The sequence below is a fragment of the Actinomadura sp. 21ATH genome (assembly GCF_041951345.1).
Lineage (GTDB): Bacteria > Actinomycetota > Actinomycetes > Streptosporangiales > Streptosporangiaceae > Spirillospora.
Map to the genome: position 1 here is coordinate 1 of NZ_JBGNUR010000023.1, position 55178 is coordinate 55178.

A 55178-nucleotide genomic window follows, 5' to 3' on the forward strand; every position below is an offset into this window, starting at 1 on the left:
CAAGGTGGTGGGCTGGTCAATCGACTCGGCGCAGACCGCCACCCTGGTCACCAACGCTCTCGGGATGGCCATACAGAACCGGCAGCCGCCGCCTGGCACGCTGATACATTCCGATCACGGCGTGCAAGGCGGATTCAACCGGTCGTCACAACACCCCGATCATGGAGGTGTTGGATGGGACGACCGAGGAAGTCGATGCCGCAGGCGCCGGCCGGGGCGCGACGGCAGTGGGCCGCGGATCGGGCGATGCGGGCGCCGATGCGCTCGCCCGGCCGTCCGGAGCCGTCGCGCGCTGTGCAGCGGGAGTTCTGGCGCCTGATCGCGTCCGGGGTCACGACGGTCCAGGCGGCCGAGGGGGTCGGCGTGTCGGCACCGGTCGGGATCCGGTGGTTCCGTCACGCTGGCGGAATGCCGCCGATCAGTCTGGACGAGCCCACCGGCCGCTACCTGTCGTTCGCCGAGCGCGAGGAGATCGCGCTGATGCGCGTCCAGGAGCTCGGCGTGCGCGAGATCGCCCGCAGGATCGGCCGCGACGCGGGCACGATCTCACGCGAGCTGCGCCGTAACGCGGCGACCAGGGGCGGAAAACCGATCTACCGGGCTCTGGTCGCGCAGTGGAAAGCACAGCAGGCCGCGAAGCGCCCGAAGACCGCAAAACTTGCAGGCAACGACAAGTTGCGCGAATACGTGCAGGAACGGCTCGCCGGCAGTGTCCGCCGTTGCGACGGCACGATCGTCACCGGACCGGAAACACCCGCGTGGAAAGGGCTGAACAAGCCACACCGGCAGGACAGGAGATGGGCGACGGCATGGAGCCCGGAGCAGATCTCCCGCCGGCTCCATGTCGACTTCCCGGAGGATGAGTCCATGCGCATCAGCCACGAAGCGATCTACCAGGCACTGTTCATCGAGGGCCGTGGCGCGCTCAAGCGGGAACTGGTCACGTGTCTGCGTACCGGCCGGGCGCTGCGGACTCCCCGGGCACGGTCGCAGAACAAGCCGCAGGGGCATATCACCGCGGACGTCGTCCTCAGCGAACGCCCCGCCGAAGCCGGGGACCGCGCGGTCCCCGGACACTGGGAAGGCGATTTGATCATCGGGACGGGCCGCTCCGCGATCGGCACGCTTGTCGAGCGCAGCAGCCGCACCACGCTCCTGGTGCACCTGCCCCGGCTCGAGGGCTGGGGCGAGATTCCGCCGGTGAAGAACGGCACCTCGCTCGGGGGCTATGGCGCGATCGCGATGAACGCGGCGCTCACGATGTCGATGAGTCGGCTGCCCGAGCAGCTACGCAAGACCCTCACCTGGGACCGCGGGAAGGAACTCTGCGGCCATGCCCAGTTCGCTCTCGACACCGGGACGAAGGTGTTCTTCGCCGATCCGCACTCGCCCTGGCAACGACCGACAAACGAGAACACCAACGGCCTGCTGCGTCAGTACTTCCCCAAGGGCACTGATCTCTCCCGCTGGTCGTCCACGGACCTCGAAGCTGTCGCCATGGCGATCAACAACCGGCCCCGCAAGGTCCTCGGTTGGCGAACGCCGACCGAGGTCTTCCAAGAGCAGCTACGCTCGTTGCCAACGCCCAGTGTTGCAACGACTGGTTGAACTCACCCAGTACACCTCCTGGGCGTTTGGTAAGCGTCTGCGGGATGCCGGGCTGCTCGGTTCGATGGGTACGGTCGGCGACTGCTACGACAATTCCATGATGGAGTCGTTCTGGGGGACGATGCAGTTGGAGTTACTCGACACTCGAACCTGGACAACAAGGAAGGAGTTGGCCGGCGCGGTCTTTGAATGGCTTGAATGCTGGTATAATCCATACAGGCGGCATTCCAGTATCGGGATGCACAGCCCCGTCACGTTCGAAGGGCTCGACCTGCCCTCAGACAGCCTCGAGTGACCTCACCTCCGCTGTCCGTGCAACAGGGGGAAGCTCAGCTGGCCGCGCTGAAGGTCGCGGCAGAGGGGTCGATGGACGGCTACGACCGCCGGCAGTTCCCGCACTGGAGCACGGTGTCGGGCCAGTGCAACACCCGCGAGGCCGTCCTCAAGCGCGACGGCAAGAACGTGCGGACCGACGCCAAGTGCGCCACGGTCGCCGGCTCCTGGACCTCCCCATATGACGGCGCCACCTGGACAAAGGCGTCCGACCTCGACATCGACCACATGGTCCCGCTGGCTCAGGCGTGGCGGTCAGGCGCGAACACCTGGACCCGCGACCAGCGCAAACGCTTCGCCAACGACACCGACAGCTCGCAGCTGTGGACGGTGACCGACAACGTCAACCAGGCCAAGGGCGACAAGGACCCCGGTCAGTGGCGGCCGCCGCTGGCCTCCTTCCACTGCGTCTACGCCCGGTCCTGGATCGATGTGAAGCACCGTTACCGCCTCACGGTCGACGCGGCCGAGAAGGCGGCGCTGGAGCGGATGCTGCACTCCTGCCTGTGAGCGCTGCGCCCGCGCTGGGTCACCAACTGTCGAGCGTCGGCAGCCGAAGGCTCACCGCCTTGGGCGTGAGCGCGGGCGGTGACTCCCCAACGGCGAGTTGGGCCTTGTGCGCGGTCAGCCGCCCGCGGTCGAACGGGCGGCTTACTGACGCCCTGGGTCAGGCGTTCAGCCAGTGCGCCGCTGCCATGTCGGTGCAGGCCGCGAGAGCGATACCGCGGCGGCGGTAGGGCGACAGCCGGGTGCGGATTCCGGTGATGGCGGTTCGGGCGCGTGCCGAGTCGATGCCGTGCAGGAGCTCCAAGGCCTCGTCCCAGACAATGCAGGCGTGCTCGATGTGCCCGCGTTCGGCGTGGTAGTCGCCCAGGTCGCACAGGTTCAGCGCGCGGACGCGGGGATGAGTGTCGGCGCTCCAGCGATGTGCTGAGGCGGTCAGGTGCCGCTCGACGGCCGGATCGTTGAGCTCGCGGAGCGTCTTGGCGGTGTGGGTGGCCAGAAGCGGTCCGGGCGCGCCCATCGCCAGCGCCCACCAGGGCCGCTCGGCGCCGTCGCGATGCGCACTGATGCAGCGTTCGGCGTCGGCGAGGGCGTTCCGGGCGGCGCGGGCGTCGCCGGCGGCCGCGCGAGTGCGGGCCAGCGCGAGGTGCAGCTGGCCAAGCGTGGCGGTATCCACCCGGCCGCGCCCGTGATTGACGGCGGCCTCGGCGAGCTGGACGCAGGAGCGGCCGTGGCCGAGGTCGTTGGCTTGGTGTGCCATGAGCCGCTGGATGAACGCGGCGTGGCCGGGGTCGGACTCGCGGGCCAGTTGCCAGGCGTGCCCGTAGTAATGCTGGGCGAGGTGCTCGCGGCCGTCGTCGTGGGCTCCATCCGGCCAGGCGGGCGAGTTCGGCGACCGCGCCGTACATGTCGGCGCGCACTGTATCGCTGGTGAACCGGCCGCGAAGGTAGCCGGTGGCGTCAGTGGCCAGGTACTCGGCGATGGTGGAGCGGCCGACGCCGCCACCCAGACGTTCATCGGCGCGGGCGAAGGTGCTCACGATGTCGCGGACAGTGCTGACCTCGGCCGCGCCGATGGTGCCGCGCCGGGTCGCCTCGGCGGGGCCGGTCGCACGGGCGGGTTCAGGAACGGCGGCGGCCAGCGGCAAGGAGAACGCGGTGGTGAGGAACGCGCGCCGGTCCACGTCGAGCCTCCCGAGGTTCGCCAGGGCGGTCACCGGATCGCCGGTCGCGGCGGGCCGGTGTTCTGCTGCGTGTTCTGCCGAGCCTAGTCCCAGGTCGGCGACGGTGACCGGACGTTGCAGGCGGCGGCTCAGAGCTTCCGCGAGGAACAGGCGGGCCGGCGGCAGCGGGACCGTGCCGTACCTGGCCCAATGGTGGACGGCGGCCTTGCCGGTGAGGAGCACGACACCCGCCTCAGCGGCCACGGCGCGCACGTGCCCGGCGACCTGGGCGTAGGTCCATCCGGCCTCGGCCATCAGCGCGATGAGCTGCTCGTTCGGCGCGCGTGGGACCATGGCGGCTCTGCCTCCGTATACCCGATATACCGCTCGGATTCCCAGCCGCCTTCTGCCTAACCTGCCCTCCGCGTTCACTTGTGGGTGATGCCCCGGTGACAGTCCGGACCCGGGGCCGGTAGAAGGAGGCCGCTCGTGATGCCCCACTCCGCTCCCGCTCCCACCCCCGTTCTGGCCGGTGTTCCGGCGGCCTGGCAGCCGCCGACCACCCCGCCGCCGCCCGGCGGGCTGTTCACCGGCCCGCCGCGCGTGTTCGTGCAGCGCCCGCACGAGTCGCACCAGACCAAGAAGCGGTCCGGGTCCAGCGACGGCGCGATGACCTACGACACCCCGATCACCTGACCGCCCACCAGGCGCGGCCGCCCCGCCCCCGCCGCGGGGCGGGCGCGCCCGGTCCCCCGGCCCCACGGCCCATGTTCGGAGGACATCGTGCTCACCCTGCGCCTGACCCCCTACCGCTCCACCGCCTGGACCTGGAACAGCCGCGGCTACGTCACCGGCGACGGCACCAGCCAGGTCACGCCCTTCCCGCACCCGATGGTCGAGTCGCTGGCCATCACCGACGGCACCCGGACCGCGCTGATGGTCCGTGAACGCTCCGCCGGACGCCCCGCCACCGCCCCCGAGCCGCTCGACCTTTCCCCGGCCGCGTTCGACCGGGCACTCACCGCGGCTGCGGCCTGGCCGACCGACTACGTGCTGGTCCAGACAGCACCGCACGCGCCGGTCCACGTCACCACCGGGGCCGCCCGCACCACCCTGCCGGTCCGCAGCCACATCACCCGTCGGTGAACACGCTCCTGGCGCCGTCCCCGGTGTTCCACGCCCGCGCGTCCACCCACGCCGCGAACTCGTCCTCGGCCTCGCCGAAGTCCCGCAGCCCGTAGGCCCTTCTGATCTCCTCCTGGTGATCGAACGGCGCCTGCCGCCGCTCGGTGTACCGCTTGACCACCGACACATCAGCGATGCCGAGCTGAGCCGCCAGGTAGTCAAGCACCTCGGCCGGCACGTCCAGCGGATCGGGCAGGAACCGGCCCACGAACCGCGCCGTGGTCACCTGCAGCGCAAACCCCAGCCGACTGGCCTCACCCCGCCGCTTGGCGATCAGCTCACGGTCGGCGTCATCCAGGAAGAACAACTTCTCAAGCTCCGCCCGCGACGGCGGCCCGGTGTACCGGCCGACCGACGGCGCTAACTCCAACGCCCGCTGGGCCGCTGCAGCGCCGCGAGAGGTCGCTGCGCTTCGCTGTGTCCGAGGTCAGCCGGGGCCGGGCGTCGCCGGAACGGTGCCGTCCGGGGTGTCGGGGCTGGGGGAGGGGGCTGCGTCGGGTGCTGCGGCTTCGGCGCGGGCGGCGCGTTCGCGCTGGGCGGCGGCCTCGGCGCGGGCGGCGGCCAGGTCGGTTTCCAGCCGCGCGCAGAGGGCGTCGCGGGAGGCCAGGGCGGCGCGGGCGGCGGCGGTCTCCTCGCCGGCCTGGGTGACGGCGGTGTCGAGGTCGCGCACCCGCTGTTGCAGTGTGGCGGCCCGTTGGGCGGCGGCCTGCTGGTCGGCGCGCGCGCTCTGGAGGGCGGCTTCGGCGGCCTCGGCCCGGGCCTGCTGGGTGCGGGTCTCGCCGCGGGCGGTGGCCAGTGCCTCGCGGGCGGTGGCCAGCGCCGTGGTGGTACGGCCCAGTTCGGCCTGGACCGCCTGCATCTGGTCGGCCTGCGCGCGGGCGGCGCTGTCGCGGCGGGCCAGTTCCTGCTCGTGGGCCTGGCGCAGTTCGCGCAGTTCGGTGGTCTTGGCGTCGCGGGCGGCCTCGGCGGCGGCCTGGGCGTCGCGGGCGGCGTCGCGGGCCTGACGGTGCGCGGTGATGGCCTCGGCGGTGTCGGCGCGCACCTGCGCCAGGTCGACGCGGTCGCGGGCGGCGGCCTGCTCGGCGGCGGCCTGGGCGTCGCGGGCCGCGGTGGCCGCGGTCTCGGCGCGGGTTCGGGCGGCCTCGGCGGCGGTGGCGCGGGCGTGGGCGTCGGCGGCGGCCTGGTGGGCGGTGACGGCCTCGGCCTCGGCGCGCTGCACCCGGGCCAGTGCCCCGCTTTGTGCTTGGGACAGTTGTTCGGCCAGGGCGGTCAGCTGCTGCTGCAGCGCGTCGATGGCCGCCGGCAGCGGCGCGGCCAGCGCTTCGGCCCGGCGCAGCGGCTCGTTGACCGCCGCGGCGTCGGCGGCCCGGCGGTCCCGGCTGGCCTGGTCGGCGTGCGCCTTGCTGCAGTACTTGGCCGGGCGGCCGCGGCCGGCGGCCGGCACCGGCTCGGCGCAGTCGGCCAGCGCGCACACCGCGCCCGCCGCCGGCTGCGCTCCACCCTGCACCGCTGGGCTCCCAGTCCGGTCTTCCGCGCGGTCGGCGGCCGTAGCGCCGGATGCGGCGGCGTCACTGGGACCGGAAACCTCGCCCTGCTGCCCGGTCACCGGACGCGGGCTGTCCTCGTCGCTGCTCACCCGCCTCATCCTAGCCCGATTATCGCGTAGTTTCGACGCGAAAAATTAACACGGCGAGCGAAACGCGCAACAGCTTGGCTGTTGAGGCTCCGGGATAAGGACGGTTATCCTGGACCAGCAGTCAGAGGTGGGCCGCCGTCGCGCGACGTGGCCCCTTCGGCTCGAGGAAGGTTGAGGCGGCCTGTGCGGCGAGCACAGGAGGCAGTCGCGTGGGGGCGCTGGAGGCATGACGGCCGAATGTCCGTTTCGCGAAGCTCGGTCCGGCGGGCCGACAGCCCCAGCACGCACCGGCACACATGACCAAGCACAGGAGGCTCCTGGTGGCACGAGAATCCACTGGCACCGGCCCGCACCACAGGCCGCCCTCGCCACCGGTGATGGTCGAGCCGGTCCGGCCGCTGACCTCGGCGGCCGACACCGTGCCCGGCACGGCGGCCGGCACCGCAGCGCCCGGGGCGGCGGCGGTCGCGGCGGCGATCGCCGAAGCGGTGACGCTGCTGCCCGCGCTGCCGTCCGACGCGCCCGGCGACCGTTACGGTCTGCGGGCGCTGACCGTGGCCTGGCTGCGCGCCCAGACCAGTGAGGCCACCCGCCGCGGTTACTACCGCGACCTGGCCAGCTGGCTCGACCACTGCGCCCGCACCCGGCTGGACCCGCTGGCCGCGCGGCGCGCCGACATCGACGACTGGACCGCGGCGATGACCGTCACCGTGCGCGGCGCCACCCGCGCGCCCAGCGCCGCCACCCGGGCCCGCCGGTTGGCGGCGGTCTCCTCCTGGTACACCTACCTGCAGTCCAACGACGTCGCCGACCGCAACCCCACCCTGCTGGTCAAGCGGCCCTCCAGTACCGAGATCGCCGCGTCCGCCCGCAAGGCCCCCACCCTCAGCGTCACCGAGACCGCCCGGCTGCTGGACACCGCCGAATCCCGCGCCGCCGCCCGCGACACCGAGGCCGCCTGGCGCGACGCCGCAGTGATCGCGCTGCTGTTCTACACCGCGCTGCGGGTGTCGGCCTTCACCGGCGCCGACCTGGCCGACCTGGGCACCGAGGCCGGCTACCGGGTGCTGTGGCACGGCGTCAAAGGCAAGGGCCCCACCGGCCGCGACTTCGTTCGCCTCGATGGCGAACTATGCCGGGTCCTGGACACTTACCTGGCCGTCCGCGCCCGCCGCCACCCCGGCGGCACCTGTCCGCCCGGCCCGCTGCTGGTCACCGCCCCGCACCCCTACGACCCCGCCAAACCCGGCGACAAACGCCTCACCCAACGCGACATCACCAACATCCTGCGCAGACAGGCGCGCCTGGCCGGGCTGCCGGCCGCCGACCGGCTCTCCCCGCACAGCGGCCGCCGCACCGTCATCACCACCCTGCTCGGCCACGACATCCCACTGGCCAAAGTGCAGGACCTGGCCGGCCACGCCGACCCCCGCACCACCCGCGGCTACGACGACACCAACCACAAACTCGCCGCCTCACCGGTCACCGACCTCACCCGCATCCTCGCCAAACACCGCACCAACGATCTCCGTCCACCCAGCGAGCGCAGGTAGGACATCCCTGTTGCCACCGCGCGGCGCGAAGCCGCACCGCACAACTGCGCGACAAGGCATCGGTTGACTGGCCGGCGAGCGCTGATCGAGGCCATCATGACCCGCGCACTTGAGCTGGGCAGGGGCTCGGCTGGTCTCATCGCCGACGACGCCATCGAGATCCCTGTACGTGCCCGCCTCGGCGCGCCGGGGCGGGCACGCCGACCTCGACGGCGTGTTCGACGAGTACACGCCGGATCGACCGGAGCTTGGATCGACCGGAGCTTCGCCTATCCCGGTCCTGGTCGACCGACTCCGAGCGTTGCCACCCGCTGCAACATCTCTTTTGAGGCCGTTGCGCTCTGGTGCAACCCCGCGCGGAGCTGGCTTGCTGGAGACGTCCCTCAACTGCCCGGCGTCGTCGGCTTTGAGGAGATGGAAGGACAGTTCTCCCAGCGAAAGGACAGCACGATGTCTCACCCTGCCCGCAACATCCCCCAGCCGCCTGCGAACGTATCTCCGCAGGCTGACCGACGCGGCCCTGGGGTGTTCGTGCCCCGGCACGTGCTTGCGGCGGGAGTCTGCATCCTCGTGGGGATCGCGGCGGGTGTGCTGGTCTGGTCCTTTCCGACCATGTGGGTTCCAGTGGGGGCTGGGGTTGCGGTGGCTGGGCTGGCGCTGGCGCTGTATGGGGTGTGGCATGGACGCCACCGCGTCTGAGAGCAGACCGGTCCCATGTCACCTGTGTTCATGCCGCGACGGGGACCCGTCGGAGACTGCGAGCTCTGGCAAGCGCACGAAGTTCGGGGAGTCGGCGGCACGCCCGGCCTCCAGACGGCCCGGGCAACGGGTGTTGCTCCACAGCGAGACAAGATCCGCAATGGGTTGCAGCAGATGGCAACACCGAAGGTGTTTAATGGCCTGCGCGGTCGGGGCGGGCTGCCGATGATGGCGGCTATGACCGAGCTCGCCACCAGTTCGCCGGCTTCCCCCCGGGCCTCGGCTGGTTTCAAGCCGCTGGATCCCAAGCTGAGCCCCGAGGTTCTGGCCTGGGCGAACGAGTTGCGGACGATATGGCTGGCCGCGGACATGTCGGTAAGCCGGTTCGCCAGCCGCCATCCCATCGACAAGGGCACCCTGTCGCGCTATCTCAACGGCAAGCGTGTCCCTCGAGATCAATGGTTTCTCAACACCCTGCTGGCCATCCTCGCTGGAAGGGGTAAGGAGGTCTCTCAGGAGGTTCGCGAGCACCTGACTCGGCTGCAGTTGGAGGCTCTGCAAGCTGCCCACCCTGGTGAGTACCGCGTGCGCCTGGCCAGCGACGAACTGGAGATCGCCGCGATCCGGCGGGATGAGGCCGAGGGCTATGCCCGCAGCCTTGAGGAACAGATCGCCGACCGCATCCGCCAAGTCGGTGAGCTCACCGACATGCACGATCGGCTGCGAGCGGCTTGGGACGCCGACCGGGCGGCTTCGTATGCGGAGAAAGAACGCCTAGGCCACGAGATTGGCGTCCTGAGGCGCCGCCTGGCGCATGCGCGCGAGCGCGCCATTGCTGCCGAACAGCGCTGCCGAGATCTCGAGCGTCTCCTCGACCAGTTGGAGGGCCCAGCACTTCCGGCCTCGGCCGAAATCCTCAAGGGCATCGATCTCACCGATCCGATCGCTGTAACCGGTTTGTTGGACGCGATGGTGCGGGCCGCCATGCGGGAGCAAGCAGTGCTGCTTGCCGAACATGTGGCCGCAGATGCCTTCGTCCGAGACACTGCCGACGTTGTCAGCCTGCTGGAGGCGATGTTGAAAGCACGGACCCGGGAGCAGGCGGTGATCCTCGCCGCTCGCGCTGCCGTGGAGACTCCCGTTTTCTACACCGCTGATGTGATCCGTCTCCTGGAGACGATGCGAAATGCAGGGGCCGACGAGCCGGCCGCAACCTTCGCCGGGCGCGCGGCCGCCAACACTCCGGTCCGCAGCGTCATCGAAGTCGTCCGTCTCCTGGAGGCTATGCTGAGCCTGGGGTTGGCCGAGCCGGCCGTCACGCTCGCCACCCGTGCTGCCACCCACACCCCGGTCCATTCCAGCACCGTTCGCCACACCGCCAGCATGGTGCGCCTGCTGGAGGCGATGCGAAAGGCGGGTGCGACGCCACAGGCGGAAACGCTCGCCAGCCGTATCGCCAACGACATCCCCGTGAGCGACGTCGCCGACGTCATCCGCCTCCTGCACGCCATGCTGAGCCTGGAATTGGCCGAGCCAGCCGTCACGCTCGCCAGCCGCGCCGCCACCCACACCCAGGTGAACGACGACGTCGCCAGCATGGTGCGCCTGCTGGAGGCGATGCGAAAGGCGGGTGCGACGCCACAGGCGGAAACGCTCGCCAGCCGTATCGCCAACGACATCCCCGTGAGCGACGTCGCCGACGTCATCCGCCTCCTGCACGCCATGCTGAGCCTGGAATTGGCCGAGCCAGCCGTCACGCTCGCCAGCCGCGCCGCCACCCACACCCAGGTGAACGACGACGTCGCCAGCGTGGTCCGTCTCCTGGAGGCCGTGGGGAGTTCGCCAGAAATGCAACAGTCGGCCGTCACGCTCGCCAGCCGCGCCGCCACCCACACCCCCGTGCACAGCATCACCAGCATGGTCCGCCTCTTGGAAGCCATGTGGCAAGCAGGAGCGAGACAACAGGCGCAAACTCTCGCCAGCCGCATCGCCACCAGCGTCTCCCTCCGTGACATCGGCGGTGCATTCCACCTGCTGGAGGCAATGCGGAAGACGGGCACGACACCACAGGCGGAGACTCTCGCCAGCCGCATCGCCACCGATGCCGAACTGGACGACGTCGCTGGCGCCGTCCGCCTCCTGGCAGAAATGCTGCGTCTGGAGTTGTATAAGCCGGCGGTCATGCTCGCCAGCCGCGCCGCCACACACGCTCCCGTGCGGAACGCCGCTAGCGTGATCCGCCTCCTGGAGGCCGTCGGGAGTGCGCCAGAAATGCAAAAGGCGGCCGTCACGCTCGCCAACCGCGCCGCCACCCACACCCCCGTGCACAGCATCACCAGCACGGTCCGCCTCTTGGAAGCCATGTGGCAAGCAGGAGCGAGACAACAGGCGCAAACTCTCGCCAGCCGCATCGCCACCGACACCCCCGTGAGCGACGTCGCTGACGGGGGAGTCCTCATCGGCGCAATGTTGAGCATCGGCATGCGCGTACATGCAGATACGCTCACTGAGCGCATGAACACCACGCCGTCCCCGCCGAGCCTCAGATAGGGGGGCAGCCGGAATACGCCAGAAAGGGATCGTTAGGTCGCGTTGTAGCTGGTTGGAGCGGGGATGCAACGACGCCCGAGCGTTCGGCTCGGGCGTCGGTGGCGTAGCGGTGTTGGGCGGCGGTCAGTCCTGGTCTGCGGCGTCGGCGGCTTGCGCGAGATGCTCGGCTTGGCAGTCGGCGCGCCGCCCGTGCCAGTCGTGGGCCTGCGAGGCGGCAGATTCCACCGCCGTCATGGCCTCCCCGCATTCCAGGCAGTGCCGCCCTCGCTCTCCTCGGGCCGGGGCGACGGGGGTCTGACCTCGGCTTCGGTGTAGCAGCATCGGAGCGCTGACCAGGTCCAGATCTCCGCACACCTCGGCCAACAGCCACGGCCCCCCGCGCCGAACATCACGCTCAACGTCGAGACCGGCGGTGAGGCGTTCGCCCCCGCGCCCACCTCGCCCCAACCCCCTTCAGGGAGGGCGGCCACCGTTCGTCCTGACGCTGGGGAGGACGCCGGGCCGGCTGCGGGGCCCGGGCACCCGAGCGACCGGCGGCGCCCCAGGCCGCTGCGGAGTGGGGCGGCGACGCGGGTGATGCTCAATCGGCTCGGACCGGAGTGTTCTGGCCGGCGTGCAGCAGCCAGGCCCCGTCGTCCTGCTTGGTCATGATGTACAGCGGGGTGCCCTCGGAAGCGCCGTCGGGGGTGTGGTAGACCTGCCTGACCTTGACGGCCGCCACGTCCGGCCGCAGGAACCGGGTGTGGACGGCTTGGTAGGTGACGTCTCCGTCCCAGTCGGCCCTCGGTAGCACGGCGCGGGTGAACTCGGCGATGGCGTCCAGACCGACCAGGACCTTGCCGTGGGCGGTCGTCCACAGCGCGTCGGGGTGGAACAGTGCCAAGAAGCCCTCGGTGTCCTTGGTGCGCTGGGTGTGTTCGACGGCGGCCACGACCCGTGCGATGGCGCTGACGTCGGTGGATGGGGTGGGATCGGGGTTCACGACGATCTCGCTTTCTGAATGCGGGGGCCGGGGGCGGCCGCTGCGGCCGGTACGGGCATGGCGGGGGGGCAGTGGGGGGAGCGGCCGGGGATGAGCGCGTTGCGCAGGAAGGCGTCGAAGCGCTGAAGCCAGGGGAAGTCGGTGCGCAGGGTGGGGATGTCGGCTTGGTAGCCGTCCTCTGCGAACCACTGGTACATCCGTTCCTCGATCGGCTTGGGCGCCAGCCGCGTGGGGACACCGGTCACCTGCTGGTAAGCCGCCGCCACCTGCTCGAAGCTGACGGCGTCCCCGGCGATCGCCAGCCGGGCGCCGAGGTAGGCATCGGGTTCGGCGAACGCCTTGGCGGCGATCCGGCCGATGTCCGAGGCCGCGATCATCTGCATCGGGCGGTCGGGGACCACCGGTAGTTCCAGGACGCGTTCGTTGGTGGCGTCGGCGTACCACAGCAGGTTGTCCATGAAGAACACCGGCCGCAGGATCGTCGCCGACGGGAGGGTGGCGGCGATGTGCTCCTCGATGCGGGTCTTGGACTCGAAGTGGTCGATGCCGGTGGCGCGTTCGGCGCCGTCGACGGAGCTGTAGACCAGGTGCGCGACTCCTGCGGCCCGGGCGGCGTCGGCCAGGGCGATCCCGCGGCGGACCTCGGTGGCCAGTTCCTCCTCGGAGACGGCCAGCGGCTGGACGCTGAACACGCCGTGGGCGCCGACGGCCGCCCGGGCCAGTGACTCCGCGTCATCGAGGTCGCCGCGCACCAGGGTCGCGCCGGCGCGGGCCAGGGCGCGGGCGGGGACCGCGTCCGCGTCGCGCACCAGGGCCCGTACGTTCCAGCCGTCGGCGAGCAGCGCCCGGGCGGTGCCACCGCCTTGGTTTCCGGTCGCTCCGGCGACGAGCACGGTCTTGGTCGAGTGCATAGGGTCCTCGTTTCCCTCTCAGTGCGGAGCAATTCGCTCCGCAGATCGAGGACACTACTGCGGAGCCATTCGCTCCGCAAGGTCTAGGATGACCGGCATGGGTGTCTCCAAACAGCAGCAGGCCCGGCAGGCCGAGGTCGCCCGCAACGACGAAGCCCTCCTGCAGGCCGCCCGGCGGGTGTTCGCGCGCGACGGGGTGCACGCCTCGGTCAACGCGATCGCCGAGGCCGCCGGGGTCGGCGTGGGCACGCTCTACCGGCGCTACAACGGCAAGGCCGCCTTGTACGAACGGCTGCTGGTGCTGTCGAACCAGCAGTGGATAGCGACCGTGCGGACGGCCGCCGACCACCCCGACCCGTGGCAGGGACTGCAGAACCTGGTCGTCGAGAGCGTCGAGTACGGCCAGGGCACGCTGGCCCCGCTGGGGAGGCTGACGTCGCTGCCCCCGCAGATGGCCGGCCTCGCGGCCTCGGCAGACCGGGACTTCGCTGTCCTGGTGGACCGCGCGCACGAGTGCGGCGGACTACGCCGGGACGTGACGGCGACCGACGTCCTCCTGCTCATCGAGCAGTTGGGCCGGTCGCCATTGGTCGAGCAGATCCAGGACCTGGACGACCCCGCGCTCGCCACCGAAGCGCGGGCCGCCCGGCGCCGCCTGATCGCGATCGCCCTGGGCGGCCTCGCCGCCCAGCCGCGCGCCGACCTGCCAGGGCCGCCCCCCGCGCAACGCCTGCTGACGGCGCGTTGGCGAACCTGATCCGCCCCTCGGCCCCTGCACCGCGCAGGGCCGGGTCGGCCCTCCGCTCCCGAACGTGTCCCCAGCCGCCAGGTAGCCGAGTGAGAGGTCACGGTTGCGGTTCGTGATCGTTGTAAGACGGGTTTACCGCGCGGTAGCGCATCTCGGTTGTTCAAGGGTGTTCCCGATCTCGGGGGGGCCGATCGGGCGAATGGGGTGCATGGTGCGTCGGGAGTGGGAGCCGGAGGAGCTGATCGCAGCGTGGACGCTGCTGGACGGCGACTGGGAGCTGGTGGGGAACAAGACGGGGGCGACCCGTCTGGGCTTCGGTCTGTTGCTGAAGTTCTTCGAGCTGGAGGGCCGGTTCCCGCGGCATGTGGGTGAGCTGCCCAAGGCTGCTGTCGACTACGTGGCTGGGCAGGTCAAGGTCGATCCGGCGCTGCTGGCGGAGTACGACTGGTCAGGGCGGTCGATCGAGCGGCACCGGGCGCAGGTGCGGGAGGCGTTGGGGTTCCGGGAGTCGACGCGGGCGGATGAGGATGTGCTGGCCGAGTGGCTGGCAGACAAGATCTGCCGATGGTGTTCACCGATGAGGGGCTGCGGTCGGCGCTGCTGGCGCGTTGCCGGAGTCTGAAGATCGAGCCGCCGGGACGGGCGGACCGGATCGTAGGAGCGGGCCGGGCCCGGTTTGAGCGGGAGTTTTGCCTGCATGTGCTGAACGGGTTGTCGGCGGATGCGGCGCGGTCGCTGTGGAAGCTGGCCACGGGTGAGGACGTGTTCATCAACACCTTGCTCGTGCAGTCCGTCCTGAAGGATCCCGCCTGGCAGCAGAAGATGACCGACGCCGACAAGCGCGGCCTGTCCCCGCTGTTCTGGTCCAACGCCAACCTCTACGGCACCATCGACATCGATATGGGACGCCGCCTCGACCTGGACCTCGCCGCCTGAGCATCAGGGCCAGGCCATTCGGCCAGGTCACCGTCGTCCTGTCTACTCGATCATCCCGGCCGGGCGGGCGGGGGTGCTCTGGTCGGGAAGCAGGCCGTGCAGCGCGGTCCGTACGGCCACCCGGCTCACCCCGTGCCTGCGGGCGAGGGCGGCGATCGAGGCGCCCTCGTCGCGGAAGGCCGCGCGGACTTCCGCGAGCATGGCGCCGGACAGGGCGGGCGGGCGGCCCCGGTACCGGCCTTCGGCCTCGGCCGCGGCGATCCCCTCGTCAGTCAGCTCGTTCTGCAGATCTCGCTGGAACTGGCCCACGGCCGTGATGACATTGACGAGCAGGTCCGTGGTGGCGTCCTTGGCCGCGAGGTCGGCGAAGTTCGACAACGGGCCCGACAACACCCGCAGGGCAACGCCGCGGGCCAGGCACCAGGCCCGCACGTGATGGATGTCGACCAAGTCCCGGCACAGGCGGAACAACTCCGAGACCGTCACGGTGTCGCCTGGGTTGGCGGCCGCGGCCAACTTGGCGAACCCGGGCCGCTCCAACGCAGGGACCTTGGACGTGGTCGCGGCGTCTTCGAACAGCAGCACCCCGGGTGCCGTGCGAAACCCCTCGGCGACGCCTTCGGCCCGGACCAGCAGACCGGCCTCGGTCAGGATGTGCCGCTGCCGCAGCAGGGACTGGGTCGCGGTCGACGACCGGGAGTACACGATCTGCACGGGCACTCCTTGAGTGTCAGGCCAGGCGGAGGCCGGTCAGCCGATGAGGTTGACGGTGCGGCGGAAGGTGGCGGCGGCGGTTTCCAGGTCCGCGAGGGTCTTGCGCCAGCCGGCGGCCTCGGTCTCGTTCATGTCGACCCAGTTCTGGTCGCCGAACTCGCGGGCGAACTCCGCGGTGTGCTCGGCGGTCTCGGCGAGCTTGTTCAGCACGGTGCCGACGCTCATCCCGCCGGACGGGCTGGTGGAGATCGGCGGCCGCGGTGGCCATGGCGGTGGTCTGCTGCTCGATCTCGTCGTTGATGTTGGTCAGGCTCGCGCGCCATCCGCTGTCGATGAGCTTTACGGCGGGGACGAGTCAGGCGTTGATCGCCGATTCCAAGTAGTTACGGGCGTCGGGCAGCCCGGCCTCCCGGTCCTCGTCGGTCAGCTCCTCCTACGTCGGTAGGAAAGTGCAGTCGTGGGCGAACTGCTGACGGGCCTTGGCCAGGGCCAGCACGCGCGGGTCGTCGAGCGGGATCTGGGGCAACAGCACGGCGCTCTCCTCCAAGGGGTCGGGCTCCCATCTTGGTGTCGTTAAACCATGTCGTCAATCAAGGCGCGAATCTGTCACTCAGAGGTGGTCTTTCGTCCGCTGATGTCCGGTTTCCTGGGCGTCGGCGAAGGTCTGTCGTCAAACCGCCTAATCCCGACACCCCCTGGGACGCCACCTAAAGATCGATTCCTACGTGGGGCTGCGGACACGTTCGGGAGCGGAGGGTCCGCCACGGCGAGCCGATACGGGCCAAAGGTTGGTTCGTCGGCGTCCGGCCGTGATGTGATGTCCTTGCCTGACAACCGCATTCTTCGCTTCGTGCGTGCCGTCCAGACCCCGCGCCGCGCCGGACTTCGGACCGGCGCCCGCCACGCCCCACTTGGTTCCGCCCTGGAACCGGTGGCGTGCAGGGATCGCCGGTGATGCCTTGACTCCGATCACCGCGCACGGGAAGTCATCTCGATGGACGCCACGCCCGCACCACCCCACCAGCCCGACCCCCGCGACCACGCCAACAGCCCTGCCGCTGAACCTGCCGGCGGCGAGGCGCGTCCGCCGGTGGCGTCGTCCTCGCGCGAGGAGCGCGCCTTGGCGGCGCTGGTGGACCTGGCCGACACCCTGATCACCGACTACGACCTGGCCGATCTGCTGTACCGGGTCACCCGGCACTGCCTGGACCTGCTGCAGGTCGACGGCGCCGGGGTGATGTACGCCGCCCCCGACCAGTCCCTGCGGCTGCTGGCCTCCTCCACCGAGCAGATCCGGATGCTGGAGCTGTTCGAGCTGGACGCCGAGACCGGGCCCTGCCTGACCGCCTACCACACCGGCCAGGTCACCCAATACGTCCAGCCCGGCCCCTACGATCCGACCTGGGAACCGCTGGTCACCCGCGCCGGCCAGGCCGGATACCGCGCGGTGTACGCGGTGCCGATGAACCTGCGCGAGCACACCGTCGGCGTGCTGAACCTGTTCACCCGCGCCGCGCAGGAGCTCAACGCTCCCGACCAGGGGCTGGCCCGCGCGCTGGCCGACATCGCCACCATCGCCCTGCTCCAGCAGCGCGCCATGGACCAGCAGGCCATCCTCAACCACCAGCTCCAAACCGCCCTGGACTCGCGCGTCTACATCGAACAAGCCAAAGGCATTATCGCGACCCGGCAAGGCATCACCACCGACGCGGCCTTCCAGGTCCTGCGCAAACGCGCCCGCTCCACCAACCGCAAACTCGCCGACATCGCCCGCGCCATCGCCACCGACACCGTTCCCCCACCCACCCCGGAGCGGCCCGAACCCTAAAGCCCGCCCAGCACCGCCACCGGTAATCCCGACACCCTTGATCGTCTCTCTGGCGGTCAGAGGTTCAGCCGTCCGGCGCCGGGACGCAGGAGCACAACCCACCAGCCGCTGGAGTTGGGCTGCGCTTCCAGATCGGTCGGCGCGATCACGGGGTTGCGGCTGGTGATCAGGGTGCCGATGTAGCTGACCGCCTCGTCGCTGGGCATCGGGTCCCACACCGGGCGGAACTGCGTCGGCGAGTCCCGAGGGGAGAGCCGCACCCGGGAGGCGGCTTGGGCGCCGATCTGTGTGATGAGCTCCTGCCGGAACTGGGCCAGGTCGGGGTCGGTGTCGGCGGGCATGCGGGGTTTGCGTTTCCACCAGGGCATGAGGCGATGTTCTCATTGCGCGCGGGAACGGGCTGCTCAGCGCGGGGAGTCGCGGAGGGTCCATCGGTGCTTGGCGGCGAGCGCGGTCAGCGCGGCGCGGAGTTGGTCGATGCGTTGCTGGGCGTCGGGTCCGGCGATGCCGATCGTGATCGCGGTGTCGGTGACGTGGTAGGTGGTGTGGCGTTGTTCGGCGGCGGTGCGGGCGGCGGCGTGGACGCGGCCCCGGAGCCGGATCGCCTTGGCCTGATCGGGTTCGCGGTCCAGGCCGTCGATGGTCAGGTGACACAGGGCCGGGGGCGGCGCGTCGGCCGCACCCGCGGGCTCGGCTTCCAGGCGGGCGCGCAGCCGGGCCCGCTCGGTGCTGCTCAGCGGTCGGCGCCGCAGCAGGTCGGGCTGACATCACCTGCGGCATCGACACCTCGCTCGACGCCGGACCGCCGTCCCCGCCCGGCGGCTCCGGTCCCAACTCGGGTCCCAACTCGCCGCCCGACAGCTGACGCAGCACCACCGCCCAGGCCGCCGCCATCTGCGCGGCCGCGGTCTTCAGCTTCGGGAACGTCTTCAGCTTCTCGGCGTTGCTGGCCCGGGTCGCCCCCGACAGCAGCTGCGTCGACATCAACAGGTCAAACAGCAGCAGAGCGTCATCGATCGACGAGCGCTCCAGCTGGCGCACCGTCGCCACCAGCGTCGCTACCCGCCGCTCGCCCTTCAGGCCCTTGATCTTGGGGGCCTTGGCGTTCAGGCCGTAGGAGGCCAGCTCGGCCAGCTTCACCGGCGCCACCCCCACCAGGTCCACCGCGCCGGTCCCCAGCCCCAGCACATAGGAAGCCCGGTCCAGCGCCTGGACCTAGCCCGCCCCCGACAGCTTGGTCACCGGGGTGCGCATCCACTCCAGCGTCGAGACCCGCTGGCCACCCGGCACCTCCAGCGTCTCGATCAGCGCCCGCCGCGTGTGCACCGGTGTCGGCGCCACCACCGCCGCATTGATCTGCCCCAGAGTGTCGCGCTGCACCTCGGCCACCAGCCGCGTCAGCGGCGTGATCCCCGGCAGCAGCACCCGCTCCTCCACCAGCCGCAGCGCCGCCCGGTCGAACAGCTCCCGCCGCGAGTCCCGCGTCTTGGCCACCCGCGAGGCCACGAACGCGGCGATCTCGGTCTCGGCGTCGGCGAACTCACGAAACCCCAGCAGGTCCCGAATCTCGCCGGTGTGCTCGTACTGCGTCGGGCCCCGCTCGGCGTACTCCTTGATGCACGACGCGTCCTCGATCCCCAGCTGATCGGCCACGTAGTCCACCACCACCCGCGGCACCCCCGCCGGGTCCTCCAGGAACGTGCCCAGCATCCGCGCCGTCCCCCACTGGTCCGCCCAGCCCAACCGGTTGTGCCGGCGCCGCTTCTTGCGCGCGAGCGCCAGCCCCTGCTGGTCCAGGAAGAAGAACCGCTCCAGCTCCTCCGGCGTCGGGTCCGCCACGAACACCCCGTACCGACGCACCTGCTCATCCGACAGAAACTCATAAGCCACAATCCGTGACCGTATGGACGCTTCTGGTAACTACTCGCCAGTAGTGCCGAACTGTGATCATTTGACCACTCTCGGACAAAAAACCCTGCGTCGACCTGCCGCTCAGTCCTTAGCGTAGCTACCCGTCAGTAGAGTCCCCGGACCCCTAACCACATAGGCCGCTGAACCTCGAGGATCCCTGCGCGGGTGTTGTGCTTCAGCCGGCGTGGTGCCGGTAACTGCCGGGCGGTGACCCGTACTGGCGTTTGAAGGCATGGGTGAAGGTGTACTGCGAGCTGTAGCCGACCTGTCGGGCGATCGTGTTGACGGGGGCGTCGGAGGTGCGCAGGAGCCGGGCGGCGGTGGTCATCCGCCACCATGTCAGGTAGGTGAGCGGCGGCTGCCCGACCAGATGGGTGAACCGCCGGGCGAAGGCCGCGCGGGACAGGCGTGCCTGCGCGCCCAGCTCCTCGACGGTCCATGGTCGGCTGGGGTCTGCGTGGATGGCGCGCAGGGCTGCGGCGATGGCGGGGTCGTGCAGGGCCGCGGCCCAGCCGGTGGCGGAGTGGCCGGAGACGCGCTGTTCTTCGAACCACGCGCGCAGGATGTAGAGCAGGAGAAGATCTAGCAGGGTGAGCAGGATGGTGTCGGAGCCTGGGCGGGCGTCGCCGTCCAGTTCCACGCCGAGGAGCTCGACCGCGGCGTGGAGTTCCCTGTGCCGCCCTACCCGCGTCGGTAGATGGATGACCTCGGGCAGGTCGTTTAACAGCGGATGCGGCCCGGAGCCATCCAGGAGGTAGGCGCCGCAGAGCATGACCACCGTCGGCGGCCGGTCGGCCGACGTCTCGTCGTTGCGGCCGTCATGGACTCCGGTGAGCATTGAGGGCGGCTCGCTCACCGGGGTGGACGGGTCGTCGGCCAGACCGTGTGCGGATCCGCGCGGCAGGAACGCCACGTCACCCGGCCCGAGCGCGACCGGCTCCCCCTGCGAGGGGAGAAGCCAGCACCTTCCCTGGAGCACGATGTGGAACCCGGCGGACGGCACCGCCGGAAACCCCTGGGCGAAGGGAGCGGACCTGGTCACCCGGCCCGAGTGGGGCCGACCGGTACGCGCCGCACTCACCACATCAGACAGAACATCCACGCAGCCAATGTAACCAACAACGACTCCGGCGAAGACAATGACGCAAACTCAAGAGCGGATCACGCATCCCATCGTCTTGTATCGGCGCCTTACGGTGCTGATGGCTGGGCAACCGCGCAGCTCCCATCGTGAGGAGACGACATGAAGATCGCCGTTTATGGCGCGAGTGGATACCAGGGAAAACTCGTGCTCACCGAACTGGCACGACGCAACATCGAGACGGTCCTGGCCGGACGCAATCTCGCGCGGCTGGAGGAGGCCGCCGCGGCGGCCGGCCTCCCCGACGCGGAACGACGCGTGGCCGACACCAGCGACCATGAGGCGCTGGTGAGCGCGTTCCGCGGCTGCGACGGCGTCCTCAACTGCGCCGGACCGTTCACCTCGTCAGGTGAGGCCGTGGTCCGCGCCGCGATCGCCGCCGGCTGTCACTACGTCGACACCTCGGGCGAGCAGCTCTACGTCAAGAAGATCTTCGACACCTTCACCACGGAGGCGGAGAACGCCGGGGTCACCGTCGTACCCGCCGCCAACGACGGCTGTGTCCCGGTAGACCTCATGGCCCACATCCTGGCCGACCGCCTTGACCCGGCCGAAGAGATCATCACCACGCATGTGGTCGTCGGGGGTGGTGGCATGTCGCGCGGCTCGCTGCGCTCGGTGGTCGAGACGATCAACGACATCAAGGCGGGCGGCCTGGCCTACCACGACGGCGACTGGCGCCCCGGCATGCCCGCCCGCCACACCGCGATCACGCTGCCCGGACAGTCGGAGGCGACCCCGGTGATGGCCTTCCCCGTGTCGGAGGTGGTGACCATTCCCCGCCACATCCGCGTCCGGCATGTCCAGGGCCTGACCGAGGCGGCGCTGGGCGACAGGCTTAACACCCCGCTCACACCGCAGATCATCGAAAGCCTGCCCGAAGGACCCGACGAGGCCAGCCGCCGCACCCAGCACTTCACCTACGTGCTCGACGCCACCAGCACCGACGGCCGCCGCGCCCGCGGCATCGTCCAGGGCCCCGACACCTACGGCATCACCGCGGTGATCGCCGTCGAAAGCGCCCGCCGTCTCATCGCCGACCCCGCCAAGCCGGGAGTACTCGCACCCGCCCACGCCTACCACCCGGCCGCCTTCCTCGACTTCCTCATCCCGCACGGGATCCAGTGGAGGATCGAGGACGCGCCAGCAACCTGACCACGAGCCTTCTCCGGTAACGACCAGCCACGGTGTGAGCGTCTGGGCCTGATCTCGGATCCCGATCAGGCCCAGCTCATTCCCGGCCCTCTTCGGGCGAGCCCCCGAAGACCTGTAGATCAGCTACCTGGCGGCTGGGGACACGTTCGGGAGCTGAGGGCCTACAGGGCCGCGTCCGGATCGGAGCCGCGCATCGACTTGTGCAGCGCGGAGATCAGGTTGTAGTGGCCCTCCTGCGCCTTGTCGTACAGCGGGGCGCGCCGCTGGACGTGGTGGGCGAGCGCGGCGGTGTCCAGGGCGGTCTCGTGGTCGGGGAGGGCCTGGAGCTGTTCGGCCATGTTGAGGAGGTGGCGGCCGTCGCCGTCGGCCATGGCGGTCAGGGCGCGGCGGGCGTCGTCGTCGAGGGGCAGCCGGTGGCCGGTGAGCCGTTCGGCGCGGTCCAGGAGTGTGGACAGGGTGGCTTCGTCGAGGCGTTTGAGGACGAGGACCTGGGTGCGGGACAGCAGGGCGCCGTTGAGTTCGAAGCTCGGGTTCTCCGTGGCGGCGCCGATCAGGGTGATCGTGCCGTCCTCGACGTAGGGCAGGAAGCTGTCCTGCTGGGCGCGGTTGAAGCGGTGGATCTCGTCGACGAACAGCAGGGTGCCCTGGCCGATGCCACGTCGGCGTTGCGCGGCGGCGAAGACCTTGCGCAGGTCGGCCACGCCGGAGAAGGTGGCGGACACCGGTTCGAAGGCCAGGTCGCCGGCGCGGGCGAGGAGCCGGGCGATGGTCGTTTTCCCGACGCCGGGCGGCCCCCACAGAATGGCGGAGCTGAGGCGCCGCTGGGCGACCATGCGGCCCAGCGGGGCGTCGGGGGCCAGGAGGTGATCCTGCCCGACGACCTCGTTCAGCCGGGTGGGGCGCAGGCGATCGGCGAGCGGCCGGGCGGGCTCCTCGTCGAAGAGCGGCAGGGGCGGTTCCATGGGTCTCTCGATCGGTGGCGGGCGTGGCGAAGCTTTGTTGGCAGGCGTCGGCTCAGCCGCTGGTGGGCGCGCTCGGGATGCTCGTCGGGGGGCGTGGGCGATCGCGTCGCGGCAATCGCTCGACGACCAGGTCGTAGGAGTCCTCGACTGCGTCGGCGATCAGCCGCTTGGTGATGCCGGGTCCCGGCCCGAGCGTGATCCAGTGGCGTTTGTCGAGGTAGCGGCCCGGCATGATCGAGGCGTAGCGGTGCACGTGGGCGCGGGCATGCTCGGGGTCGCACTTGACCGTGATGATCTGCTCGTCCGGGTCGTCGGTGACGATGAGGAACACCTTGCCCGCGACCTTGTACACGTCGAGCCGGGGGGTGAAGGGGCGTCCGTGGCTGACGCCGGGCAGGGCGAGGGCCGCCTTGCGGGCGGTGTCCTGGAGCCGGTCGCCGGCCGCGCTCACCGGGATGCCCGCGTGCCGGCGTAGGTGCGCGGGTCGACGGGCTGTTCGGCCTTGGGCAGGTGAGCGACGACGAGCCGGTAGGACTCGGTGACGAGCTCCCGGATGAGGGACTCGTCCACGCCGTCCCCGTCCTCCAGCGTGATCCAGTGCTTTTTGTTCATGTGGTAGCCGGGGGTGATGTGGCTGTTGTGTTCCCGCAGGGCGAGGGCTTCGCCGGGGTCGGCCTTGAGGATGACGACGGGACGTCCGGGGACCTCGGTCATCAGCATGAACACCTTGCCACGCACCTTGAACACCTCCCAGTCGTCCCCGAAGGGATGGCCCAGCCGGGCTTCGGGAAGCTCCTGCGCGCAGTCGGCGGCGGTCGTGTGCAAAGTCATGGGGTCGTCCTCCTCTTCGAGGTGGTGTGGCGGGTTGTGGCGCTGAAGACCGCCGAGCACGTGCCCCGCGGTCACGCCGGCACAACTTCATCCTGGCCCGGAAATCGCCGAGCACGCCGTAGACTGCGGACATATGATGGTCGGCAAGCGACATCCAGCCCCGGAGGGCCAGGCCGGACCGGCCGAGGTCCCCTTGCACGGCTTCCATCCCCCGGTCGGCACACCCTTCGGGCTGGAGGTGAGCACCGTCGAGGACTTCTTCGCCGAGCACGACGACTGGCCGTGGAACCCGCCCCGCCCGGGCCGCGCCACCTTCCACTACCTCATCGGGGTCACCGAGGGCGAGCTGCGGCACGACGTCGACCACCTCACGCGGACCGTCGCCGCCGGCCAGTGGCTGTGGGTGCGCCCCGGACACACGCAGTGCTGGCATCCGCCCGGCACCGCCCGCCTGCTGGCCCCGCTCACGGCGCACGAGGCCCCCGCCGTGCTGAGCCCGCACGCCGACGACGCCGCCTGGCTCCACCAGACGGCCCTCCAGCTCCTCGACGAGCACCGGGCGCTGGGACGCCGCTCCCTCGATGTCCACCACGCCCTGCGGCGCAGCCTGCTCGAAGCGCTGCTGCTGCGCCTGTCCAGCGCCCCCGGCATCACCCCCACGGGCACGGTGACGGCCGGCACGGGCCGCGGTGAGACCTACGGCCGGTTCGCGGACGCCCTGGAGCTGCACTTCCGTGAACTGCACCGGGCGGCGGACTACGCCGCGCTGCTGGGCTGCTCGGTCCGCACTCTCAGCCGCGCCGCCCGGACCGCCACCGGCAAAGGGGTGCGTGAGCTCATCGACGAGCGGCGCCTGCTCGAAGCCCGGCGCCTGCTGGGAAGCGCCCGGTGGGACGCCCGGAGCGCGGCCGCTCATCTCGGTTTCTCCGACCCCGCGAACTTCGGCCGCTTCTTCCGCGACCGCACCGGCCTCACCCCAGGCGCGTTCGCGGCCGGGGAGGGCACGACCGGTCCGTGACCGGAGTGCGGCGCGCGGATGCGCGCCGCTCAGTCGTTGAGGACGACGACGTGCTTACCCGGGATGGCACCGGACTCGACGCCGGCCTGGGCGTCCCGGACCTGTTCCAAGCCGTGGTAGACCTTCGCGACCGGGGCCGACAGGTGCCCTTCGGCCAGGGCCTGGAGCTGGCGGGCGAAGACGTCGGACGGCAGGTCGGCGGCCTCGCCGGCGTAGCTGGTCAGCCGCACCCCGGCGGGGATCATGAACGGGGTGAAGTCGGGGATCGACCACTGCCCCGCCAGGGCCCCGGTGAAGCAGACGGTGCCCGGGCGGCGGACGGTGCGCAGGGTGTCGGCGAGGACCGAGCAGCCCACCAGTTCCAGCGCGGCGTCCACGCCCTCGGGGACCAGGCCGCGGACCATCTCGGCGATCTTCCCGTCGTCCACGAGCGGGTGGTCGATGCCCATGGCCCGTAGTTGCTCGGCGCGCTCGGCGTGACGCGTGGTGGAGATGACGGTGGCGCCGATGTCCTTGGCCATCGTCGCCGCGCTCAGCCCGACCGTGGAGGTGCCGCCGCGGATCAGCAGCGTTTGCCCGGCTTGAAGGTCCAAGCCGGTGGTCAGCGATCCGTAGGCGGTCTGGAACATCTCCGGCAGCGCGCCGACCACGTCCCACGGCAGGCCGGTCTCCATCGGGATGACCTGCGAAGCGGGGACGGTCGCGTACTGCGCGTAGGAGCCGTCGAACCGGCGGCCCATGCCGCCCATCATGGTCGCCACCTGCTGCCCGGGCCGCAGCCCGCTGTCCTGGTCGGCCTCGTCGACCACGCCGACGCCCTCGATGCCGGGGACCCGCGGGTAGGTGACCTCCGGGTCCGACTCGCCCTTGCGGGTGGTGACCTCGGACTCGTTGACACCGAACGCCTTGATCCTGATCCGGACCCAGCCGGGCTCGCGGACCGGCACCGGCACATCCCGGATCTGGAGCGCGTCCAGCCCCCCGGGCCGGGTGACGACGACGGCCCGCATCGTCGCGGGCGCGGCGCCGCCGCCTGCTGTCGGTTGCCTCATATCGAGCCCCCTACCCCAAGGCGCACCCCGGATGATCGGTCCGTGGGTGATCTTTCGCTGTCGCGTACCGCCCGTTGACCCTCAAGGGCGGTCGATGCCTTTCCACAGGTCGAGGACCGCCCGGTAGTGGGCGGTGGCCTCCCAGGGCAGGTTGCCGACGCTTCCCGAGGCGGGCCGGCCGGTGACAGCGGCCCACAGACGGGCCTGCCCGCCGCGGCGGCGAAGTCGAGCACGATGTCACCGATACGCGTGTCACGCTCGGCCTGTTCCGCGCTGCGGCCCGGCTTCTCCTGGCCGACCAGGGCGTACATCTCGGAGCCGTGCACGGCGGGCGCGCCCTCGGCCGGCCCGATCACCAGGAGGCGGGCGTTGCCACCCGCGGCGGCGTGGGCCAAGGCGCCGCGCGCGGCGGGAAGCCCGAACAGGTAGTCCGCCATGAGCGCGGCGCGGACCTCGGCCGGGGTACGGCCCCCCTGGTCGTAGGCATCGACGAGCTTGGTGGCGCGGGAGCGCGAAATGCGCCACCCCGCGACCTCGTCGACGACGCGGTCGAGGGTTCGCGGGTCGAACCGGTCGAGGTCGTTGGCCACCCACCAGCCCATGTCGTCGCTGGCCATGCTCAGCAGCACGTCCACATCGCGGTGCGCGCCCGAGGCCAGGACCTCCATGGGATGGGCGTGCACCACCGCGCCGGGCTGCCCGATGTCCAAGACGACGCCGGTGGCCTTGTTGTCCACCCCACCGCGCACTCCGAGGTCGGTCCGGGGCGACCTTGCGCAGGGCGGCCACCAGACAGGCCGGTTCGAGGTCGATCAGCTTGTCAGGGTTGCCCGCGACACCCAGTTCGGTGACGAACCGCTCCGCGAGCTCCTCGGCCCACCAGGCCGGGATGCTACGAGCGGGCCCGCCGGAGAACCCGGCCAGGCGCCGGTACAGGCCGTCGGCCGAGGCAGCGCCCAGCAACCCGAACGCGGTGTAGGCCCCCGCGCTGTGGCCGTAGACGGTGACGTTGTCGGGGTCGCCGCCGAAGTGGGCGATGTTCCGCTTGATCCAGGTCAACGCGGCGATGACGTCCTGCAGGAAGAGGTTGCTGGCCTCGGCGAGCCGCCCGCCGTACTGCGACAGCGAGAGCGCCCCCAGCGCGCCGAGCCGATAGTTGATCGACACGCCCACCACACGTCCCGTCGCGGCGAGGCCCGCGGCGTTGGAGGTGATCTGCGTGTTCGCGCCGTACTCGAATCCGCCGCCGTGGATGTACACGGTCACCGGCAGCGCCTTGTCGGCCGGCTGCTCGGGAGCCCAGACGTTCAGGTTCAGGCAGTCCTCACCCATCCCGCTGTCGGCCTCCAGCCAGTCTCCGCTATCGGCCTGGACGGAGACGACCCCCTTGCGGTCGTAGGCGCGGTCCGGATCGAAGTCCGCGACCACAGGGCGGCGGTACCGCTCGGCGGTGGCGTACGGGATTCCCCACCAGGACCGCACTCCTGGTGCGGTCGGAGCCTTGGGTGCGGAGGCGGTCATGGCGTGTCCTTCCGGCGCGGCTCGGAGCGCCGCGCGGCATGTCAGCGGCTGTTTCTTACGGTGACTCCCTCCCATCTTTCTCCGGAGCCCGACACCGCCCCCAGCGAACAGCGGACACTCGATGGTCGCCAGGCGACACTTCCCCATGATCTGGCTGTTCGCGATCTACGGCTACCAGCTCTCCCCATCTACGGCTACCAGCTCTCCCCGCGCAGCACCGACCTCGCAGACACGCCTCCGCGGCGCACCAACACCTCCGCCGCCGACAAGCCCCTCGACACCATCACATCGACCGCCCGCGCGCGCCTCTCACCACACCCCCGACCAGCTACAACGCTGGCACGCGATCCCTTTCTGGCGTATTCCGGCTGGCCCCCAGATAGGCCTTCGGGTTCCGCGAGACAAGACCGCACGGGGACCGGTGCGGGCCGGAGACTCCTTCGCAGGGTGGTCCTCATCACCGGAAGGTGGGTCGAAGAGCATCACGAGCGGCCGACGCGTCGTGGCCTTCGCTCTGCCCCTGCCCGCCCAGCGCCGCAGTACGACGCAGATACCGCGGCCGGGTGGCCCCGACGGGGCGATGCCGGGCTGCAACGCGCCGATCGCCCGACGGCCGGGCGCAACGCGACGGGCAGCAGCAGCGCTGATTGCCTCTGTGCTAAGCGACGTTATCGCGCGGCAGATCACGCTGCGGGCGGCAGTGGACGGTTTCCGCGGTGTCTCCGCTCGGTCAATCTAATGCGGGAGCACCGAACGTGATGCAGTCGTAGGCCTGGTCCAGCAGCACCTCGACCACGTCGTGCTCGGCCGCCTGCAGCAGCGCCTCGGCGTCCCAGTCCAGCAGGCGCTTGGTGGCCGCGGCGAGCGTGGACTCCAGCGCATGGTTCAGCTCGCCATCGTGGAACAACACAACCGTCACCGCATCATCGTGCCGGACACCTCCGACAAAGTGCCGCACAACCCCGCTCTTCCTGTAGCGGGTCGAAGGCTGAGTCGCTGCCGAGTTGCCGTGACTGGCCAGTCTTCCCGAGCGCCCGGGACTGTGGGGATTTCTGTTGCTACGTTCCGGCAGCGGCTCACGCGGCCGGGAGGTGGCAAGATGGCGCAGCGGGTCGGTCCGGATCAGCGGGCGGCCGCGGTGGCGCGCCTGCGGGCGAAGGCCGGCCCGACCGAGCTGCTGCGGTATCGGCGGCGGCGCTCACCGCGGCCGGGAGCCTCCTGCTCGCGGCCGCCTTGATCGGGGCGTGGACATCGGGCGGCGGCGTGCTCGACGCGGGCGCGGCCGTCCTGGCCTTCGGTGCCGCTTCAACGCTTCGTCACGGTCGACTCTGTCGCGTGCTGCCGCTGCCGCATGGGCGGCGGGCGGGGGCCTCGGCCTCTTGGTGCTCGTCACGGCGGTGACCGGCCCCATGTTCCGTGACGTCTCGGACGCGGTCCGTCTCGGGGTGCCGCTGGCGGTCTTGGTGCCCGTCGCCGCGCTCGCATCCGGTGTCCGCGGTGTGGCCTGGACGGTCGTGGCCGCCGGCGCCTTGCACCTTCTCGTCCCATTCGGGGCGTTGGGCAGAGCTGATGTAGTCGCCATGGCCCGTACCGACACCGTACTGCTCACCAGAGTCCTGGGGCTGCTGGCGGCCGGGGCAGCGGCAGTCGTCCTGCGGCCGGTCCCCGACTATAGGGCCTGTTTCAAAGTTGATCAGAGCCATTCGTTGATGGCGACGATGTGGACGGTGGCCTGGTAGCGGACACCTCACCGGAGGGTTCTTAGGCGTCATCTCATTTGGCGGATGAGCTGTAGCCTGCGGTCGTGGAGATGGTTGAGCGGTTGGTGCCCGAGGAGTTGTGGGAGTTGTTCCAGCGGGTGGTGCCACCTGCACCGACGCGGCCGCAAGGTGGCGGCCGGCGTCGGCACGGTGATCGTGAGGTGCTGGCGGCGATCATCTTCGTGGCCACCACCGGCTGCACCTGGCAGCAGCTGCCGCCGGTGTTCGGCCCGTCCGCGCCCACCGCGCACCGCCGCTTCACCGAGTGGAGCAAGGCCCGGGTGTGGGCCAAGCTGCACCGCCTGGTGCTGGACGAGCTGGGCGGGCGCGGGGAGCTGGACTGGTCGCGGTGCGCGATCGACTCGGTCAGCGTCCGCGCGAGCAAAGGGGGGAGCTGACGGGCCCGAATCCTAATGACTCCTGACCGCCGCCCGTCGGCCCGGCCGTTTGGTCGATGTCTGGCCCGAATCAGGAGCATGGGACTCCCCTCGACAGGCGGACACGTTGGCGGGGCGGAGCCAGGCGGGCGGCGATCGCTGGTGGGCTTGGAGGTGAATCCAGCAAGATCGTGGGCTGAGCCAGTCGCAGGGACACCGCTCACCTGGATGAGGGCCACGAGCCCTGACGCAGAGGGCGGCCCTGCGGTCGGCTGGGGTCACGGACTGCTGATCGGATGTTGAGCCCCGAGCTCTCTCATTAGGGCGTGGCGTGTCCCCTGCACGGCTCACCGACCTGCACCAAGTCCCGTCGAAGGAGCGGTGAATCTTGAAAGTGACCTGCGGGATCGACTGGAGCGAGAAGCATCACGACGTCGCATTGCTCGACCAAGACGGCAAACTGATCGCACGCAAGCGCATTCTGGACGACGCCGCCGGCTGGAAGGCCCTGTTGGAGCTGTTCGCGGCGCATGGCGATACTCCCCAAGAGCCGATCCCTGTCGCGATCGAGACAGGCCGCGGCCTGCTGGTCGCCTGCCTGCGAGCCACCGGCCGCAAGGTCTATGCGATCAATCCGCTCGCCGTCGCCCGCTATCGGGAACGCCACACCGTCGCCCGGTCCAAAAGCGACCACGCCGACGCCATGACCTTGGCGAACATCCTGCGGGTCGACGCCGCCCACCACCGGCCGCTGCCCACCGACTCCGAACTGGTCCAAGCGATCGCGGTGCTGGCTCGCGCCCAGCAGGACGCGGTCTGGAATCGCCAGCAACTGGCCAACCAGCTCCGTTCCCTGCTGCGCGAATACTTCCCCGCCGCCCTGAAGGCCTTCCAGGTCAAGAACATCGGGCTGACCAGCCGCGAAGCCCGTGCCGTCCTGGCCCTCGCACCGACCCCAGCGCGAGCGGCCAAGCTCACCAAGCCACGCATCATCGCCGCGCTGCGCCGCACTGGACGCGAGCGGAACCTGCAGGCCTGGGCCGACCGGCTCCACTCGATCTTCCGCGAAGAGCAGATGCGCCAGCTTCCGATGGTCGAGGACGCCTTCGGCAAGCAGGCGCTGGCACTGCTGCGTCAGACCGATGCCGCCTGCCAGGCCGCCGACGAACTCGCCCAGGCCACCAGCGAGGTCTTCCATCAACATCCCGATGCCCGGATCGTGACCAGCTTTCCTGGCCTGGCCGACCTCACCGGCGCCCGGATCCTGGCCGAGATCGGCGACGATCGTGAGCGCTTCGCCGACGCCAGACGGCTGAAGGCCTACGCCGGATCCGCACCCATCACCCGCGCCTCCGGCAAGTCCACGGTGGTGCACCACCGCAAGGTCAAGAACCAAAGGCTGGCAGCGGCCGGCTATGTCTGGGCCTTCGCCTCACTGCAAGCCGCCGGCCCCAGAGCCCACTACGACCACCGCCGCAACGTCGGCGACCGCCACTCCAGCGCCCAGCGCAACACCTTCAACCGCATGCTCGGATGCCTGTTCCACTGCCTCCGAACCGGCACGCCCTACGACGAACAGCAAGCCTTCGGCCCCCGCCTCGCCGCCGCCGCTTGACACACGACGAAGATCGGATGTCTGTCGACCGCAGCAAGAACGGGTCGAAGATCCATCTGCTCGTCGATCGTGCCGGACTGCCGCTGTCTGTCGGAATCTCGGCGGCCAACACCCATGACAAGCTCGCGCTGCAACCCCTCGTGCGCGGCATCGCACCGATCCGCTCACGGCGCGGCCCGCGCAGGCGCCGTCCCACCAAGCTGCACGCCGACAAAGGCTACGACTACGCCGACCTGCGGCACTGGCTGCGCGGACGCGGTATCACCCCGCGCATCGCCCGCCGCGGGATCGAGTCCCCGGCCCGGCTGGGCCGGCACCGCTGGGTGGTCGAACGCACGGTGTCCTGGCTGAACGGCTGCCGCCGCCTGCACCGCCGCTACGAACGCAAACCCGAACACTTCCTGGCCTTCGTCGCCATCGCCGCCACGCTGATCTGCCACCGCCGACTCACCAATTGAGACGACGTCTTAGGAGGGAAGGGTGAAGCCTTCGGGCGGGGAGCCTTCGACGAAGAGCAGCCCAACCCGAACCTTGCCGTCTCGGATCTCCCTGGCCCGCCGGTACCCAGGGGAGTCGTACCACTGCCGGACACGGTCCATGTCGGGGAACTCGATGATCAGGAGCCGGGAGGAGGCCCAGGCGCCTTCGATCGGTTCGGGCACAGAGCCCGCGACCAGGTAACGGCCGCCGTGGTCGAGGATCGACCGCTGGGCCACGGGAGCGTAGGCCCAGCCGGCCTCCTCGTCGAGCACATCGACGTTGGCGATGACGTAAGCAGGCATGGAAACCCCGTTTCCTTTGGACACGCCGTATACATTTGACTCGGCGAAGAGTAATGCATCCCTGTAACCTGCTCAAGGTGGGCATCGATGACGGCGAACGCGGCGGCGGCCCGATGAGCCGCCGGGAGCGGCTGCGAGTGGAGACGAGCCGGGAGATCAAGGCCATCGCGCTGCGGCAGATGGCCGAAGGCGGGCCGGGAGCGATCTCGCTGCGGGGCATCGCCCGCGAAATGGGGATGACCGCTCGCGCGATCTACAGCTACTTCCCCACCCGGGACGACCTGATCACGGCACTGATCAGCGAGATCGGCGCCTCGCTCGCGGATGCGCTGGAGTCCGCCAGCAACGCAGTACCCAACACCGACCCCGGTGGCAGGTTGACGGCCTGGGGCCAGGCGCTGAGGGAGTGGGCACTGGCCCATCCGGAGTGCTTTCGGCTCTTTTACGGACATCCCGTCCCGGGCTACCAGCCGCCCGAGGACGGGCCGGTCGACCAGACGGCCCGCCGCGTGTGCCGCGAACTCACCCGCCTGGTGGCGACCGCGTGGCCGCATGCCCGGCACCACCAACCCGAAGACACCTCTTGGTCCGACCTCCATCCGGACTACGTGGCGAAGATCCAGGAGGATCTCCCCGACGTGCCGCCCGCCGCGGCGGCCCTCGCACTGCGCGTCTGGGGCCGGATGCACGGCCTGGTCACCCTGGAGATCGACGGCCACATCCACCCCGTAGCAGGCAACCCGGCCGCCCTGCACCGAGCCGAGATGCTCGACCTGGTCAGGTCACTGGGCCTGAGCTGAGCCACGTCTGATCACGCCATAAAAAGTGACGGTTCGCCACGTATAGCTACTCTGGCCCTGGGGCCACGTTCGGGAGAACACCGCCGTTTCATAGACGGTGACCGGCGGCCGAAAGCCTCGGCTGCGGATCAGACCGGCTTTCGCTTCAGACCCCCCTCCGGGGCAGTGCCGCAGCAGCGACTTGCGGTCGTACTCGCCAGACTTGATGTAGTCGGCCATGTACGGCGCCAACGACAGCACGTCGTCCGTGATCGCAGCCGGGTGGTTGGCCAACTCCTCGTTCGGATACAGGGCCGCCAGCGTACGAGCGGCCAGGTCCACGGCGCGGCCACGGATCTCCTGATCTTCAGTCGCAGCCCGGAACCCTACTCAGGCTGGGACACCCTCCACCGATAGAACCGGCAGCGGCGTGGACCAGGCCGGTTCGGTGACCGGCAAGGCACCGAGCGCGGTGCACTTCAGATCGCTCAGCTGGCGTAGGCTGCCTCGGCCGTGTCGCTACTGGCCGTTCCGATCCTCCAAGCAGTCTCGCGGGCCTACCGCTTGCGTTTCTTCGTCCGCTTCTTGGTTGTGTTCCTGGTCGCCGACGTCCCGCCGCCCCGGCCGAATTTCTCCCACAAGGACCATCCCCGCGTGCGCGGGGAACGGGGCTGTGACTGGACGGTGACGAACCCGCCGCGGGGACCATCCCCGCGCGGGGATGATCCCTCCTGGTCAAGGCCAAGCCCATGCTCACCGACTGCTCCCCGCGCGCGGGGATGATCCCGGCTCGACATCACCACCCAGACTGCGCGACGCCTGCTCCCCGCGCACGGCGTTGCTACGGGTTGGCCGCTTGGTCCAGCACCGCCACGGGCTGCTGCGCGTGGGCGGCCTCATCTATCAGTTCCGCCACGCCGAACTCCACGGCCACCTCACCGCCACCTACCCGGCCTGGGGGCGCCCGGAACAGCCCGGATCCAGGTGGAGGCGGCCCGCGAGGGGCGCCGGACGTCCACCAGCGAGGCCCGGATGCACCAAGGCGGCAAGGAGGTCCTGCGTGTCACCGCCACGTTCGCCGACCTCGACCAGGCCAACGGCCGCACCCTGTCCCTGGCGCCCATGCCCGACCTGCCCGCGCCGGACGATCTCGTTGACCCTTGGCCGACGTCGCGCCGCCCGGCATTGCCGGACGCGGTAGGCCCGGCGGGAGGCGGCCTTGTGCGTTGGCTGCCAACAGCACGGTTTCATGCGGTCACGAGATCGGGAAGCGGGACGGGATTGTCCTCCGGGCTCAACGCGCTGGTGCGGTTGTGGAAGCGGGCCGCGGCCGCCGGCGGGGAGCAATGACAGCACACCAGCCCGGCCAGTTCCAGCCCGCTTGTCCCGAGAAGACCCGATCAACCCCGCAACCTGTGCGCCCACCTGTGCCCCCTCCGGCCGCCCCGGCTGCTCCGCGCGGCACGCGGCCCGTTCCCGCCGCCGCTCGCAGCGGGTCAACGGGCCCGTATCGACGAGGGCACTCCAGGCCTGCCGCCTCACCGCACTTAAACAATCTGTTCAACTGGGAACGTTGACAACGAATAGTTCAAGTGCCAGTGTGAGGGCATGGCTTCCACGGCGCAGGCTCCAGACGATCCCTTCACCGCTCCCGATCCCGGCCGGACCCGTGCCCAGCGTGAGTTCGCGGCCCTGTTCCGCATCCGCGACCGGCACGCGGGCGGCACCCGGATGCGCGATCGGCAGGCGCATCCCGATGTCCCGGGCCCGCATGAGGCCGTGCGGCTCATCGCCTTCCTGCTGTCGGGCGCGGCCGCGCTCAACGACGATGAACCAGAAGTGGACCATGGCGACATGGTGGCCGCGCTGACACTGCTGCCGCGCGTGCGCGCCGAGTTCGACGACCTGGAGGCCAGCCTGCTCATGATGGCCCGGGGGCGGGGCATGACCTGGCAGGAGATCGCCTTCGGCCTCGGCCTGGGCACCCCACAGGCCGCCCGCCAACGCTATGAGCGGCTTGCCGAACGCGCCACCCCTGATCCCATCGCCGAACCGTGAGAGCGCACCCGGCTGCTGCCGGGGACGACGGTGGCTCCGCACGGGCGACCTGGCCTAGCCCCCTCGCAGCGACGCGCAGAGTTCCCACCAAGGTGGAGGGATGCTTTGCGCGTGTCACATCGCAACGGCCCCCGCTGCTCCCCTCCGGCCGACCATGACCAAGCGGACTCACCACCCTGCTGATTCCACGCGCAGTCGGCTGAGACCGTGGCCCCAGTGTGAGGATGGCGGCAGCGAGAACGGGCAATCGTGACATCCCGGCATGCCAGGACCGGCAGACTGCGCAGCATGGACCTCAATCGTCGGGAGGCCGGGACCCGAGGCAGGCTGCGGCGATCGGTGGTGACAGTGGTGATGGCGTGTGCGTTGACCGCCTGTTCGGGGCAGCAGGGGCAGATCACCGCGAGCACGTCGCCGGTTCCGGCGACCGCCGAGATCGTCCAGCGCCCGACGACCTTCCCGCCCGCTCCGACGCATCGGCTCGGGTACGACAACGCCAAGTACTGGACACAGCGCGCCTTCACCGAAACCGGCCCCAAGACGGGACGCTCGTACGCTCTGGACGCGCCGGCCCAACGGCGCGCGCTCGCGCTCGCCGACGCGCTCGGGCTAGCGGCGACTCCCATCTCCTTCGGGGCCAATCCCTGGCAAGCCGCGCAGGGCACGGCCAAGCTCGAAATATGGCCTGACAGCGGGGGCCGCTGGAGGTACCGGCGGCAATCGACCATCAGCGGCTCCGCAACGGTGGACGATCGCCAGGCCCGCGCACTGGCCCGGCCCGTCCTGCGTGCGGCCGGACTCGATCCTGCTGGCGCCCGAGCCGACCACTCCACTGCCGTGCTCGAACCCCGCGTGCAAGGGCACCCGACCTGGGGCTGGGAAACCGAGATCCACCTTGATGCCAAGGGCGTCGTCTACGCCTCCGGCTGGCTCGGGCCTACCCGGGCGGAAACAGAGCGTGCGCTGCTGGCCGCCGCGCAGGCGTTCACCCGCCTGCAACAGCAAGCGGCCAGACCGCGTAAGGCGAGCAAGGCATGCCCGGCCGTCTTCCGGCCCCATTCGCCCGGCTGCCCTCCTCCCACCGTGCCGTCCTTGGTGACGGGAGCACGGTTCGCCTACGCATTGGACTGGGGCCTGGAGGGGCATCGGCCCCGGCTCGTACCTGCCTGGCTGTTCACCAGGCAAGGCGTGCCTGCTCCCGCCGTGTTCGCCGCCTGAAGGCCAGCAACACGCTTCGAGTCGGCATGCGACGGCGCGACCTGTCTGAGCTTGTTATTAACATCTGACCTGCGTTTTCATTGATCCATTGTTGCTGTGTGCGGCGGGTTCAGGCTTGGCGTCGGGATTTGGTTCCCTGCTTGTGGTGGGCCGGGCGTGCATAGGCTTCGCCGGTGGCCAGGACCCGGCCGACCTCGTGTTGTGCGATGTGCTGGCGGTTGGTGACGCCCTGAAGCGCCCCGGGGGGACTGATTAGCTGTGGCACAGGCAGTGATCTTCCCGGCGAGTCAGGTTCTCCTGGAGGGAGGCCAGTTGCGCTGGAGGCCGCCGGACTGGCCTTGTTGAGGCGCTTCCCAGCGCAGGCCGCCGTTCTCGGGGGCGGGGGTGATCCGTTGCATGCCGCCGAGTTTGCAGTTGCCTTCGAGGGTGCGGGTGGAGAAGAACACGATGGCCGGTTCGACGGACACCAAGACGGCGGCCGCCCGGCACCTGTCGCCGCCGCCGGTCACGGTGATCTCGACGGCCTCGGTGCCCGCTGTGCCGTCGGAGATGTCGAAGGTCTTTCTTGGGGGCGGGGCCGTGCTTCCGGCGGTGGGCCGTCCAATCGTGGTCCACCACTGGCCGCGGTAGCGTTCGGGGACCCGGTCGCCGGAGGCCTTGGACAGGGTGGCCGATGTCGATCCCGCCGTCCAGTTCAGCGTTGCGTCGCCCGCCAGTTCCATGCTCCAGCGTGAGCCGTTGCCGCAGGCTCCGGCGGGGACGCTGCGCACGGTATGGGACCGCAGTTCGGCGGAGTCGGCGCCGGCCGGGATCAGCGTCAGCCGGGTCTCGCACAAGGTGTCGTCGGTGACCGACCAGATCGAGCCGGCGGTGCCGCCGCTCGGGCCCGGTCGCAGGGTGACGCGCCGCAGCCACTGCTCGCGGGTCGCGGGGTGGTAGGACTGGCCTTCCCAGGTGCCGACCATGGCCTGCGGCATGTGTCCGGCGGGTGTCGTCGGCGTCCGCCCGGCCGTAGGCGTCGTCGCGTCGAGCGCCGCCGGGACGCCCGGCTCCGGTTCACCGTTCTGAAGGACGACAAGTGCCACGGCGATGGCGAGAACGGTTCCGAAGGCTCCGGCGGCGAGGTAGGCAGGTGTCCGCGTCCGCCGCGTGGCCGGTGTGGTGTCGGCGGACGAGGGTGGCGGGCCAGACGGTACCGGCCGTCCTCGTACATCGGTATGGTGCGCCGGGAGCGCGCTGAAGGTGGGCGCGTGCTCGGGTGCTTGGAGTTCCAGCAGGCGGGCGGCGCCGCGGCCGATGTCGGCGGTGACGGCGGCCGGCAGCCAGGGGTCGGCGGGCTCGTCGGGCAGGAGGGCGAGGATCTCGTCCGGGCGGGGACGCGCGTCGGGGCTTTTTGCCAGGCACGCCTTCGCGACCTGCCGCACCCGCTCGGGCAGCGCGCCGAGGTCGGGCTCCTCGTGGGCGATGCGGTACATCACCGCGTGCATGTCGAGGTCGGGACCGCCGAACGGTTCGTGCCCGCTGGCCGCGTACGCCAGCACCGCGCCGAGGCAGAACACGTCGCCGGCGGGTGTCGGCCGCTGCCCGCGTATCTGCTCGGGCGACATGAAGCCGGGCGACCCGATGACCGCTCCGGTACGGGTGGCGACGGCGGCGTCCAGCGATCGTGCGATGCCGAAGTCGATGACGCGCGGCCCGTCCAGCGTCACCAGGACGTTGGACGGCTTGAGGTCGCGGTGGACCAGGCCGCAGGCGTGCACCGCTTGCAGCGCGCGGGCCAGCCCGCCGGTCAGCGTGAGAGTGGAGTGCTCCGGCAGCGGGCCGTGCCGGGCGACCGTCTCGCGGAGCGTGGGGCCGGGCACGTAGGCGGTGGCCAGCCATGGCGTCGGAGCGGAGGTGTCGGCGTCCAGGACCTGCGCCGTCCAGGTGCCGCCCACCCGCCGGGCCGCCGCCACCTCCCGCTCGAAGCGGGACCGGAACTCCCGGTCGCGGGCGAGTTCGGGATGCACCATCTTGACCGCGACCGTGCGTCCCCGCCGGTCGCGTCCCAGGTACACCTGTCCCATTCCGCCCGCGCCGAGCCGGGCCAGCAGCCGGTAGCCGCCGGCTTCCACCGGATCGTCAGGCCGCAGGGCGTCCATGCCGCCGGCTCCTGTCATCGTCGTGCGCCGATACCTCGCGGTGGTCGATCGTGATCAGCATCTGGAGGCGCCGGGCCAGGCACGCCGCGGTGAACAGATGGTCGGCGAGCTCGACCAGGTCGGGATCGGCCTCGAGGTCACCGGTGGCGGCGACCAGCCGGTCGAGTGCCGCGGGGAACCAGGTGCGCGACGGCGTGCCGATGCCGGCGGGGAAGGGGCGGGTGTTCCACGGAACGAAGACCTCATGGTCGTTGAAGAGCCTGCCGAAGAGTTCGCGGGTGCCGTCGGTGAGGACGAGTGCGTCGACGCGCGCGCGAGCCGCCGGGTCGGCGGTCACGGCGACGGCGACCTCCGCCCTGTCCTTAGCGGCGCGCGGCCGCCGGAAGGTGATGCGGTCCTCACCGTGCATCACGCCGAACGAACCTCCGTGATCGAGGGTCGCCTCGGCGAACGGGCGCCATTCGCCGAGGATCTCGGCTCGGTCCTGCTCGGCCGGATACCGCAGGATCCCCCAAGAGACGTCCATGCGGTCAGCTCATCGCCATCTGCACGACGCCACATACCTCCGCCGGTCCCCAATGGACCCCTGCCGATCTCGAGTCCAGGAAGAGTCCGATCACATTCCTACCTTTGACAATCTGTTGATAATAACAGACGATGTGCGTAGATTTGCGGACAGGGAGTCGTCCGAGAGCGGAACTCGACGCGGGTCCACGTGGCCCTTCCTCGACTCAGAAGGTGTGTGTTGGCATCCGAAGCAGCTCCGGCGTCGCCCGAACCCGTGGCAGGAGCGGGATCGGGGCGCCGGCGGCCGCGGATGAGCCGCGGCGACCGGCAGGAGATCGCCCTGCTCGACAGCGCCGAGCGGCTGATGGCGGCCAAGCCCCTGGCCGAGATCGACCTCGCGCAGATCGCCGCGGGCGCCGGGCTCTCGCGGGCCGCGGTGTACTTCTACTTCGACAACAAGGACGCGGTGGTACGGGCCGCGCTCGACCGGACGATCGAGTCGGCGATGGGCATCCTCACCGTGCACGGCGACCAGGGCCTGGAGCGGATCCTCGACGAGGTGATCTCCGGCTTCGCCGAATGGTGGCGGCACAACAGCGGCCTGCTGTGCGCGATCATCGACCAGACCGGACGCGACGCCGCGCTCCGCGAGACCTGGCGCCGCTTCTTCGAACGCGCCGCCGACGTCCAGGCCGCCGCGCTCGAACGCGACCGGGCCGCGGGCCTGGTGCCCGACCTCGGCGACGCCCGCGCCATGTGCATCGCGCTCACCTACATGTGCGAGCGCAACTGGTACATGCTCTTCTCCCGCGAGCACACCCTCCAGGAGGAGGCGGAGATGCACGCCCTGCTGTCGCGGCTGTGCCGGCGCGCGCTGGGCTACCCCGACCGCTGAGCCGTCTTTCCCCACGAGCCGTTCACAAGGAGCACCCATGCCCAGCCCCGGAAGAACCGCCGGTGTCGCCGTGGTCGCCGCCATGAGCCTGACCGGTTGCCTCGGAACGGACGGGGACGCGGCGCAGCCAGCCCGCGGCACCGGCGCCCGGCCGCCCAGCGGCACGATCGGCACGGCCGACCCGGACAAGGTGATCGCCCGGCAGACCTTCGGGTCGCCGATCGCCGATGGCGCCACGCTGGAGATCGGCATCATCGAGCTGAAGGTCTCCGGGCGGCTGGCCCATCTGACCCTGGTGCTCACCCCCCGAAATGCGGGATCGGACCAGGTCAGCGTTTCTCAGCTGAACGGCCGTAGCGCCCCTGACGTCGCGCTCCTGGACACCGTCAACCTCAAGCGCTACAGGGTGGTGAGGGCGGGCTCGCGCCAGCTGCAGCCGCACTACATCTTCGACAAGGTTCGCAACAACCGGCCCAATGTGCAGACCTACACCTTCGCCGCGCCGCCCGAATCCGTGCGCGCCGTGGACGTCTCGTTCGGGCAGTGGGCCCCGTTCCGCAACGTTCCGGTGACCCGGTGAACCGCCGCGCCCAAGCCGTCGCGGCGGCGGTCCTGCTGGGCGGCGCGCTCGCGCCTGCGCCGGCCGCGCCTGCGCTGGCCGTGGCCGCGCCGGAACCGACCGACCAGGAGATCGCCGCGTCCATCCAGGACCTGGACCATGCCGCGTCGACCCAGAACATCGACCTCGCCGCCTCGATCGTCGCGCTCCGCCAGGAACGCACCGACGGCTCGTCCACCACCCTGCGCATCAACGCCGACGTGCTGTTCGAGTTCGGAAAGCACGACCTCACCCCGGCCGCCCGCACCGCGATCGCCGCCGCCGCGGCCCGCCTGCGCGGCGCCACCGGCACCGTACGCGTCGTCGGCTACACCGACTCGCTGGGAACGGACGCGGACAACCTGCGGCTGTCGCGGGACCGCGCGGAATCCGTCCGCGCCGAACTCGCCCGTACCGCCGGAACGCTCCGCATCGAAGCGACCGGCCGAGGCGAGGCCGACCCCGTCCAGCCCAACACCAAGAACGGCGAGGACAACCCCGAAGGACGCGCCGAGAACCGCCGCGTGGAAATCACCTTCCAAGGCCGCTGAACGGCCGCTCGCCCGCCGCCATGACGGGCACGTTAAGGGAACCAGAAAAGGGTAGATCCGTGAGCGGTCATAGAGGGCATCCTCCGGGATGGTCAGATCCCTACGGTCAAGGCTGGAGCAATCCCGGCGCCCATCACCCCGGCAATACGGGAAGGGGCGCCTCCGGGTCGACCATCGCGGCGCTGGTGTGCGGCCTGATCGCCCTCGTCGCCTGCTGCAACCTGCTCGCGATCCCCGCGATCGTCACCTCCGCCATGGCGATCGGCCGCGCCAACAGCGACGCCGCCTCGGCCCGCAAGCTGACCATCTGGAGCTGGGGAATCCTCGTCCTGGCCTTCCTCCTGCCGATCACCGCCCTCGCCGTCCTGCTGGGCGTGGACGCGACCAACGGCGGCCTCGACGACCACGGTCTCTGACGCCTCGTTCAAAAGCGTCAGGAAATTCTCCGCGGCCAGCGCGCCGCGTACAGCCCGGCTTCGCTCATCGCACCTCTGGCCTGACCATCTGCTCCTCGAAATGGTGTGCTGCTCACGCACGGAAGAACGCGGCGGAACTCGCGTCATCCTTATGTCTCCTTTCGGCTCGGGTTGATCAACTGAGGTCGTCGATGCACGCCGATCCGGAGGAATTCATGCGTTTCACCCGCGCCGGTTTCGTCCTTACCGCCACAGCCCTGATTATCGCCGGAACCGCTTCTGCGGCCTCGGCGGGGCCGTTCCCCGACCCGGCGCCAGGCGGGCCGCTGCGGCCCCAGGAGCCCGACGTCACCGGCCCCCGCAACCTGGACACGATCACCGTCCAGGCCACCCGGAACGCCGGACGCAGCGTCACCATCGCCTTCGACCGCCGCAGCCGTACCGCCCAGAACACTGTTCCCGCGGCGGCGCGCCGGTTCGTGTTCCTGTTCGACCGCGCGGTCCGCTTCAATCCCGAGGCGTTCCCGACCTGCGCCCGCAAGACCGTCGACGAACAGGGCGTCCAGGCATGCCCGCCCGCCTCCCGGGTCGGTTCCGGCCGGCTGACCGCCTTCGACGGCACCGAGCAGGACGTCCTGCTGTTCAACAGCCGGGTCAACGGGATGCGCGGCGCCCTGGTCGTGATCCCCGAAGCCGGCATGGTCCTGGAGCAGACCTTCGAGCGAGCCTCCGCGCCCTACCGCCGCGACCATCGCTGGACCCTGGACGAGATCGTCCCGCCCACCCCCGTCCCGCCGGCACAACGCGCCGGAACGGCCCGCTTCGAACTCTCCTTCGGCGCCACCCGCATGATCGGCGGCCGCCCGGTCGGCTACGCCGAGACCACCGCACGCCCCGGCACTCGCCTGCGCTTCGGCCTCTGGAGCGAATTCGTCACCGGCCAGACCGCACTTCCCGCCGACACCGCCCGACTGCCCTGACCCCGGAGTAGCCCGCCACAGGCCGGGCCGTACGGACGCCAAGAGACGCGCACCACCGGCCCCGTACGGCCCGGCCACCGCACGCCCTGCTCACACCTGCTGAAGCACGCGCGTTTTTCACCACGCCGCCGACGCATCGCCTGCACCGGGCCCTGTCGCGGGTCCGCCAGCGCCCATCGTCCTGGCGGATCCCCCCGAGCAAATCCCACGTCGAGGTTCGGCTGAACGAGGCCGCCACCCGCTGTACCGCCCCGCAGCAGCAGGCCAGCACCTCAGAGACCCAGGTAGGGGCGGCATCTACGGCACCGCTGCCTGCAACAACGAGTGCGGCGCACCAGCAGCCACCGAAAACCCCTCCCCGCCACCTGTACCGCCGTACCCGCGGTCACCGCCGCGGCCGGGGCCGGGCCGGGGCCGTCCAGGCGCTGGGAGAACCACACAGCGCCATCAGGGCGGGATCCAGCCCAGCCAGACACAGCCGAGCAGGCCGACGGCCAGCATGGCGGTGGCGGCGGACATGAACAAGATGAGCAGGGCCAGGCACGTCGCCTGGCATGCCTCCGGTGATTGGTCGGCCGCCACAAGCTCTTCTGCCGTACGGGCCAGGGCCGGGTCGCGCTTGACCGCCGCGGTCAGCGTGTCCGGCCTGGCGCGCTCGTCCATGGACCTGAGCTCAGGAAACGCGGGAACGAACGCCCTCGCCGCCGCCTCCGTCTCCCGCACCAGGGCCTGCACCCGAGCACCGTTCATGCCGACCAGCTCGCCCAGATCCCCGAACGGCGCCTCGCGCCGCGACTCGGAGTCGCGCGTCAACCTGCCCCGCAGAGCGGTGGCCTTGTCGGCATACTCCTGGCGCTGACCCGCGTCCATGTCCCTGACGATGCCGGCCTGAGCGACGGCCAGCTCCATCGCCGCGGCCACGAGCCGCCGAAACTCCTGATGCTGCGAGATGCGGCTTGCGATGTCCTCGACCACAGTTCCTCCGCAGGTCCTGCCATCACTGACCCGCACCGATGAGGCGGTGGGACCACCAGGTGGCTTCGGTCAGCGCGGTCAGGACGAAGGCCGTGGGGACGGCGCCGACGCTCCTTGGAACGAGACGAGGCGAAGACCGCACTGGCGCGAGCATGCGCCCCCGAACCCGCCACGTCACTGCCCGCCGGGCATCCACATCCGGACACGCGTTCCCGCAACGCGGACCGGCATGCGGGGCGGAAGCGCAGCGCGCTCACGCGCCCGTCACTAGGGCGTCACGGTGTGCGGGGAACGGGCCGGGTGACCGCGATCGAGCCGGGCGCGGAGATGGCCGCACTCGCTCGCCGGCAGCTCGCCCCCTTCCACAACGTCACGGTCGAGACGTCGACGTTCGAGGCGTACGACGTCCGCCGGGGGCGCTTCGATGTCCTCGTGGCCGCGTCGGCGTGGCACTGGGTCGATCCATCGATCGGCTGGCACCGAGCGCACGCCATGCTCCGTCCCAGAGGTTGGGTGGCGCAGCTCGGCCACGTCGTCGTCCGCCGGCCCAGGAGAGCCGGAGGTGTACGCCGAGACCACTGATCTCCATGAGCGGTACTGCCCGGGGAACCCGGACTGGGGTCATCCCCCTGGAGGGCGACGTGCGCACCACCGATGAGGGTTGGGGACCGGTCAAGGAACCCGGCGGCTTGTTCGGCCCAGCGATCGTCCGCTGGTACCCGACCGTTCAGTGGTTCAACGGCAACGGCTTTGCCGATCTCCTACGCTCGACGTCGCCGTACCGAGGGCTCGACCACGACGTCCGAGAGCCCCCTGCTCGACGCCATCGCCGAGCGCATCCGCGATGAGGTGACGGTGCACGCGGCGCGCGAGGCGACCTGGAGGGCTGGCTCTCCAGAAGGGACGAGATGGAGGAACTGGCGGCCGAACTCAGGTGTGGAACGGGCCCTGGCCGTTCCGTTCCCATGGTCGTAGCTTCTGCGGGTTGCGGACCGTCCAGATGCGGGTGACGCGGCCGTCGGCGACGTCGAACGCGGCCACAGCGATGATCGTGCCGGCGTGCCGGGCCACCAGGCCAGGTGCACCGTTGACCGACCGTTCCAGGAGTTCGAGTCCCGGGGCCTTCTCGGCGATGGCGACCATGTACCGGGCGATGTGCGCACCGCCCTCGATCGGGCGCAGCGCGGTACGGGCTGCGCCGCCGCCGTCGGCGGTCATCACGGCGGTCGGGTCGAGGAGGTCGACCAGAGCTGCGATGTCCTTGCTCTCCCACGCCTGTTTGACATGGCGCACCGTGTTGGCCTGTCCGGCCGTCGGCGCGGGGGCGTGCGCGTCGCGTACCCGCCGCCGGGCCGAGGCCGCTAGCTGCTTGCAGGCCGCGGGGGTACGGCCGAGGATGCCGCCGATCTCGGCGAAGGGGTACCGGAAGACGTCGTGCAGCACGAACGCCACCCGCTCGGCGGGCGTCATCGAGTCCAGGACGACGAGGAACGCCATGGTGACCGACTCGTCGAGGACCAGCTGGTCGGCGGGGTCGGAGTCGGCGCCCTGGCCCCACTCGGCGCGATCGGGCAGCGGATCGGGCAGCCACGCGCCGACATAGCGCTCGCGGCGTGCTCGTGCCGAACCGAGCACGTCCAGGCAGTAGCGGACGGTCACCGTCGTCAGCCAGGCGCCCGGGGACGCGATCTCGTCGCGCCGGGTTCGCGGCAGCGCGTACCAGCGCGCGAAGGCCTCCTGCACGGCGTCCTCGGACTCGGCCAGCGAGCCCAGCAGCCGGTAGGCGACGTTGATCAGTTGGCGGCGCTCACCGGCGATCTCGCCGGCATCCGTGCTGGCCGTCCCCATGATCCGGACTCGCCTCCTCGCCTTACCTTTCGCGGGCCCGTGTCGTCGGGCTGGTGAGACCTTATCGATCTGCTGCCTCCGGCAGTGAGGAGACCATGCCATGGCGACCCAGGCGACGGCGCAGCGCCGCATCTCGTTCCTGCAGAGCGCGATCGGCCTGCAGACCTTGACCATCTTCCTTCAAGCGGTCTCGGCCGGACTGCTGCTGACCTCGTCCTATGGCGAGACGCTGCACAGCGCCGGAGCCCGCGTGATGTACGGGACGTCGATGCTGTACGTGCTCGCGGCGGTGCTGGCCTGGAAGCCGGGCGGCGGCTCGGCGCGGCCGGTCCTGCACGCGGCGGGCTTCCTCGCCCTCGCCTCCGTGCAGGTCGCGCTCGGCATCGCGCACGTGCCGTCGGTCCATCTTCCTCTGGGCGTTCTGATGTTCGGACTGAGCGTGCTAGCGCTGGCACGGCGTTGACGAGCGAGAACCGGCATGGACTCTGCGATGCGATGCCCGGATGGCGGGCAGCCAGCGAAGCGGCCAAAACGTCTCCACCAGCTCGCTGGGCGATCATCGCGTTCCGGCCATTGGCCCCGGCCAGTTCCTGGGCCGCCGTGACGGCGACCACTTCTGCTCCGCTCCCTCGCGCTCTGAACTCCAGCGACTATAGCCGCCATCGCTCTGCGAGTGTCCTTCTCATTTCCGGCATTGCTGACCAAGGAGATTCTCCGTGCTCACTCCGATCACCTACGGGCTCGCCAGCGCTCTCATCGCCATGGTCACTCTCATCGGCCTGCGGTTCCTTCTGACCCCCGGGCCTGCGGCCGCGGGGTACGGCGTGCCCGCGCGGAAGGACGGCGACGCCGCGTACCTGTCCATCAAGGGCCTGCGGGACCTCACCTTCGGCGTCCTCGGGGCGGCCCTGCTCGCCTTCTCCGGCCCAGACGCCGCGGGCTGGTACATGCTCGTTGTCGCGATCGCTCCCCTGGGCGACACCCTCATCGTCCTGCGCCACGGCGGCACCAGGGCCGTGGCGTTCGGCATCCACTTCGCCACCGCCGTCGCCGTGCTCATCAGCGCCGCCCTGCTGTTCGCCATCTGACACCCTCGACCACTCACAAGGAGCCACCGCATGTCCCAGCCCATCCCCGACTTCGACCAGGCCATCATCGTCCGCGGCGCCGAGGCCGAGGTCATCGGCCAGGCCCCCACCACCATCCGGCTGCTGGCCGACAGCGACTCCACCGGCGGCGCACTGTCAACTCAGCGCGTCACCCTCGCCGCCGGCGCCGACGGCGCCAAACCGCACCGCCACGACAACTCCGCCGAGCTGTTCTACATGCTGGACGGCACCGCGCAGCTCCTGTCGGGCGACCAGGTCGTCACCGCCGAGCGCGGCGACCTGGTGATCGTGCCGCCCGGCGCGCCGCACGCCTTCGCCGCCGCGCCCGGCCACGACGCCGACATCCTCATCGTCATCACGCCCGGCGTCGAACGCTTCGAGTACTTCCGTCACCTGGAGCGCATCGCCTACGGAAAGGTGCCCCCCGAAAGCCTCCTGGACGTCCAGGAGCTCTACGACACCTACTTCCTCTCCAGCACCGCATGGGAATCGGCCAGGCCCTAGACGGCTCGGGCGCATCACCGAGGAGGTCATCCACCGCCCTCCGCAAGGTGTACGCGGTCCTCGACGACCTCCTGATGGACGCCGAAACCAAAGACTTCCCGCACGACATCGGATCGGCGGGCGCCGGACGTCGGCGAACGCCCGCGTTCCTTGCCCGCCGCCGGCGCGGTGAAGCCGTCCGCGCCATCGCCGCCGGAGTCAAGGTCTCCGGCGGCGATGTCCACGCAGCCCCCCAGCGGCGTCGGCTGCGGGAACGCCGATGTCAGCGCGGGCTGCACCGCGCGGAAACCCACACCGAACTCGTGCTGCATCGCCCGCTTGGACATGCCCGCCCAAGCACCGCGGCGGATCGCCGGCGCCCCCACCCCCGGGTCATGCCCGCTGGCCAGCCCATTCTCTCGTTTGCAGTTGGTGACACGTCCGTTAACGGAACCCCAGGTCCGCAATGGCGGCGGATAGATCCGCCAGCCCTGCCGAGAGGGCCGGGTGTACCAGCTCGCCGCTCCTGGCGTGGTCGTCAGCGCCGTGGTGTTGTGGAACTCCACGTACTGTCGGTGATCGTCGACCACCCGCACGCGGTGGGCTGGACCTTGAGTGAGGGCGTCGGGGTGACCGACGAGGATGTGCTCCGCCTGTCGACCTCGGCCACGCCCACCTCGACTGCCTGGGCCGCTCCGCCATCACCCCGTCCGCCCCGCGCCAGGGCCCCGGCCGCTGTGCTCGCCCGCCGACGGCCCAGACGACGAGGGGGAGAGCGGGCTGACGGCGGGCGCGGCAACGGAAGCGGGGCTGCAGCGTCTTCACCCGCTGGCAATCTGCGCTTCCGCTTCGCTTCAGGTTCCAGAGTCTGTGTTGCCGGTAAGAGCGCTGTGCGGATCATCGTGCTCCTTCAGTGCGGAGGCGGTCCTTCTGGACCTTGCCGGCGGGGGTCAGTGGAAGGCGGGTGCGGATGATGATCTGCTTGGGCACCTTGTAGTCGGCGATGGAGGCCGCGCAGTGGTTCTTGAGGTCCTGTGGAGTGGTCCGCGCGCCGGGGACGAGCACCACGTAGTAGCAGCCGATCTCTCCGAGGATGAGGTCGGGTACGCCGATGCCGGCCGCCATGACGACCTCGGGGTGAGCGGCCAGGACGTTCTCGACCTCGACAGGATAGACGTTGAACCCGCCCTGGACGAACATCTCCTGCCAGCGGCCGCGCAGGGTGAGGAGACCGTCGTCGACGCGGACCATGTCGCCGGTGTGCAGCCAGCCGTCCCCGCTGACCGTACGGGCCGTCTCGGCGGGCAGGCCGTGGTAGCCGGCCATGACCGACGGCGTCCGTACCAGCAGCTCACCGGTCGCTCCGGGGCCTGTGTCCGAGCCGTCGGTGTTGACGACCTTGGCTTGGACTCCGGGCAGTGGCCGTCCGATCGACCGTACGGTGGTCTCCGGATCGGTGCCCCACGGCGTCATCACCACGGCCCCGGACGTCTCGCTCAGGCCATAGAGGTTCATCACGGTCGCGTTCGGAAAGGCACGGGTCAGCCGCCGGAGTAGCGATGGCTCGGCATTGGCTCCGCCGGTGATGACCAGGCGGACTCCGGACGTGTCGGCGGTGGTGAAGGCGGGCGTGTCCAGAAGCAGGGTGTGCATCGTCGGCACGCCGACCCAGACGGTGAGGCCGCTCGTTTTGAGAAGTTGGAGGGCGGCGCTGGGGGAGAAGGCCGGGAGCAGTGCCGTCTGAGCTCGGGCGGCCAGGGCGGCCAGTACGCAGCAGGTGATGCCGCTGACGTGGTTGAGCGGAACGGTGACGGGCAGCACATCGCCGGGTCCCAGCCGCATGTGCCGTGCCTGGGCGGTGGCCGCCGCGAGCTGGCCGCGGTGCGTCAGCGTGGCACCTTTGGGCCGCCCAGTAGTCCCGGACGTATAGATGATCATGACGGGGTCGTCCGGTGCGACCAGTGCCTCGGCTGCGGCGAGGCGCGCCGCGTCCGGTGGGACGGCTTCGAGTTCGGCGAGGGTACGGTCACCGCCCGTACCGATGGACACGACCTCCCGGAGATGCGGGAAGGCCTCGCGGGTCCTGGCCAGGATGCCGAGGAAATCGATGTCCCCGGCCGAGGGAACGGTGAAGACCGAGCGGGCGCCCGAGTCGCTCAGGATGTGTGCGATCTCGCTGTCGCGATAGCGCACGCTCACGCCCACCACGACCGCCCCGATCTTGGCGGCGGCGAAATAGACCGCCAGCCAGCCAGGGGTGGCGAAGTCATTGAGGGCGATGCGGTCGCCGTGTCGCACGCCCAGCCCCAGCAGACCGGTCGCGATGCGGTCGGACCGCTCGTTCATCTCCGCGTACGTGATCTGCCGCTCGCCTGCCAACCAGCCCGTTCGTTCCTCGATGGCCGCCGCGCGCAGCAGATCGCCCACGCGTTGCCCGGTCACGACCTCACCTTGAGGTGCGTGGTGAGGAACTCGATCTGGTCGGCGACGATCCGTTCGACCAGCGGCGGGTGGTACACGGTGAAGTGGTCGGCGTCGTAGTGCTTGAGGACGCCGCGGGGTGCGGTGGCGGCGACCTTGGCCGCGATCGCGGGGTCGATGAGGTTCTCGCGGTCGCTCTGGCACACCAGCAGCGGGCAGCGGATCCGGTACGCGCGCGACGAGGCGTTGTAGAACAGCATCTCCAGCCCGGCGGCGGCCGCCACGCGGTTGTCGAACCGGTAGCCGGGCGGGCAGACAGACTCCCAGCCCTCCACGGCGCCCGGCTGGTTGACGAAGGCCAGTTCTCCGGGGCGGCCGACGAGCGGGACGTAGCGTCGTGGCCGGCGGAGCGTGGCCCGTACCAGGTCGGAGGTGATCGGGATGGTGAAGCGGGCCAGGTGGCGCAGTCCGGCCTTGGTGGCGATGGCGCGGCCGTTGAGGACGGGGCACTGGACGACCGCCGCCGCGAGTTCGGAGTGGCGGGCGGCCGCGGCGACCACGTGGCTGGCGCCGAACGAGGTTCCCCACAGCGCGATCCGGCCGGGGTCGAGTTCCGCCCGGGTACGGACGAACGCCAGGGCAGCGTCGATGTCCTGGGCGTACCGGCGCGGGCTGACGAGCTGGCGTGGCAGGCCGCCGGACTCGCCCAGATGGCGGAAGTCGAACGCCAGCACCGCCAGGCCCGCTTCGCTGAACCATTTCTCGTACTGGTCGAGCATCATCTCGTGGGTCGCTCCGCCGCCGTGCACCAGGATGACGACGGGATGGGGGCCGGGCCGTTCCGGGACGGTCAGCCAGGCCGCGACCTCATCGCCTCCGGAGGTGAAGGAGGTACGTGTCGTCATGACGCTCCGTTCAAGTACGTTGTACGTGTACAGGATCGAAGTTAAACACGTACCTCGTACGTAATCAACAGGGAGAGCCATGCCCGCACCCCGGAAGTTCACGCGGGAGCAGTTGCAGACCGCCGCGCTCGACCTCGTGGACCGGGAGGGACTCGGCGCGCTCACCATGCGCAGCCTCGCCGGCCGGCTGGGCACCGGCCCGATGACGATCTACAACTACGTCGACGGCCGTGAGGGGCTCGAAGAACTCGTCACCGAGGCCGTGATGTCCCAGGTGAGCTGGACCGAGGATCCCTCGGACGACTGGCGGCGGCGGGTCGAGGCCATCGCCGAAGCGATGTGGCGGGCCGTGCGCGCCCACCCCGGCACGATCCCCTTGATCCTCACCCGGCGCAGTCTCGACACCGGCACGCTCAGACCGGCCGAGGCCCTGCTGGAGGCACTCGCCGACAGCGGCCGGTCAGGAACCGACCTCCTGGTGGCCTTCCGCGTGGTGCAGGGCCTCATCATCGGCCTCGCGCAGGCAGAGCTCGCCGGACCGCTCGCACCGGCTCGCGGCGATGATCCGGAGGCGGTCACCGGACGGGTCGCCGGCCTTCCGCCCGAGCGGTTTCCCCACCTGATCGAGATGGCGCGGACCGTGGAGACAAGCGACGCCGAGGCTGCATTCCACGCCGCTATGGAGATCGTCATCGGCGGTCTGGAGACGGCCGCCGCACGGCACGGCGGAGCCCACCGCTAGTTAGCGGGGCTTGAGCAGGAACGGAACGGGCCAGTGGCGTTAAGCAGCGTGCACTCATCCCCCTCACGGAGCATCCGTGGTCACGGATGGGGCTCTACGGTCTCGCCCCGACAAATGAGGGCGCAATGGATGAGCTGAAGAGAGGCGATGGCGTCGCTCGCCGCTCGGCTAGCGTGGCGGAATGTCCAGTCCGATCCAGTTCGTCATCCGCGAGGGCGGCACGGTGCACTTCCGCCGCCAGAGCAGCGGCGGTGGGCCGGGCGCCGAGCGGTGGGTGCTGATCCCTCCGCTGCCGACGCTCGGGGAATTCGCGGACTGGGGGCAGGACCGCTTCGCGTCCGGGCCCGACGCCGCGTTCATGGTGGACCATGACGAGCGCCGGATCCTGGTGAACTTCTCCCATCCCTACGCCTACGACGACTGGGACTCCTACCGGCGCGTCTACCTGCACGTGCTGCGCCGCATGTGGCCGGACTGGCGGGTCGGCTGGGCCTATGCGGGCATGGAGGAGATGCTGCACCACCTGGGGCTGGACCTGGCAGAGGTCGATCCTCCGCACGTCCCCGCCCTCCCAGCCCATCGCGCCGACCGCCTGCCGCCACGGCGGCACCGCGTCAAGGACGAGCGCGGGGGAACGGGAATGCACACCGCCGGCGATAGCCTCTACGCGGGCCTGCTGACCGTCGATGACGGCACTGCGGTCCGGGCCTACGCGCTCGGATCGGGGCTGCCGGGGCTGCTGGCGAGCGGCGAGGAGATCCTGGCCCGCCTGCCGGAAGAAGCGCTGTGCCGCACCAGGCGGGTGATGCCCTTGGACGGTATGCATCTGGACCTGCCCGCCCGCACCGGCGGCTACTGGACGAGCTTCCACGACGTGCCGCTCGACCACGACGACCGGTTCCCCCGGTGGCCCGGATGGACCTGGCGGTTCTGGGAGGACGACCATCACCGGCAGATCGACCTCGCACGGGGCGCCGTGCGGCTCCCCGAACCCGACCTGGACACCGTGCTGCTGGACTTCGCCGAACGCCACCGGCACTGGCAGATCGACCCCGTCCACATGCGAGACCTGCTGCTGGAGCAGATCGCCGGGCGTACCGAGGACGACAAGTACAACGCTCTGGCCGCACTCGTCCACGCCATGTACACCTAGTAGCGGCGTCACTCATCGCAGTTCTGCCACGCGGTGACTCCACCCCAGGCCGACACCAACCGCACGGTCGTCTTCGCCGGAAGCAAGCACAACCCGCATGACCATGCTGGCAGAACAGGTTGATGGCGTCATCGGCATCGACACCCATCGCGACACTTTGGCCGCCGCAGCGGTATCTGGCCTCGACGCGGTGCTCTCACACGCCGCGGCCGCCACTGACCAGCGCGGATATCGGGAGCCGTTGGCGTTCGCTCGCGAGCAGATCCCCGGCGCCCAATGCTGGGCGCTGGAGGGAAGGTGCAGCTACGGGCCGCTGCTGGTGGATGCGGTGGCCGTGGCCGAGACCGCGACGCTGGCGCTGGTGGACGACGCCGACACCCGCACCGACGTGGCGGCTGTGCTGGGCACGCTGGCCGCCCACCCCGCCCCGGTCCGGCTGCGGGTGCTGCTGATCGCCCGCAACGGCGCGGGGTTGCGCGAGGTGCTGGCCAGCCAGGTCGAGGAACCGCACCGCCCCGTGATCGCCAACGCGAAGATCGTGCCGCTGCGGGCGGTGGGCGAGCAGGCCGACGTGGGTGTGCCGAGCCCTCCGGCGTTCCCAGATCGTGAACGCTGTTATGGTTCTTCGCTTGCTGGTTCGCTTACGCGTGCGGGGTGCTGGGTGCCGCGGGGCGGCTTGGGCGGTTTGTGGGTGGCGTCGGGGAGGTCGAGGAGGACCGATTTCAGGCCGGCGAGCTCGGCGCGGGAGGACATTCCGATGTCTCCGGTGAGCAGAGTGACCTTTCGGCCCGCCAGGGTCTGGAACGCCACCGCCCGCGCGATGATCTCGTCGTCGGCGCGGGGCAGGCGGACATGGTGTGGAGGGTCGGGCCATAGGTCCAGAGTGAGCGCGCCGCTCCTCGTACCCGCGGCCAGGGGCAGCTGGCCGCGCTCGCGGACCGTGCCGTGCGGCAACAGGTCGATCATCTGCTTGATCGTCTGCCGGGCGTTGGTCTTGGCGGCGCCCTGGCCGCGGTCCTTCAGCCGGTCCAGCTCATCCAGGACGGCCAGGGGCAACACCAGGTGGATGTCCTGCTCGGAGACGGCGAAGGCGTCGGCACCGACGTCCCAGTCCTTCAAGCGGTCTCGGTGGTGGCAGAACACGTTGGCGTCGGCGACCACCAGCGGCCCGGACCGGTCATCGCGCTCCAGCAGGGTGCTCCACTGCTCCAACGTTGCGATGGCCTGCCGGAGGTGGTGGACATGCTCGTCGATCTCCCGCGTGAGCATCTCCCGGATCGGTCCGTTGCCCGGCTGATCCACCGGCGACAACCCATGTTCCACCGGCGTGACCCCCACCGAGGCGTAGGTGAATTTCACCGGGACCTGCAGGGACAGCAGCGCGTTGTACCGGTCGGTGAGCACCAGCCGTCTCATGTCGGCATCGCTGATCTGCCGACGCAGCTGCGCTCGTGCGGAATTGATCCAGCTCAGGTACTCCCGGTGCAGTGCGTATGCGCCATGCTGGCTGTCCGCCAGGTTCTGCGCGTCGGTGACGAGCCGGCCCATCACCTGCAGTACATGAAGACGGTCCCCGCCCGGTTCCAGCGTGATCAGCATGCGATCCACGTGCCCCAGGCTCCCACCCTGCGACCACCGCATTACCCAAGCCCGGACGGTCCAGGACGGCGGCGAACACCCTTCCGGCTGGCACCGCCGTCCCCTTTAGCCGGTGCCTTCACGCTACGAGCGGAAGTACACGCGGGTGCCTTCGGCAACTGAGGCGAGCCCCCAGGGGCCGATGCGGCTGTGGGGGACCGCTCTTGCGGGGGTGCGGGCCTGGTCACATGCCAGGGCGATGGCGGACGCGTCGTTTGGAGGCGGTGCGTCGCTCTGATGGCGGTCAGGAGCGCGCTCCAGGCACTTTTGTACAGCCGAATCCGTGGTCCTGCGGGGTCATGGGAATCTCGTATCAGCACGCCGTTTGTGACGGCCGCGGCCTCCACACATGCCTCCGCTTGGCTCGCGGTGCTTTTCTGCCAGACCAGCGCGGCCTCAAGGTTCGGTTCGGGGGACATGCGAGAACCCTTCGGTCACGGTGGCGGTTCCTGCAGCAGCGCCGGCGCCAACCCGGTCGCAGGGCAATAAGAAGCTCGCCACCCAGCGGGTGAGCAACTCCATCACTGACAGTTTAGGTGTGGTGTAAGCGTCGAGGTGGGAGCAGGTGGGGAGTTACCGGTTCCGGCCGACTCTCCGATGGGCCGGTGGGGTTTCACCGGTAAGGGGCGGCATCGACCGGTATGCCGGGGCCGGTGGTCATTTCATGGTGTCGGCGGCGCTTTGGATGAGGCGGGCCGACTCTGTCCGCGATAGCGCCTGCTCGCGCAGTTCGGCGAAGAGAGAACGGTGATCACTGATGCGTTCGTCGTCGCCGGTGACAATCTCGCTCAGCGAGCGACCACCTTCCAGATAGAGAATATCGCCGAGGTCGCCGTCGAACTCCAGGATCGTGAAGCCTCCGGTCAGGGCGGGGTGCGCGCCCGCCCCGAAGGGGATGACGTGGATCTGCACGCTGTTGTTACGGCTCAGGGCTAGCAGGTGGCGGAGTTGGTCGGGCATGATGTCGCGGTCCCTGCAGGCTCCGATCCGCCGCCGGACCGCCGCCTCGTCCAAGACGTAGTGCTGCTGTAGCGGGGTGGCTCGCTGCAGGTGTTGCCGCTGCCTTTGCAGGCGCAGCTTCACTGCCGTGGCGGTGAAGGCCTCGTCCTTGCCAATGCCCCGAATGTAGGCGTGGGCATAGGCGGCTGTTTGCAGCAGCCCGGGGATCACCGAGTTCTGCGCTTCATAGAGGGTCTCGGCCCCGGCCTCGTAGCCCAGATAGGTGTAGAAGGCCTTGGACAGGTCGTCTTTGTAGCTGTGCCACCAGCCGGTCTGGCGGGCGTCGCGGGCCAGCTGTTGCAGTGAGCTGACCTGCTTGACGTCGGTGATGCCGTATTCCAGCAGCAGTACGTGGAGATCTGAGCGGCTGATCGGGGTGCGGCCGCCCTCAATGCGAATGATCTTGGCCGTGGACCACTCCAGAGCGCGGGCGACCTGCTCCTGCGTGAGTCCGCGGGCCTTGCGCAACCGCAGCAAGGCGTTGCGTAGCAGGAGACTTTGCACGACCGGACTCGGCCCGTGGGACATGTCGGTTCACTCGCCTTCTTCGGCTCACGGGGGGGTGGGGACGCGATCCGTAGCCGTGGCCGGGCTCGCGACTCGAGGGGAGTGCGGGGGCTGCGGCGGCACTCTTGGTAGGGCTGCGGCGGCGGTAGAGTTGCCCACGCGACTGTCACATAGCTTTACGTTAGCCGACAAAATGTCATGTTGCATCCTGCAACACGGAAGGGTAACGGGTAGCATATTGCGATATGGCTTCAGGTGCGGGTAGTCTGCGTCGCGCTCTGGTGTCAGCCTGGCACCTGTGACTACGAATAGTGATCATTTGCGTGCTTTGGGTAAAGCTTCTTGAGGTGTCTTACCCCCGCCGTGGGCACGGCGGGGCGGCCGGAGGGAACGCGCCATGAGGCCGTCGCAGTGGAGCGACATGGGAACGCGGACGCGCGCCCGGACGCCACCGGGTGCGAGGGGGTGAGGCACCTCCGCTTCACCGCCCTGGTTTGCGGGCACGATTCCTGTGGTTTGACGCGCGGTTCTTGGCCCCATCCGGTGAGCTAGCTCTGGCCCCACTCGGTGGTCGGGCGATGCCGGTTCAGTGGGTTTTGGCCCCACCCGGGGTGGTGGGGTGAGACGCTGCGGTTGCCCGGGAGCACCTGGGGGTGGGCGTGGCGCGTGACCACAAGCTGGAGATGTACGCGGCTATCCGCAGGGATTCTCGGCGTGAGGGTCTGTCGGTGCGGGCGCTGGCCAAGAAGTACCAGGTGCATCGGCGGACAGTGCGTGAGG

At 70.2% G+C, this 55178-nt stretch carries 60 protein-coding genes and 2 pseudogenes (1 of these 62 running past the window's edge); 33 read left to right on the plus strand and 29 right to left on the minus strand.

Annotated elements, in window-relative coordinates; all coding sequences use genetic code 11:
* The first annotated feature begins 195 nt into the window (after positions 1-195).
* Genes ACA361_RS37885 through ACA361_RS37895 form a run of 3 tightly spaced genes read left to right on the plus strand, consistent with a single transcriptional unit; the run spans position 196 to position 2451 of the window.
* Complete coding sequence (locus tag ACA361_RS37885; RefSeq protein WP_375019951.1) at positions 196-1608, plus strand: IS30 family transposase; 1413 nt, start codon at positions 196-198, stop codon at positions 1606-1608.
* Complete coding sequence (locus ACA361_RS37890; RefSeq protein ID WP_375019952.1) at positions 1589-1903, plus strand: transposase; 315 nt, start codon at positions 1589-1591, stop codon at positions 1901-1903. Before ACA361_RS37885 ends, ACA361_RS37890 begins: the two co-directional genes overlap by 20 nt.
* A gap of 17 nt (positions 1904-1920) precedes the next feature.
* Positions 1921-2451, plus strand: coding sequence for a DUF1524 domain-containing protein (locus tag ACA361_RS37895; protein ID WP_375019953.1), 531 nt, complete (start codon positions 1921-1923; stop codon positions 2449-2451).
* 157 nt (positions 2452-2608) lie between these two features.
* Here the strand turns inward: ACA361_RS37895 and ACA361_RS37900 are convergent, their stop codons facing one another.
* Positions 2609-3463 carry a hypothetical protein gene (locus ACA361_RS37900; RefSeq protein WP_375019954.1) on the minus strand — a complete coding sequence of 285 codons (855 nt, stop codon included), beginning with the start codon at positions 3461-3463 and terminating at the stop codon, positions 2609-2611.
* Positions 3464-4100: 637 nt separating this feature from the next.
* On the opposite strand from ACA361_RS37900, the gene ACA361_RS37905 reads away from it, so the two are divergent.
* Both ACA361_RS37905 and ACA361_RS37910 read left to right on the plus strand, forming a co-directional pair.
* Complete coding sequence (locus tag ACA361_RS37905) at positions 4101-4304, plus strand: hypothetical protein (protein ID WP_375019955.1); 204 nt, start codon at positions 4101-4103, stop codon at positions 4302-4304.
* Positions 4305-4391: 87 nt separating this feature from the next.
* Positions 4392-4754, plus strand: coding sequence for a hypothetical protein (locus ACA361_RS37910; protein ID WP_375019956.1), 363 nt, complete (start codon positions 4392-4394; stop codon positions 4752-4754).
* Here ACA361_RS37910 and ACA361_RS37915 read toward each other — a convergent pair.
* Positions 4741-5163 carry a DUF4158 domain-containing protein gene (locus ACA361_RS37915; protein WP_375019957.1) on the minus strand — a complete coding sequence of 141 codons (423 nt, stop codon included), beginning with the start codon at positions 5161-5163 and terminating at the stop codon, positions 4741-4743. The genes ACA361_RS37910 and ACA361_RS37915 overlap by 14 nt on opposite strands.
* A gap of 57 nt (positions 5164-5220) precedes the next feature.
* Entirely contained in the window at positions 5221-6300 is a 1080-nt protein-coding gene (locus ACA361_RS37920) for a hypothetical protein (protein ID WP_375019958.1), read from the minus strand.
* Between the two features lie 449 nt (positions 6301-6749).
* Between ACA361_RS37920 and ACA361_RS37925 the strand changes: the two genes are divergently transcribed.
* Positions 6750-7982 carry a tyrosine-type recombinase/integrase gene (locus ACA361_RS37925; RefSeq protein WP_375019959.1) on the plus strand — a complete coding sequence of 411 codons (1233 nt, stop codon included), beginning with the start codon at positions 6750-6752 and terminating at the stop codon, positions 7980-7982.
* Positions 7983-8918: 936 nt separating this feature from the next.
* A complete protein-coding gene (locus ACA361_RS37930) occupies positions 8919-11231 on the plus strand; it encodes a hypothetical protein (RefSeq protein WP_375019960.1) in 2313 nt (770 codons plus the stop codon).
* Positions 11232-11811: 580 nt separating this feature from the next.
* Here ACA361_RS37930 and ACA361_RS37935 read toward each other — a convergent pair.
* Complete coding sequence (locus tag ACA361_RS37935) at positions 11812-12213, minus strand: SgcJ/EcaC family oxidoreductase (RefSeq protein ID WP_375019961.1); 402 nt, start codon at positions 12211-12213, stop codon at positions 11812-11814.
* The gene (locus tag ACA361_RS37940) at positions 12210-13124 is read right to left on the minus strand and encodes an NmrA/HSCARG family protein (protein WP_375019962.1); all 915 of its coding nucleotides are present in this window, start codon (positions 13122-13124) and stop codon (positions 12210-12212) included. Before ACA361_RS37940 ends, ACA361_RS37935 begins: the two co-directional genes overlap by 4 nt.
* 97 nt (positions 13125-13221) lie before the next feature.
* Here ACA361_RS37940 and ACA361_RS37945 point away from each other — a divergent pair, with 97 nt between their 5' ends.
* From ACA361_RS37945 to ACA361_RS37955, 3 genes are all read left to right on the plus strand, one after another.
* On the plus strand, positions 13222-13881 hold the full coding sequence (locus ACA361_RS37945; RefSeq protein ID WP_375019963.1) for a TetR/AcrR family transcriptional regulator: 660 nt from the start codon (positions 13222-13224) through the stop codon (positions 13879-13881).
* Between the two features lie 199 nt (positions 13882-14080).
* Positions 14081-14494, plus strand: a complete 414-nt coding sequence (locus ACA361_RS37950; RefSeq protein WP_375019964.1) for a DUF4158 domain-containing protein — start codon at positions 14081-14083, stop codon at positions 14492-14494.
* The gene (locus tag ACA361_RS37955) at positions 14437-14808 is read left to right on the plus strand and encodes a Tn3 family transposase (RefSeq protein ID WP_375019965.1); all 372 of its coding nucleotides are present in this window, start codon (positions 14437-14439) and stop codon (positions 14806-14808) included. Before ACA361_RS37950 ends, ACA361_RS37955 begins: the two co-directional genes overlap by 58 nt.
* 42 nt (positions 14809-14850) lie before the next feature.
* Here the strand turns inward: ACA361_RS37955 and ACA361_RS37960 are convergent, their stop codons facing one another.
* Positions 14851-15522, minus strand: a complete 672-nt coding sequence (locus ACA361_RS37960; RefSeq protein ID WP_375019966.1) for a recombinase family protein — start codon at positions 15520-15522, stop codon at positions 14851-14853.
* 36 nt (positions 15523-15558) lie between these two features.
* Positions 15559-15747, minus strand: a complete 189-nt coding sequence (locus tag ACA361_RS37965) for a hypothetical protein (RefSeq protein ID WP_375019967.1) — start codon at positions 15745-15747, stop codon at positions 15559-15561.
* Between the two features lie 769 nt (positions 15748-16516).
* Here ACA361_RS37965 and ACA361_RS37970 point away from each other — a divergent pair.
* Positions 16517-17350, plus strand: a complete 834-nt coding sequence (locus ACA361_RS37970; RefSeq protein ID WP_375019968.1) for an ANTAR domain-containing protein — start codon at positions 16517-16519, stop codon at positions 17348-17350.
* Between the two features lie 56 nt (positions 17351-17406).
* Here ACA361_RS37970 and ACA361_RS37975 read toward each other — a convergent pair whose 3' ends face one another.
* From ACA361_RS37975 to ACA361_RS37985, 3 genes are all read right to left on the minus strand, one after another.
* Positions 17407-17718 carry a hypothetical protein gene (locus ACA361_RS37975; RefSeq protein WP_375019969.1) on the minus strand — a complete coding sequence of 104 codons (312 nt, stop codon included), beginning with the start codon at positions 17716-17718 and terminating at the stop codon, positions 17407-17409.
* A gap of 847 nt (positions 17719-18565) precedes the next feature.
* A complete protein-coding gene (locus ACA361_RS37980; protein WP_375019970.1) occupies positions 18566-19240 on the minus strand; it encodes a DUF4158 domain-containing protein in 675 nt (224 codons plus the stop codon).
* A gap of 196 nt (positions 19241-19436) precedes the next feature.
* Positions 19437-20363, minus strand: a complete 927-nt coding sequence (locus ACA361_RS37985) for an AraC family transcriptional regulator (protein ID WP_375019971.1) — start codon at positions 20361-20363, stop codon at positions 19437-19439.
* A gap of 141 nt (positions 20364-20504) precedes the next feature.
* Here ACA361_RS37985 and ACA361_RS37990 point away from each other — a divergent pair, with 141 nt between their 5' ends.
* Positions 20505-21557, plus strand: a complete 1053-nt coding sequence (locus tag ACA361_RS37990; protein ID WP_375019972.1) for a saccharopine dehydrogenase family protein — start codon at positions 20505-20507, stop codon at positions 21555-21557.
* A 161-nt stretch (positions 21558-21718) separates the two neighbouring features.
* Here ACA361_RS37990 and ACA361_RS37995 read toward each other — a convergent pair whose 3' ends face one another.
* From ACA361_RS37995 to ACA361_RS38005, 3 genes are read right to left on the minus strand one after another with little or no spacing between them, the layout of a single operon-like run.
* Positions 21719-22519 carry an AAA family ATPase gene (locus ACA361_RS37995; RefSeq protein ID WP_375019973.1) on the minus strand — a complete coding sequence of 267 codons (801 nt, stop codon included), beginning with the start codon at positions 22517-22519 and terminating at the stop codon, positions 21719-21721.
* A gap of 52 nt (positions 22520-22571) precedes the next feature.
* The gene (locus ACA361_RS38000) at positions 22572-22970 is read right to left on the minus strand and encodes an MmcQ/YjbR family DNA-binding protein (protein ID WP_375019974.1); all 399 of its coding nucleotides are present in this window, start codon (positions 22968-22970) and stop codon (positions 22572-22574) included.
* On the minus strand, positions 22967-23350 hold the full coding sequence (locus ACA361_RS38005) for an MmcQ/YjbR family DNA-binding protein (protein ID WP_375019975.1): 384 nt from the start codon (positions 23348-23350) through the stop codon (positions 22967-22969). Before ACA361_RS38005 ends, ACA361_RS38000 begins: the two co-directional genes overlap by 4 nt.
* Before the next feature lie 133 nt (positions 23351-23483).
* On the opposite strand from ACA361_RS38005, the gene ACA361_RS38010 reads away from it, so the two are divergent.
* The gene (locus ACA361_RS38010; protein WP_375019976.1) at positions 23484-24368 is read left to right on the plus strand and encodes a helix-turn-helix domain-containing protein; all 885 of its coding nucleotides are present in this window, start codon (positions 23484-23486) and stop codon (positions 24366-24368) included.
* Positions 24369-24397: 29 nt separating this feature from the next.
* Here ACA361_RS38010 and ACA361_RS38015 read toward each other — a convergent pair whose 3' ends face one another.
* The 4 genes and pseudogenes from ACA361_RS38015 to ACA361_RS38030 form a co-directional block, all read right to left on the minus strand.
* Complete coding sequence (locus ACA361_RS38015) at positions 24398-25420, minus strand: alcohol dehydrogenase catalytic domain-containing protein (RefSeq protein ID WP_375019977.1); 1023 nt, start codon at positions 25418-25420, stop codon at positions 24398-24400.
* On the minus strand, positions 25417-26157 hold the full coding sequence (locus tag ACA361_RS38020; protein ID WP_375020066.1) for a hypothetical protein: 741 nt from the start codon (positions 26155-26157) through the stop codon (positions 25417-25419). Before ACA361_RS38020 ends, ACA361_RS38015 begins: the two co-directional genes overlap by 4 nt.
* A gap of 166 nt (positions 26158-26323) precedes the next feature.
* Positions 26324-27088: pseudogene (locus tag ACA361_RS38025) on the minus strand (carboxylesterase family protein); the annotation flags it as partial.
* Positions 27089-27671: 583 nt separating this feature from the next.
* On the minus strand, positions 27672-27860 hold the full coding sequence (locus tag ACA361_RS38030) for a hypothetical protein (protein ID WP_375019978.1): 189 nt from the start codon (positions 27858-27860) through the stop codon (positions 27672-27674).
* Positions 27861-28320: 460 nt separating this feature from the next.
* Between ACA361_RS38030 and ACA361_RS38035 the strand changes: the two genes are divergently transcribed.
* The 4 genes and pseudogenes from ACA361_RS38035 to ACA361_RS38050 all read left to right on the plus strand — a co-directional run bounded on the left by ACA361_RS38035 (position 28321) and on the right by ACA361_RS38050 (position 31151).
* Positions 28321-28680 (plus strand): hypothetical protein, encoded by a 360-nt coding sequence (locus ACA361_RS38035; protein WP_375019979.1) that lies wholly within the window; start codon positions 28321-28323, stop codon positions 28678-28680.
* 65 nt (positions 28681-28745) lie between these two features.
* Positions 28746-29119 (plus strand): annotated as a pseudogene (locus ACA361_RS38040) (transposase); the annotation flags it as partial.
* A gap of 347 nt (positions 29120-29466) precedes the next feature.
* Positions 29467-30693, plus strand: a complete 1227-nt coding sequence (locus ACA361_RS38045) for an IS110 family transposase (RefSeq protein ID WP_375019980.1) — start codon at positions 29467-29469, stop codon at positions 30691-30693.
* On the plus strand, positions 30612-31151 hold the full coding sequence (locus ACA361_RS38050) for an IS5 family transposase (RefSeq protein ID WP_375019981.1): 540 nt from the start codon (positions 30612-30614) through the stop codon (positions 31149-31151). Before ACA361_RS38045 ends, ACA361_RS38050 begins: the two co-directional genes overlap by 82 nt.
* Positions 31152-31160: 9 nt before the next feature.
* On the opposite strand, the gene ACA361_RS38055 is transcribed toward ACA361_RS38050, so the two are convergent.
* Complete coding sequence (locus tag ACA361_RS38055) at positions 31161-31475, minus strand: DUF1330 domain-containing protein (protein WP_375019982.1); 315 nt, start codon at positions 31473-31475, stop codon at positions 31161-31163.
* Between the two features lie 77 nt (positions 31476-31552).
* Here ACA361_RS38055 and ACA361_RS38060 point away from each other — a divergent pair, with 77 nt between their 5' ends.
* The gene (locus ACA361_RS38060) at positions 31553-32275 is read left to right on the plus strand and encodes a TetR/AcrR family transcriptional regulator (RefSeq protein ID WP_375019983.1); all 723 of its coding nucleotides are present in this window, start codon (positions 31553-31555) and stop codon (positions 32273-32275) included.
* Here the strand turns inward: ACA361_RS38060 and ACA361_RS38065 are convergent.
* On the minus strand, positions 32258-32596 hold the full coding sequence (locus ACA361_RS38065) for a hypothetical protein (RefSeq protein ID WP_375019984.1): 339 nt from the start codon (positions 32594-32596) through the stop codon (positions 32258-32260). The two genes, ACA361_RS38060 and ACA361_RS38065, sit on opposite strands and share 18 nt — an antisense overlap.
* A 477-nt stretch (positions 32597-33073) precedes the next feature.
* On the opposite strand from ACA361_RS38065, the gene ACA361_RS38070 reads away from it, so the two are divergent.
* From ACA361_RS38070 to ACA361_RS38080, 3 genes are all read left to right on the plus strand, one after another.
* The gene (locus ACA361_RS38070) at positions 33074-33604 is read left to right on the plus strand and encodes an acyl-CoA thioesterase domain-containing protein (RefSeq protein ID WP_375020061.1); all 531 of its coding nucleotides are present in this window, start codon (positions 33074-33076) and stop codon (positions 33602-33604) included.
* A 258-nt stretch (positions 33605-33862) separates the two neighbouring features.
* On the plus strand, positions 33863-34312 hold the full coding sequence (locus ACA361_RS38075; RefSeq protein WP_375019985.1) for a DNA-binding protein: 450 nt from the start codon (positions 33863-33865) through the stop codon (positions 34310-34312).
* Positions 34313-34600: 288 nt separating this feature from the next.
* Positions 34601-35530, plus strand: coding sequence for a hypothetical protein (locus tag ACA361_RS38080; RefSeq protein WP_375019986.1), 930 nt, complete (start codon positions 34601-34603; stop codon positions 35528-35530).
* 287 nt (positions 35531-35817) lie between these two features.
* On the opposite strand, the gene ACA361_RS38085 is transcribed toward ACA361_RS38080, so the two are convergent.
* The gene (locus ACA361_RS38085) at positions 35818-37671 is read right to left on the minus strand and encodes a protein kinase (RefSeq protein WP_375019987.1); all 1854 of its coding nucleotides are present in this window, start codon (positions 37669-37671) and stop codon (positions 35818-35820) included.
* Positions 37652-38197: a hypothetical protein gene (locus ACA361_RS38090; RefSeq protein WP_375019988.1), complete on the minus strand. Its 546-nt coding sequence runs from the start codon at positions 38195-38197 to the stop codon at positions 37652-37654. Before ACA361_RS38090 ends, ACA361_RS38085 begins: the two co-directional genes overlap by 20 nt.
* A 291-nt stretch (positions 38198-38488) precedes the next feature.
* Between ACA361_RS38090 and ACA361_RS38095 the strand changes: the two genes are divergently transcribed.
* The 5 genes from ACA361_RS38095 (at position 38489) to ACA361_RS38115 (ending at position 41618) form a co-directional block, all read left to right on the plus strand.
* Positions 38489-39073 (plus strand): TetR/AcrR family transcriptional regulator, encoded by a 585-nt coding sequence (locus ACA361_RS38095; protein ID WP_375019989.1) that lies wholly within the window; start codon positions 38489-38491, stop codon positions 39071-39073.
* Between the two features lie 37 nt (positions 39074-39110).
* Positions 39111-39653 (plus strand): hypothetical protein, encoded by a 543-nt coding sequence (locus tag ACA361_RS38100; RefSeq protein ID WP_375019990.1) that lies wholly within the window; start codon positions 39111-39113, stop codon positions 39651-39653.
* On the plus strand, positions 39650-40222 hold the full coding sequence (locus ACA361_RS38105; protein WP_375019991.1) for an OmpA family protein: 573 nt from the start codon (positions 39650-39652) through the stop codon (positions 40220-40222). The genes ACA361_RS38100 and ACA361_RS38105 overlap by 4 nt, the downstream gene beginning before the upstream one ends.
* 185 nt (positions 40223-40407) lie before the next feature.
* Complete coding sequence (locus ACA361_RS38110) at positions 40408-40638, plus strand: hypothetical protein (RefSeq protein WP_375019992.1); 231 nt, start codon at positions 40408-40410, stop codon at positions 40636-40638.
* Between the two features lie 215 nt (positions 40639-40853).
* Positions 40854-41618 carry a hypothetical protein gene (locus tag ACA361_RS38115; RefSeq protein ID WP_375019993.1) on the plus strand — a complete coding sequence of 255 codons (765 nt, stop codon included), beginning with the start codon at positions 40854-40856 and terminating at the stop codon, positions 41616-41618.
* 447 nt (positions 41619-42065) lie between these two features.
* Here ACA361_RS38115 and ACA361_RS38120 read toward each other — a convergent pair whose 3' ends face one another.
* Positions 42066-42593, minus strand: a complete 528-nt coding sequence (locus ACA361_RS38120; protein ID WP_375019994.1) for a hypothetical protein — start codon at positions 42591-42593, stop codon at positions 42066-42068.
* 282 nt (positions 42594-42875) lie between these two features.
* On the opposite strand from ACA361_RS38120, the gene ACA361_RS38125 reads away from it, so the two are divergent.
* Positions 42876-43175, plus strand: a complete 300-nt coding sequence (locus ACA361_RS38125) for a class I SAM-dependent methyltransferase (protein ID WP_375019995.1) — start codon at positions 42876-42878, stop codon at positions 43173-43175.
* Positions 43176-43523: 348 nt separating this feature from the next.
* On the opposite strand, the gene sigJ is transcribed toward ACA361_RS38125, so the two are convergent.
* Positions 43524-44441, minus strand: a complete 918-nt coding sequence (sigJ, locus tag ACA361_RS38130; RefSeq protein ID WP_375019996.1) for an RNA polymerase sigma factor SigJ — start codon at positions 44439-44441, stop codon at positions 43524-43526.
* Positions 44442-44541: 100 nt separating this feature from the next.
* Here sigJ and ACA361_RS38135 point away from each other — a divergent pair, with 100 nt between their 5' ends.
* The 3 genes from ACA361_RS38135 to ACA361_RS38145 all read left to right on the plus strand — a co-directional run bounded on the left by ACA361_RS38135 (position 44542) and on the right by ACA361_RS38145 (position 46054).
* Positions 44542-44904, plus strand: coding sequence for a hypothetical protein (locus ACA361_RS38135; protein ID WP_375019997.1), 363 nt, complete (start codon positions 44542-44544; stop codon positions 44902-44904).
* A gap of 253 nt (positions 44905-45157) precedes the next feature.
* Complete coding sequence (locus ACA361_RS38140; protein WP_375019998.1) at positions 45158-45529, plus strand: DUF4267 domain-containing protein; 372 nt, start codon at positions 45158-45160, stop codon at positions 45527-45529.
* 30 nt (positions 45530-45559) lie between these two features.
* Positions 45560-46054, plus strand: a complete 495-nt coding sequence (locus tag ACA361_RS38145) for a cupin domain-containing protein (RefSeq protein WP_375019999.1) — start codon at positions 45560-45562, stop codon at positions 46052-46054.
* Between the two features lie 26 nt (positions 46055-46080).
* Here ACA361_RS38145 and ACA361_RS38150 read toward each other — a convergent pair whose 3' ends face one another.
* The 3 genes from ACA361_RS38150 to ACA361_RS38160 form a co-directional block, all read right to left on the minus strand.
* On the minus strand, positions 46081-46629 hold the full coding sequence (locus ACA361_RS38150; protein ID WP_375020000.1) for a hypothetical protein: 549 nt from the start codon (positions 46627-46629) through the stop codon (positions 46081-46083).
* A 301-nt stretch (positions 46630-46930) separates the two neighbouring features.
* Positions 46931-48475 (minus strand): class I adenylate-forming enzyme family protein, encoded by a 1545-nt coding sequence (locus ACA361_RS38155; RefSeq protein WP_375020001.1) that lies wholly within the window; start codon positions 48473-48475, stop codon positions 46931-46933.
* Positions 48472-49359 carry an alpha/beta hydrolase gene (locus tag ACA361_RS38160; protein ID WP_375020002.1) on the minus strand — a complete coding sequence of 296 codons (888 nt, stop codon included), beginning with the start codon at positions 49357-49359 and terminating at the stop codon, positions 48472-48474. Before ACA361_RS38160 ends, ACA361_RS38155 begins: the two co-directional genes overlap by 4 nt.
* A 79-nt stretch (positions 49360-49438) precedes the next feature.
* Here ACA361_RS38160 and ACA361_RS38165 point away from each other — a divergent pair, with 79 nt between their 5' ends.
* Both ACA361_RS38165 and ACA361_RS38170 read left to right on the plus strand, forming a co-directional pair.
* Positions 49439-50101 (plus strand): TetR/AcrR family transcriptional regulator C-terminal domain-containing protein, encoded by a 663-nt coding sequence (locus ACA361_RS38165; RefSeq protein WP_375020003.1) that lies wholly within the window; start codon positions 49439-49441, stop codon positions 50099-50101.
* 181 nt (positions 50102-50282) lie between these two features.
* The gene (locus ACA361_RS38170; RefSeq protein ID WP_375020004.1) at positions 50283-51254 is read left to right on the plus strand and encodes a hypothetical protein; all 972 of its coding nucleotides are present in this window, start codon (positions 50283-50285) and stop codon (positions 51252-51254) included.
* A gap of 615 nt (positions 51255-51869) precedes the next feature.
* Here ACA361_RS38170 and ACA361_RS38175 read toward each other — a convergent pair.
* The 3 genes from ACA361_RS38175 to ACA361_RS38185 all read right to left on the minus strand — a co-directional run bounded on the left by ACA361_RS38175 (position 51870) and on the right by ACA361_RS38185 (position 54395).
* Positions 51870-52853 carry a PIN domain-containing protein gene (locus ACA361_RS38175; RefSeq protein WP_375020062.1) on the minus strand — a complete coding sequence of 328 codons (984 nt, stop codon included), beginning with the start codon at positions 52851-52853 and terminating at the stop codon, positions 51870-51872.
* A gap of 41 nt (positions 52854-52894) precedes the next feature.
* A complete protein-coding gene (locus tag ACA361_RS38180; protein WP_375020005.1) occupies positions 52895-53311 on the minus strand; it encodes a DUF397 domain-containing protein in 417 nt (138 codons plus the stop codon).
* A 238-nt stretch (positions 53312-53549) separates the two neighbouring features.
* Entirely contained in the window at positions 53550-54395 is an 846-nt protein-coding gene (locus tag ACA361_RS38185) for a helix-turn-helix domain-containing protein (RefSeq protein ID WP_375020006.1), read from the minus strand.
* A gap of 686 nt (positions 54396-55081) precedes the next feature.
* On the opposite strand from ACA361_RS38185, the gene istA reads away from it, so the two are divergent.
* A protein-coding gene (istA, locus tag ACA361_RS38190; RefSeq protein ID WP_375020063.1) for an IS21 family transposase crosses the window boundary here: on the plus strand, positions 55082-55178 show its 5' end (the start). Its footprint extends 1553 nt past the window's final position; only the first 97 of its 1650 coding nucleotides appear in the window; the start codon lies at positions 55082-55084; the stop codon falls past the right edge of the window.

Excerpts from the sequence above, each read along its gene's own strand:
- ACA361_RS37995 (WP_375019973.1), bottom strand. The coding sequence starts at position 22,519 with ATGGAACCGCCCCTGCCGCTCTTCGACGAGGAGCCCGCCCGGCCGCTC.
- ACA361_RS37930 (WP_375019960.1), top strand. The coding sequence starts at position 8,919 with ATGACCGAGCTCGCCACCAGTTCGCCGGCTTCCCCCCGGGCCTCGGCT.
- ACA361_RS37990 (WP_375019972.1), top strand. The coding sequence starts at position 20,505 with ATGAAGATCGCCGTTTATGGCGCGAGTGGATACCAGGGAAAACTCGTG.
- ACA361_RS38115 (WP_375019993.1), top strand. The coding sequence starts at position 40,854 with ATGCGTTTCACCCGCGCCGGTTTCGTCCTTACCGCCACAGCCCTGATT.
- ACA361_RS38175 (WP_375020062.1), bottom strand. The coding sequence starts at position 52,853 with ATGCTGATCACGCTGGAACCGGGCGGGGACCGTCTTCATGTACTGCAG.
- ACA361_RS38090 (WP_375019988.1), bottom strand. The coding sequence starts at position 38,197 with ATGGACGTCTCTTGGGGGATCCTGCGGTATCCGGCCGAGCAGGACCGA.
- ACA361_RS38005 (WP_375019975.1), bottom strand. The coding sequence starts at position 23,350 with ATGACTTTGCACACGACCGCCGCCGACTGCGCGCAGGAGCTTCCCGAA.
- ACA361_RS38080 (WP_375019986.1), top strand. The coding sequence starts at position 34,601 with ATGGACCTCAATCGTCGGGAGGCCGGGACCCGAGGCAGGCTGCGGCGA.
- sigJ (WP_375019996.1), bottom strand. The coding sequence starts at position 44,441 with ATGGGGACGGCCAGCACGGATGCCGGCGAGATCGCCGGTGAGCGCCGC.
- ACA361_RS37885 (WP_375019951.1), top strand. The coding sequence starts at position 196 with ATGCCGCAGGCGCCGGCCGGGGCGCGACGGCAGTGGGCCGCGGATCGG.
- ACA361_RS38075 (WP_375019985.1), top strand. The coding sequence starts at position 33,863 with ATGGCTTCCACGGCGCAGGCTCCAGACGATCCCTTCACCGCTCCCGAT.
- ACA361_RS37945 (WP_375019963.1), top strand. The coding sequence starts at position 13,222 with ATGGGTGTCTCCAAACAGCAGCAGGCCCGGCAGGCCGAGGTCGCCCGC.
- ACA361_RS38055 (WP_375019982.1), bottom strand. The coding sequence starts at position 31,475 with ATGCCTGCTTACGTCATCGCCAACGTCGATGTGCTCGACGAGGAGGCC.
- ACA361_RS37905 (WP_375019955.1), top strand. The coding sequence starts at position 4,101 with ATGCCCCACTCCGCTCCCGCTCCCACCCCCGTTCTGGCCGGTGTTCCG.
- ACA361_RS38135 (WP_375019997.1), top strand. The coding sequence starts at position 44,542 with ATGGCGACCCAGGCGACGGCGCAGCGCCGCATCTCGTTCCTGCAGAGC.
- ACA361_RS38050 (WP_375019981.1), top strand. The coding sequence starts at position 30,612 with ATGCCTGTTCCACTGCCTCCGAACCGGCACGCCCTACGACGAACAGCA.
- ACA361_RS38095 (WP_375019989.1), top strand. The coding sequence starts at position 38,489 with ATGAGCCGCGGCGACCGGCAGGAGATCGCCCTGCTCGACAGCGCCGAG.
- ACA361_RS38180 (WP_375020005.1), bottom strand. The coding sequence starts at position 53,311 with ATGTCCCCCGAACCGAACCTTGAGGCCGCGCTGGTCTGGCAGAAAAGC.
- ACA361_RS37965 (WP_375019967.1), bottom strand. The coding sequence starts at position 15,747 with ATGAGCGTCGGCACCGTGCTGAACAAGCTCGCCGAGACCGCCGAGCAC.
- ACA361_RS37970 (WP_375019968.1), top strand. The coding sequence starts at position 16,517 with ATGGACGCCACGCCCGCACCACCCCACCAGCCCGACCCCCGCGACCAC.
- ACA361_RS38165 (WP_375020003.1), top strand. The coding sequence starts at position 49,439 with ATGCCCGCACCCCGGAAGTTCACGCGGGAGCAGTTGCAGACCGCCGCG.
- ACA361_RS38015 (WP_375019977.1), bottom strand. The coding sequence starts at position 25,420 with ATGAGGCAACCGACAGCAGGCGGCGGCGCCGCGCCCGCGACGATGCGG.
- ACA361_RS37900 (WP_375019954.1), bottom strand. The coding sequence starts at position 3,463 with ATGAACGTCTGGGTGGCGGCGTCGGCCGCTCCACCATCGCCGAGTACC.
- ACA361_RS38100 (WP_375019990.1), top strand. The coding sequence starts at position 39,111 with ATGCCCAGCCCCGGAAGAACCGCCGGTGTCGCCGTGGTCGCCGCCATG.
- ACA361_RS37975 (WP_375019969.1), bottom strand. The coding sequence starts at position 17,718 with ATGCCCTGGTGGAAACGCAAACCCCGCATGCCCGCCGACACCGACCCC.
- ACA361_RS38170 (WP_375020004.1), top strand. The coding sequence starts at position 50,283 with ATGTCCAGTCCGATCCAGTTCGTCATCCGCGAGGGCGGCACGGTGCAC.
- ACA361_RS38085 (WP_375019987.1), bottom strand. The coding sequence starts at position 37,671 with ATGGACGCCCTGCGGCCTGACGATCCGGTGGAAGCCGGCGGCTACCGG.
- ACA361_RS37950 (WP_375019964.1), top strand. The coding sequence starts at position 14,081 with ATGGTGCGTCGGGAGTGGGAGCCGGAGGAGCTGATCGCAGCGTGGACG.
- ACA361_RS38010 (WP_375019976.1), top strand. The coding sequence starts at position 23,484 with ATGATGGTCGGCAAGCGACATCCAGCCCCGGAGGGCCAGGCCGGACCG.
- ACA361_RS37940 (WP_375019962.1), bottom strand. The coding sequence starts at position 13,124 with ATGCACTCGACCAAGACCGTGCTCGTCGCCGGAGCGACCGGAAACCAA.
- ACA361_RS38145 (WP_375019999.1), top strand. The coding sequence starts at position 45,560 with ATGTCCCAGCCCATCCCCGACTTCGACCAGGCCATCATCGTCCGCGGC.
- ACA361_RS38160 (WP_375020002.1), bottom strand. The coding sequence starts at position 49,359 with ATGACGACACGTACCTCCTTCACCTCCGGAGGCGATGAGGTCGCGGCC.
- ACA361_RS37955 (WP_375019965.1), top strand. The coding sequence starts at position 14,437 with ATGGTGTTCACCGATGAGGGGCTGCGGTCGGCGCTGCTGGCGCGTTGC.